We start from the raw sequence: 45,611 nt of genomic DNA on the forward strand, positions 1-45,611 counted from the left end.
CAGTTTGATTGTTATTTTTCATAACCCTCAGGCCGTTGACGGATGCGCCGCCCGGATCAAATCCAGCCCCGCAACCAAATTCAATCAATAGCGCTTGCTGTTGATATGCGACACTAGCTCAGTTGGTAGAGCGCAACCTTGCCAAGGTTGAGGTCACGAGTTCGAACCTCGTGTGTCGCTCCAATTGATAGCCTTCATCGTGCTTAACGGTGATAAAATGCGACACTAGCTCAGTTGGTAGAGCGCAACCTTGCCAAGGTTGAGGTCACGAGTTCGAACCTCGTGTGTCGCTCCAATTGATAGCCCTCATCGTGCTTAACGATGACGAAATACGGACGCGGGGTGGAGCAGCTTGGTAGCTCGTCGGGCTCATAACCCGAAGGTCGTCGGTTCAAATCCGGCCCCCGCAACCAAATTTAAGACAGTCTGCTTGTTGTTTTATAATAACCCTCAGGTTGTCGACGGATGCACTACCAGATCAAGTCCTGGCCTCGCAACCAATTCACACCGCTCTTTACATCATGCTGTGAAGCATAATTCCCCTAAAACAAATTTTAATCCGCATTATATGATGTCGGACGTTTTTGTTTGTATTGAAAACATAATATGAATCGGCAGACACAAGAGCACTCTGGTATACGGAGGGTTTTACCACCTTCCATCAACAGACTTATCCACATACGGCGTTCTGTGGATAACTTGGTTGATAAAGTGTTTTTAGCTTGACATTGTTTGTTAGTAAACGAAGATCTTTTATTTTTAAAGTATCTGAATTGTGGTTGGTTTTTTATTTAACTTACTGTTAAATAAAGAAAAAATGCCAGATTGTATAGATCTTGGTTGTTAAAATACGATCATTACATTGTGTTTTTTTGATCCTAGTCATTTACTGGGATTGTGTTTAACTTTTTTTCCCAACCTCTTTTTTACCTAATCTCAAATTTTTTTCCACATTGCGAAATTGAGAACGGCGTCATGAATTACGTATGCAAAAAGTGTTTCAATCTTTTGCATATAGACTACGCCTATGCATCTCTCGGTAAGCCTTTCTCTACAATCCTGATTAAACGCTTTCTCTTCGTTTCAATTGACTCGGTCTCACCGATCGGAGTTTGGTTTAGGTGCTGCTCCAATGCCCAGTTGATATGTTCATCGAGTAATTCACTTTCTCCCTGACGTGAGGTAAGCGCATCTAGGACTCGCTGACTGTATTCTGCATTGCCAAGTGCAACAGCAATATTACGCAACCATTGTAAGTGACCAATTCGCCGAATCGCGGAACCTTCCATGTTCTTTAGGAATGTAGCCTCATCCCAGCCAAACATATCGACTAAATCCGGCTGTTGAAAACTATCACGGCGGTGAAAATCGTCTTGTTCGGTGATATCTGCATATCGATTCCATGGGCACACCAGTTGGCAATCATCACAGCCGTAAATTCGGTTACCCATTGGTTTGCGGAACTCTTCTGGAATGATGCCATCGAACTCGATTGTCAGGTATGAGATGCAACGACGCGCATCCACCACTTTGTCTTCTACAATCGCTTGAGTTGGACAGGAGGTAATACACGCCTTACATTTTTCGCACTGGTCGGTACTGGGCTGATCTACTGGTAGTGGTAAATCAATCAATAATTCGCCCAGAAAGAACCATGACCCACAGTCTTTATCTAAAATCAGTGAGTGTTTCCCTGTCCAACCTAGCCCGGCTTTTTGCGCTAATGGGCGTTCTAATATCGGGGCGGAATCAACAAAAGGGCGGTAGCCCAATTTACCGACTTCTTCTTCGATTAGCTTACCGAGTTTATTTAGCTGCTTTCTTACTAGTTTGTGATAATCACGTCCTAGGGCATAGCGACTGATATAGGCGTGGTTTTTATTTGCAAGGTTAGAAGCGAATTGCGCTTCTGGTGGTAGGTAATCCATACGTGCACTGATAACACGTACGGTGCCCGGTAGTAATTCATGTGGTCTCGCGCGCATCATGCCGTGTCGGGCCATCCAGTCCATAGAACCATGGTAGCCAGCATCAAGCCATTGTTGCAGTGCAGTTTCATGTTCACTTAGGTCAACGTCGCAGATCCCCACTTTTTGAAAGCCGAGTTCTTTTCCCCAAATTTTGATTTGCTGTGCGAGTTGTTCGTAGTTCATGGTTACCACCGAGATAAATGGGGGGCGGATCTTAACGGATCTATCGTATTGGTTCTAGCGTAAAGTCGAACTTATAAAAATATGCTAATTAGTGATATTTATAATGGAACCTTTTGTAATCTGCTGCTTTCTTATATTGGAGAGCTAAACTCATATTGCTTGAAGTCGAGCGGTGACAAATAAGATACCGTTTTGCGGCTACTTTTTTCGCACATATGACATTTGAAAGCTTGTCTCTCAAAACCAACACAGTTTACTATTCCTGTTCTTTTGATTTTTATATAGTCATCGATCATAAGTTAGAGAAGCATCAATGAGCACGAAACAATTTAATTTAAAAGATGAGCATGAAACGGTAGCACTTGGCACCGCTCTGGCTCAGCTTTGTTCTCAACAAACGACAATTTATCTGCATGGTGATTTAGGCGCAGGTAAAACAACCTTTAGTCGTGGCTTTGTCCGTGCTCTTGGGCATCAAGGAAATGTAAAAAGTCCAACTTATACCTTGGTTGAACCATACCAGTTGGATAAGTGGCAAGTTTACCATTTTGACCTATATCGTCTTGCGGATCCTGAAGAGTTAGAATTCATGGGAATTCGAGATTATTTCACTGATGATGCAATTTGTTTGGTTGAGTGGCCAGAAAAGGGGCAAGGCTTATTGCCTGAGCCAGATCTTGATGTGAACATCCGATATCAAGGTGAAGGGCGTATCGCCGAACTAACCGCGAATAATGATTATGGTGTGCAGTTACTCAGTCGATTGGAGCTATGTTGAGTTTTTCAAATTTTAGAGCAGTGGCGACGTTTGTCGCCACTTTTCTCCTTATCATCCCCAGTTTAGCATTTGCTAACGTCGTTAAAAGCTTTCGAGTTTGGCCTTCTCCAGATGAGACTCGTGTTGTCATCGATTTAGGCTCGGAAGCGGATTACTCCTATTTCTCATTGTCGGGACCGGATAGACTGGTTGTGGATTTGAAAGACGCCACCATGCAAGCCAAATTGCCGGTGACCGTCTCTGATAGCCCAGTTTTGACGCGAGTACGAAAAAGCTCACCTCCGGAAACGGGTACTTATCGCCTCGTCTTTGAGCTGAAAAAAAGCGTTCAAGCTGAGCTTTTCAAATTAAGCCCGACCCCCGGTGGGCAATATGGTCACCGTTTGGTCATTGATCTTCCGCATGGTACGAAAACGTCGACAACCGCAACGAAGTCAGAAGAAAACACGACAACCAGTAAAGACATGAGCTCAGTGCAGCGTGCTCAAGAAGTGCTGATTGTGATCGATCCGGGTCATGGTGGTGAAGATCCGGGATCAATTGGACCTTCTCGTCGTAAGTATGAAAAAGACGCGGTATTGAGTATTTCTCGTAAGATTGCTGCCCAGTTGAATGCGACTCCGGGTATTAAAGCTCGACTGACTCGTTCTGGGGACTACTTTGTTAACCTGAACCGACGTGTCGCGATTGCCCGCGAGAATGATGCTCATTTGCTGATTTCAATTCACGCAGATGCGTTTACGTCTCCACGACCTCGTGGTGGTTCGGTATTTGTGCTTAACACGCGTCGTGCGAATACGGAAATTTCCCGTTGGGTAGAGAATCACGAAAGGCAGTCTGAGCTTTTAGGCGGCTCTGGTAATGCTTTTGTGAGTAAAACCAAAGATCGTAATGTCAACCAAACGTTGCTCGACCTGCAATTTAGTCACTCGCAGAAGGAAGGCTACAAGTTAGCGACAGAAATTCTTGGCGAAATGGGGCGTGTCGCTCACTTGCACAATTCGAAACCTATTAATACTAGCTTGGCCGTGTTGCGCTCTCCGCAGATTCCATCGGTATTGGTCGAAACTGGCTTTATTTCAAACCCAACCGAAGAGAAGTTATTGTTCCAGCGCGCACACCAAGATAAGTTGGCTCAGTCGATATCTAAAGCTGTGGTCAAATACCTGAAGGATAACCCGCCAGAAGGTACCGTATTCTCACCTTCATCGAAACCGATGGTGCATATTGTTAAGCGCGGCGAATCTTTATCGGTGATTGCGAATAAATACGGGACAAGCTCGAAAGCGATAATGTCTGAAAACAACTTGAAATCAACCGGATTAGGTATAGGCCAGAAGCTGCGAATTCCGTCTTCAGGAAGCATCAACGTGCCAAGTAAACCGATCACGGTTGAGACAGAAACCATCACTCACACCGTGAAATCTGGTGAATTCTTAGGCAAGATTGCCAGCCACTATAAAGTAAAGGTTTCTGATATTCGACGCGAAAACAATCTAAAATCGGATACGCTGTGGGTAGGTCAGAAACTGAAGGTGACGGTTGCGGTGAAGGACAAGCCGATCCGTAAACATAAAGTCTCACGAGGTGAGTACCTTGGTAAGATCGCATCGAAGTACGACGTGAGTGTGCAGAGTATTCGTGAAGCGAATAACTTACGTTCAGATGAACTGGCCGTAGGACAAGTGCTGATCATCCCAAATAAATAAGTGAGCTTTAACGCGTTATGACGATTAAAATACTACCAGCCAGGCTCGCCAACCAGATAGCGGCAGGAGAGGTGGTCGAAAGACCTGCCTCTGTCATCAAAGAGTTGGTAGAGAACAGCCTCGACTCCGGCGCTACTCGCATCGATATCGATATCGAGAAAGGGGGCGCTAAGCTCATCCGTGTTCGTGATAACGGTAAAGGGATCGCGAAAGATGAGTTAGGTTTGGCATTAAGTCGTCATGCCACGTCCAAAATTCATAGTTTGGATGACTTAGAAGCGATCATGAGCTTGGGGTTTCGTGGTGAGGCCTTAGCGAGTATCAGTTCAGTCTCACGTTTGACCTTAACCTCGCGTCCTGCTGCGCAAGAAGAAGCGTGGAGTGCGTATTCCGAAGGCCGTGAAATGCAGGTCAAACTGCAACCTGCCGCACACCCTATTGGCACCACGGTAGAAGTGCTGGATCTTTTCTTTAATACCCCCGCACGTCGTAAATTTCTTCGCACCGAGAAAACCGAATTTTCCCATATCGATGAGCTGTTAAAGCGTATCGCACTGAGCCGTTTTGACGTGTCGATTACTGTTCGCCATAACGGAAAAATCATCCGCCAATATCGCGCAGCAAAGAATCAGCTACAAACTGAAAAACGCATTGCAGCAGTATGTGGTAATACGTTTGTCCGTAATATGCTCCGTATCGAACTGGAGCATCAAGGTTTAAAACTGCATGGTTGGATCACAACACCAGATGGTGCTCGACAGCAAAGTGATTTGCAATATTGCTATGTGAATGGCCGCATGATGCGTGACAAACTGATTAACCATGCGATCCGTCAGAGCTATGAAATGAGCTTAAAGCCGGATCAGTTTGCGGCATACGTGTTGTTTATCGAGCTTGATCCGCATCAGGTAGACGTGAATGTCCACCCCGCCAAACATGAAGTGCGTTTCCATCAGGCCAGGCTAGTGCATGACTTTATCTATCAGGCATTGGCGGATGCATTGGTGCAAAGTGCGGTCATTGAAAAGCCACATGTGAATGAATCTGCGTTTCATCACGCTGAGCCGTCTTCCCTGATTCAGGAAAGCGATGTTGACTCAGACCCCTCGATTTCAGAAGCCTCGATTAAAGAAGACAAGATCTCTTCTCCCGTTCCCGAACGAGTTTATCAGGCGATCGACAAAACACCGGCTTATCCCGGGCGAAGCGACTATGAGGCGAAGCCACGTGATCGCTCCTCTTCAGAGTCTTCAGTGCGAGAAGCCCGCCAGTCAGATTCTTATCCTCGTTCGGATTGGACCGAATCTAAGCCAGCTCCAAAGCCGACTCAGAGCAAAGAGCGTCATGTGGAACCGGCTCCGAGTAAACAAGAAGTTCGTGCTTATCATGAGCTATTGAAAACGCCCGACTTCGAACCTAAACCGATCGCGAGTCAAGTCGTTGATACATCGACCGAGCAAGCACACTTGCCTCAAGTGACGGCATTAAGTAAAGCGCTAGCTGTGGTGGATGAGCAATTTATTCTGATGAGCAGTGATAGTGGCGTGGCATTGGTTTCATTACCACGAGCGGAATTCTATCGAGTCAAAGGGCAGCTAACGCCAAGTGAAGGCGCATTAAAAGCACAACCTTTGCTCGTACCTTTGTCGATAAAGTTGGATGCGGAGTTAGTCAAGTTAGCTCTGGATTATCAACAAGATTTCGCCCAGCTCGGCATACAGCTGAAAGCCAGAAATGACAAAGCATTGATGGTTATGGGCGTACCAGCGCCATTACGCCAACAAAACTTACAAAACTTGGTACCAGATCTGTTATCTTACGCGCAAACGTGGGTAAAGGGTGAGAAGACTGCCACACAAATGCTTTCTGCACTGATCGATTGGCTTGCTTTGCGGGTAACGACAGTAAAAAGCAATTATACTCTCTCCGAAGCCATTCAAATTATTGCGGAACTTGAACAGCTAAGGCACGGTCAATTGCCATTAGAAGATACACAGTTTGTATCTGCTGTTGATTTCTCTGCCACGATAGCCAAATTAACACCATGACAGAAAAACTACCGTTGGCTCTATTTTTAATGGGACCAACTGCATCAGGTAAAACAGAACTCGCGATTAGACTTCGTCAGAAGTTTCCGGTTGAGATCATCAGCGTCGATTCGGCTTTGATCTACAAAGGAATGGATGTCGGGACTGCTAAGCCTGATGAGCGAGAGTTGAGCTTAGCACCTCACCGACTGATTGATATTTTGGATCCTAGCGAGTCTTACTCCGCAGCGGATTTCCGTCGCGACGCGTTACAGGCTATGGATGACATTGTTACAGAAGGAAAAATTCCGTTACTTGTTGGCGGTACAATGCTCTATTACAAAGCATTACTTGAAGGTTTATCACCTCTTCCTGCTGCAAATCCTGAAATTCGTCAGCAAATTGAACAAGAAGCATTGACTAAAGGTTGGTCGGTGTTGCACGATGAACTGAAAGAGATTGATCCTGTCTCTGCGGAGCGAATTCATCCCAATGATCCCCAACGTTTATCTCGGGCATTGGAAGTTTTTCGAATTTCAGGTAAAACTCTAACTGAGTTGACTCAAACGAAAGGTGAACGCCTGCCGTACCGAGTCAAGCAGTTTGCAATAGCTCCCAAGGATAGGGCAGAACTTCACCGTCGCATTGAACTGCGCTTCGAAAAAATGATGGAAGCGGGCTTCGAAGATGAAATGAAAGCGTTATATGCGCGTCAGGATCTTCACCCGGATCTTCCATCTATCCGTTGTGTCGGTTACAGACAGATGTGGGAGTATTTAGATGGGGAGTGTACTCGCGAAGAAGCCGTTTTTCGTGGAGTATGTGCGACTCGTCAATTGGCCAAGCGTCAAATCACCTGGTTACGCAGCTGGGATGACTTAACTTGGTTAGATAGTGATAACATTGAACAGGCTCTCGAAACCATTTCGGAAGCAATAGCATCTGATTGAGATAGCTGTGTATAATGTGATCGTTTTTGCGTGAACGCGCTCTGAAAGGAACAGTGGTTGGCGGTTTTTAGACTATGCTGCTAATTACTTAGAGTGCATTTTTGATTCGTTTAGCTCAGATGCAAAAGCAGTACTTTTTTGCATTGCACCACTAGCTAAATAATTACAACTACAAATTAAATAAGGAAAATAAAAATGGCTAAGGGGCAATCTCTACAAGACCCATTTCTAAACGCGCTACGCCGCGAGCGTATCCCAGTATCTATCTACCTTGTAAACGGTATTAAACTACAAGGTCAGATCGAGTCATTCGATCAGTTCGTGATCCTTTTGAAAAATACTGTTAACCAAATGGTGTACAAGCACGCGATCTCAACAGTTGTGCCGGCTCGTCCAGTGAGCCACCACAGCGGTGAACGTAGCCAAGGTGATCGTCCACAAGAGAAATCTGAAGATTAATTCTTCATTAAATAGTTATAAAGTAAGGAGTTGATTGCTTGTTTGACCGTTATGAATCCGGTGAGCGAGCCGTACTTGTTCATATCAACTTCACGCAAGAAGGTGAATGGGAAGATCTGGCTGAGTTCGAAATGCTGGTTTCTTCTGCTGGGGTAGAGGCGCTACAAGTGGTAACTGGTAGTCGTCAATCCCCACACCCGAAATACTATGTCGGAGAGGGCAAGGCCCAGGAAATTGCTGCTGCGGTACAATTAACTGGTGCTGAAATTGTGATTTTTAATCACTCCCTCTCTCCTGCCCAAGAACGTAACCTCGAAACACTGTGCCAATGTCGAGTTCTCGACCGCACTGGTCTCATCCTCGATATATTTGCTCAACGAGCGCGAACACATGAAGGTAAGCTACAGGTAGAACTTGCTCAGCTTCGTCATATCTCTACTCGTTTGATTCGTGGTTGGACGCACCTTGAAAGGCAGAAAGGTGGTATCGGTTTACGGGGGCCTGGTGAAACCCAGTTGGAAACCGACCGTCGATTATTGCGTGATAGAATTAAAGCTATTCTGCGCCGCTTAGAAAAAGTGGCCAAGCAACGTGAACAAGGGCGTCGCGCCCGAAGTCGAGCTGAAATCCCAACGATTTCACTCGTGGGCTATACCAATGCGGGTAAGTCGACACTTTTTAACCGTATTACCGAAGCAGGCGTGTATGCCGCAGACCAGTTATTTGCTACTTTGGATCCTACATTGCGTAAGATAGAGTTAGCGGATGTGGGATCTGCCATACTTGCAGATACAGTTGGTTTTATACGACATTTGCCTCACGATTTAGTTGCAGCCTTCAAAGCAACCTTGCAAGAAACGCAAGAAGCTGACATTTTGTTACATGTTGTTGATGCCAGTGATGAGCGTTTTCGTGAGAATATTCAAGCTGTTCATGAAGTACTAGAAGAGATCGACGCACACGAAGTGCCTAGTCTGGTTGTCATGAACAAAATTGACAATCTAGAGTCGCAGAATCCACGTATAGAGCGCGATGAGGAAGGCGTACCTCGTTCGGTCTGGATTTCTGCAATGGAAGGGGTAGGCATCGAGCTCCTGTTTGAAGCGCTGACGGAACGTCTGGCGTCACAAATGGTTGAGCATCAGTTGTGTATTCCTCCACAGTATCAAGGACGGTTCCGTAGTACATTCTTCCAAATGAATTGTATTCAACGTGAAGAATACGACCAGGAAGGTAACTTGTTGATCGATATTCGAATGCAGCAAGTAGATTGGTCTAGACTTGAAAAAAGAGAAGGGGCAGTTTTGACTGGCTTTATAGTCACTTAAAGGACTGCTACAGTATAACGTCATATCAAATGATGGAGCTTTCTAATGGCGTGGAATGAGCCTGGAAATAACAACGGCAATGATGGCCGCGATAACGACCCTTGGGGTAATAATAATCGTGGTGGCCAGCGTCCTGGTGGCCGAGATCAAGGTCCGCCAGATTTAGATGAAGTGTTCAATAAACTGAGTCAGAAGCTGGGCGGCAAATTTGGTAAAAAAGGCGGCGGTGGTTCTCCACTCGGCGGCGGTGGTGGCAGCGCAATTGGATTTGGTGTGATTGCACTGATTGCTGTTGCCGTTTGGTTCTTCGCTGGTTTTTACACCATCGGTGAAGCAGAGCGTGGTGTTGTACTACGTTTAGGCAAATACGATCGTATCGTAGATCCTGGTCTAAACTGGCGACCTCGCTTTATTGATGAATATGAAGCGGTTAACGTACAGGCGATTCGTTCACTTCGTGCATCTGGTCTAATGCTGACTAAAGATGAAAACGTTGTAACGGTGGGGATGGATGTTCAGTATCGCGTTACTGACCCATACAAATACCTATACCGAGTAACCAATGCAGACGACAGTTTACGTCAGGCAACGGACTCTGCTCTACGTGCAGTTATTGGTGACTCACTGATGGATAGCATCCTAACCAGTGGTCGTCAGCAAATTCGTCAAACTACCCAAGAAACTCTGAACCAAATCATCGATAGCTATGATATGGGTCTTGTACTTGTTGACGTGAACTTCCAGTCTGCACGTCCACCTGAGCAAGTGAAAGATGCGTTTGATGATGCAATTGCAGCACGTGAGGATGAAGAACGTTTCATCCGTGAAGCAGAAGCATATAAAAACGAGATTTTGCCGAAAGCAACGGGTCGTGCCGAGCGTTTGAAGAAAGAAGCGCAAGGTTACAGCGAACGTATCACCAATGAAGCGCTTGGTCAGGTAGCACAGTTTGAACAGCTTCTACCAGAATACCATGCTGCTCCGGGCGTAACTCGTGACCGCCTGTACATCGATGCGATGGAAGAAGTTTACACAAGCACTTCTAAAGTGCTGATTGACTCTGAATCAAGCGGTAACCTGCTTTACCTACCAATTGATAAATTGGCGGGACAAGAAGGTCAAACTGACACTAAACGTAAATCGAAGTCTTCTTCAAGCTACGATCATATTCAACTTGAGTCTGAGCGTACACAACAAGAAGACACTTCGAATACTCAGTCTCGATCAACTGGTTCACGTCAAGGGAGATACTAAGAATGCGTAAGTTAATGATCCCTGTATTGGTAATCGCCCTGGCATTGATGTTGATGTCTCTGTTTGTGATTCCTGAAGGTGAGCGCGGTATCGTAGTTCGATTCGGTCGTGTCTTGAAAGACAACAACGATATCACTCGAATTTATGAGCCTGGTTTGCATTTCAAGATGCCTTTGTTTGACCGTGTGAAACAACTTGATGCACGTATCCAAACAATGGATGGCCGTGCTGACCGTTTCGTAACGTCAGAGAAAAAAGACGTCATCATTGATACCTACGTGAAGTGGCGTATTGAAGATTTTGGTCGTTACTACTTGGCAACAGGCGGCGGTAACTCGCTTACGGCAGAAGCTCTTCTTGAGCGTAAAGTGACTGACGTGCTTCGCTCTGAAATCGGTGCTCGTGAAATCAAGCAAATCGTTTCTGGTCCACGTAACAATGATGTACTACCAGAGGATGCAAGCAGTGATGAAGTAACCACTGAAGCTGCTCGTGAAGCACTTGAAATCGATGGCGAGCGTGACCTAATCATGACTAACGTGCTGACAGATACACGTGAAAGCGCGATGAAAGATTTAGGTGTGCGTGTGGTTGATTTCCGGATGAAGAAAATCAATCTGCCGGATGAGATCAGTGAATCTATCTACCGTCGTATGCGCGCTGAGCGTGAGTCGGTAGCTCGTAAACACCGTTCTCAAGGTCGTGAAAAAGCGGAAGTTATTCGCGCGCAAGCTGAACTTGAAGTTGCGACAATTCTGGCTGAAGCAGACAAAACAGCTCGTGTAACACGAGGTGGAGCGGATGCAGAAGCTGCGAAGATTTACTCTAATGCTTACAACAAGGATCCTGAGTTCTTCAGCTTCCTACGTTCACTAAGAGCCTACGAGAAGTCGTTCAGCTCTAAGAGCGATATCCTTGTTCTGGATCCTAAGAGTGACTTCTTCCAGTACATGAAGAATTCTAAAGGTCTAAAAGCTGAGTAAAGCTTCCCTCTAGTATGCAAAAGGCTCCATCAGGAGCCTTTTTTGTATCTAGTAGGTATGTCGTTAACTCATCATGATAGCGATGACAGTGCCAGAAACGACTAGGCAGCCACCAATACGGCGTAGCTGATTATTGGGTTGCTCACTCAGTTGGGCCACCATATTTCGCCAGCCATTCGGTGCGACCAGCGGACCAATTCCTTCAACAATTAATACTAGCCCTACAGCCAGCCATATCGACTCAGACATAAAGCTTCCTAAACCAATTTATAAAGCTAAATATTACCAGTGATATGTTGCTTCTGAAATGCTCGATTGCATTGAGGCTCTAAGTCTGTGAACAAAAAATGACTGCAAGAAGTCCGATTCGGTGCTAGAATCCATTTTTAACTAGCAATCAGACTTGGAAAGATGGGAAATAACGTAGTCGTTCTAGGCACCCAATGGGGTGACGAAGGTAAAGGTAAAATCGTAGACCTTTTAACTGAAGATGCAAAGTACGTGGTACGCTACCAAGGCGGTCACAATGCAGGCCACACTCTCGTAATTGACGGTGAAAAAACCGTTCTTCACTTAATTCCATCAGGTATCCTTCGCGATAACGTAAAATGTGTTATCGGTAACGGTGTAGTTCTATCACCTGAAGCTCTACTTAAAGAAATGAAACCTCTTGAAGAGCGTGGTATTCCAGTACGCGAGCGTCTTTTCATTTCTGAAGCATGTCCTCTAATTCTTCCATACCATATTGCAATGGACCAAGCTCGCGAAATCGCTCGCGGTAAAAAAGCTATCGGTACAACAGGTCGTGGTATCGGTCCAGCATACGAAGATAAAGTTGCTCGTCGCGGTTTACGCGTTGGCGATCTATTCGATATGGAAGCATTTGCTGAGAAGCTAAAAGAAGTTATGGAATACCACAACTTCCAGCTAGTGAACTTCTACAAAGCGGAACCAGTAAGCTACGAAGCGGTACTGGAAGAAGCGAAAGGCTACGCTGAGCTGCTAACTTCAATGGTTATCGACGTAACTGACGAGCTAGATTCTGCTCGTAAGCGCGGCGACAAGATCATGTTCGAAGGTGCGCAAGGTACGCTACTTGATATCGACCACGGTACTTACCCATACGTAACATCTTCTAACACGACTGCTGGTGGTGTTGCTGCTGGTTCTGGTTTTGGCCCTCGTCATATCGGTTACATTCTTGGTATCGCGAAAGCGTACTGTACTCGTGTGGGTTCTGGTCCATTCCCAACAGAATTGTACGACGGTCTAGACAAGCAAGACCCAATCGGTAAGCACCTAGGTACTGTCGGTCATGAGTTTGGTGCAACAACTGGTCGTCTACGTCGTACTGGTTGGTTTGATGCTGTTGCAATGCGTCGCGCTATCCAAATCAACTCTATCTCTGGTTTCTGTCTGACAAAACTAGACGTGCTAGATGGTCTAGAAGAGCTAAAAATCTGTACTGGTTACAAGATGAAAGATGGCTCTGTGCTAGAAGTTTCCCCGATGGCTGCTGAAGCATTTGAAGAAGCGACGCCAATCTATGAAACAATGCCGGGCTGGTCTGAAAACACATTTGGTGCTAAGTCACTAGAAGACCTACCAAAAGCGGCTCTAGACTACATCAAGCGTATCGAAGAGCTGACTGGTGTGCCAGTAGATATCGTCTCAACTGGTCCAGACCGTAACGAAACTATCATCAAGGTTCATCCATTCGAATCTTAATGAAAACTCGTTAGAGATTGCGAAAGCCGACCTTAAGGTCGGCTTTTTTGTGTCTGATGAAAATCTACGCTTGTGGAACTCGCGTCTCAATGTGGCAACTTGTTGCCGTCTCTCTTCAGTAAGAGGCAAAAATTGTCTAAAGCTCAGAGTAGATTTGCCGATAATCTTATCAAGCAGGGCAGATCCTTCGGCGATCTTTTGTTTCTCAGACACCTTGAAGAGTACGTTTATGAAGTTACGAACAGTGGCTGCTTCACTGTTACTGATGCTGGCAACGACTGCCGCAAGGGCGAGTGCCGCAGATGTCGGAGCGCCTGTGCCTATTTATACCGAAGCAGAACTGATAACGCTTATTGAGCAGAATAAGCACTTACAACGTGTACGCGCTGACAACTGCCAGTTGGTGGAAGACATTGTTGCTCGTGCGACTCGGATTAGCCTGCCAGCGTATGAATTTCTGTATGGTGACATGCTGGCCTGGGGTGTCTGTGTTGAGCAAGATGTGGAACTCGGGCTCTACTACATGGAGAACGCTGCTCAGCAGGGATTGCCAGCTGCGCTGGAACAAATTGGGCGCTACTATTCTCTGGGCACTTTGGTCCAGCAGGACAAAGAACGTGCGATCCCTTATCTGCGCGAAGCTGCATCCATGGGGAATCTTAATGCGCGCATTCAACTGGCTGAGCTACTCCTGCGTGATTACGGCAGTCCTCTGGACTATGAAGACGCTTACCGCTGGTTATATAACTCGGTAACGGCAGATAAACGCCAGCACAAACGTATTACTATTTTACGAAATGGTCTTGAGCAGCGTATGCCCGAAAATATTATCGCCCGTGCGAAGCGGCGAGATACCTTCTGGTAAAATTGCTAACGATTGAGTTCATACAATAAAGCCCACCGATGTGGGCTTTGTTGTTTTTAACTATTCGGCTTTTGGCTTTAAATGACTTTATGTGGACCAAAGCACTCGTAGTGGAACTGCTCTTGTGGAACACCCAGATCGAGAAGCTGCTTGGCGACATGCTGCATAAACCCAACGGGGCCACAGAAGTAAACCTGAACATTGGTTTGCTTCAGCGCTGCTTCAATTTCTTTAAGGTTGACGAAACCAGTGAAGTGGTAATCTTCACCAAGTTTATCTTCGGTTGTCGGTTGGTTATACCAGACAAGCGCATTGACGTTATCTTGTGAACTGACAATTTGGTTCACATGCTGCTTAAAGGCATGCTGTTGACCATTTTCCGTCGCGTGTACCCAAGTCACAGGCGCTTGATGATCAGACAAGCTCTCCAGCATAGCAAGTGTTGGTGTTAAGCCAACGCCAGCAGAGATAAGCACCACTGGTGTGTCAGATTCTACGTCCATAAAGAAGTCGCCGGCAGGCGCGACCAGTTTTACTTTATCGCCAACGCTTAGCTCATCGTGTAGATAGTTGGATACTTTACCGTCTTGTTCACGTTTTACCGAGATGCGGTACGTGTTCTCTTGTGCCGCAGAAGAGAGGCTGTATTGGCGGATCTCTTGGTTATCAAACTTGTCGCTGTTGATGTAGATACCCACATATTGCCCAGGCTTATAGGCTACGACGTTGTGGCCATCTGTTGGCTTAAATACAAAACTGCAGATGTGCTCACTTTCTGCTTGTTTCGCGACAAGTTCGAACTCACGCAATCCGCGCCAGCCGCCTTCCAATGCTTCATTAGCCTGATAAATTTGCTCTTCTCTTTGAATGAATACATTAGCTAGCACGCCATAAGCTTCTGCCCATGCATCCAACACTTCCTGACCTGGATTGAACAATTCGTCAATGGTCGCCAATAGGTGTTGACCGACGATTTGATATTGGTCTGCTGTGATCAAAAAGCTGGTGTGTTTATGAGCAATTTTTTCTACCGCCCCAAGTAAAGCCGGCAAATTCTCAATATTCGCCGCGTATGCACAGATGGCGTTGAATAGCGCTTCACGTTGATCGCCATTGCGTTGGTTGCTCATGTTGAAAATGTCTTTTAACTCAGGGTTCTGAGTAAACATGCGATCATAAAAATGTGCGGTCAGTTTTGGTCCGGTTTCGGCGATAAGTGGTGCGGTTGCTTTTACGATTTCAATGGTCTGATTGCTGAGCATGGGGCTTCCTAATTTAAGTTGTATTTATAATGCATGTTTAAAGTTGTATCTCAAATGTATCTTTCAATCAAGAAAAGATTTACACTTTTCCTATTAGAGAGGATAGCAATATGCAGTTAACCAGCTTCACCGATTACGCGCTGAGAACCCTGATCTATTTGGCTTCATTGCCAAAGGATGAGTTGACAAATATCACTGAAGTGACTGATTTGTTTGGTGTATCACGTAACCATATGGTTAAGGTGATTAACCGACTAGGGCAATTGGGTTATGTACAGACGGTACGTGGTAAAAACGGTGGTATCCGACTGATGAAGCCTGCCGCTGAGATCACTGTTGGTGGTGTTGTCCGCGATTTGGAACCATTAGATTTGGTGAACTGCAGCGTAGATTTTTGCCATATCACTCCAGCCTGTCGACTCAAAGACAAGTTAGCGAAAGCCAAACGCGCTTTCTTAGCGGAGTTGGATGGCTGCACGATTGAAGAGTTACTCAAAGATAATTCTGAACTTTTGATCTTATTAGAGCGCCCATAAACTATCTTGTCTGTTTAGTGCCGATCTCGATCGTTCTTTTTTCAAAGCAATTCTGTAGCTTATCGAGAGACTCGGATATACTAGCTCTATACCTTCCTTGCTAGATAGGCGTGCCTATGTCAGACAATATTCCAAACGATCCATTCGCAGATCGTGAATCCCAGAATTACGAAAATCCAATCCCAAGCCGAGAGTTCATTATCGAATTCTTAACCCAAGCAGGCGTTCCAATGAATCGCAATGACCTGTTTGAAGCGCTAAAGCTAGAAGGCGAAGAGCAATACGAAGGGTTGCGTCGTCGTTTACGTGCGATGGAGCGAGATGGCCAACTGGTGTTCACCCGTCGTCAGTGCTACGCATTGCCTGAAAAACTTGAAATGGTGAAAGGTTACGTGATCGGTCACAAAGACGGTCACGGCTGGGTGCGTCCAGAAGGCAGCGTCGGCAAGGATAATGATATTGTACTTCCGCACCATCAGATGAAAAACATTATTCATGGTGATTATGTCCTGGTTCAGCCGACGGATAACAGTAAACGTGGTCGCCGTGAAGGCCGCTTAGTGCGTGTGCTTGAAGAGCGCAATGATCAAATCGTTGGACGCTTTTTCCTCGAATATGGTTACTCGTATGTTGTGCCTGATGATTCACGCATCAGCCAGGATATTCTGATCCCGAATGAACACAAATCAGGTGCTCGTATGGGGAACGTCGTGGTGATTGAAATCACCGATCGAGGTTCACGATCGCGCGGCATGATGGGCAAAGTGGTTGAAGTACTTGGCGAAAACATGGCGCCGGGCATGGAAACTCAAATTGCGATTCGCACCCATCAGATTCCTCATGAATGGCCAGAAGGTGTCAATCAGCAAGTCGCTAACTTTGGGGAAGAGGTTCCGGAAGAAGCCAAAGAGGGTCGTGTTGATCTGCGTAAATTACCATTGGTTACGATTGATGGAGAAGACGCACGAGACTTTGATGATGCGGTTTTCTGTGAGAAAAAGAAAAGCGGTGGTTGGCGACTTTGGGTTGCTATTGCGGACGTCAGTTATTACGTACGCCCGGATTCAGCTTTGGACAAAGAAGCGATTAACCGCGGTAACTCAGTCTACTTCCCATCTCAGGTTGTACCAATGTTACCGGAAGTACTTTCTAATGGTCTCTGTTCTCTGAACCCACAAGTAGACCGCTTGTGTATGGTGTGCGAGATGACCATCTCAGAAACGGGTAAGCTGTCCGGTTACAAGCACTACGAAGCGGTGATGAACTCACACGCCCGTCTGACTTACACCAAAGTGCATCACATTTTGGAAGGGGACGAAGAGCTACGAGATCGTTACAAAGAGCTGGTTCCGCATCTGGAAGAACTGCACCGAATGTATAAGGTTCTGAAAGGCGCGCGAGAGCAGCGTGGTGCGATTGAATTCGAAACCGTCGAAACCAAATTCATCTTCAATGCTGAGCGCAAGATTGAGAGCATTGAACCAGTGGAGCGTAACGACGCACACAAACTGATCGAAGAGTGCATGATCATGGCGAACATTGCGTCGGCGTCGCTGGTGGAAAAAGCCAAAGAGCCTGCGCTATACCGTATCCATGAAACGCCAGGGGAAGAACGCCTGATGGGCTTCCGTGACTTCCTTGCTGAGCTGGGTCTGGAGCTAGGCGGTGGTCTGGAGCCGTCACCAACCGATTACGCGCATCTGATGAGTCAGGTAGGCGATCGCCCAGATCAAGAGCTGATTCAAACCATGTTGCTGCGCTCGATGAAACAAGCGGTTTATAACGCTGACAATGCTGGTCACTTTGGACTGGCTCTGCAGCGATACGCTCACTTCACCTCGCCAATTCGTCGTTACCCGGATTTGCTGCTGCACCGAGCTATTAAATATTTGATTGCTAAACAAGAAGGCCGAAACCAAGATCGTTGGACACCAACAGGTGGGTACCATTACTCGTTTGATGACATGGACTTCTATGGCGAACAATGTTCCATGACTGAGCGTCGAGCGGATGATGCAACTCGCGATGTCGCTGACTGGTTAAAATGTGAGTACATGCAAGACCATGTTGGGGATGAGTTAGAGGGTGTGATCGCCAACGTGACCAGCTTTGGTTTCTTTGTTCGTTTAACCGAACTGCACATTGACGGTTTGGTGCATATTTCGACGTTAGCGAATGACTATTACCAGTTTGATCCGATTGGTCAAAGACTTATCGGAGAAAGCTTCGGTAATATTTATCGCTTAGGTGACGCGGTGAAAGTCAAAGTGTTGGCCGTGAACTTAAATGACAAACAAATTGACTTTGAATTGGTCGAAACAAGTCGTAAGCTACGCGGCGAAGGTAAGACCGCTAAGAAACGAGCGGCAGAAGCGAAACGCAAAGCTAAAGAGAAAAAACGCGCAGCAACACGTTCTTCATCGAAAGAAGGTGGTGCGGTGCGTGCCGTTCCTGCGATTGAACCGACCAAACGTCCGGAAGAAAGTGAAGCAGGAGGCCAGCGCAACGCTCCAAAGCGCGGTGCTCGGAATGGCGAAACGGAAGGCAAAAAGAAGCCTAAAGTAAGAAAAGCTAGCAAGAAAAAGCCACACAGTAAGCCAAAGAAAACCAAACGCTCGAAACAAGACGAGTCGTAGGCTGAATAGCCAGTCTGGTGGTTGCTGGACTGGCTAAGGCATTGATACCAACTTATGAGATTGATTCCGATTGGTGTCATCAGAACAACAGGTTAAATAATGAGTAACGATTTTATTTACGGTATTCATGCCGTGAAAGCGGTATTGGAACGTGAACCAGAACGATTTATCGAAGCGTACGTGCTGAAAGGGCGTCAAGATGATCGTTTACTGCCAATCCTGAACGATTTACAGGTATGTGGCGTTTCCATTCAGCAAATGACACGTAAGACCTTGGATGATAAAGCGCAAGGTGCGAACCACCAAGGCATCATCGCACGCGTAAAAGCCGCGAAGCAGCTGAATGAAAATGACATTGATGCGATTTTAGCTAAACATGAATCACCGCTTTTATTAGTGTTGGATGGTGTCACTGATCCACACAATCTTGGCGCGTGTCTGCGTAATGCGGATGCGGCTGGCGTTGCGGCTATTATTGTGCCAAAAGATCGCTCGGCACCAATGAACGCAACGGTAAGCAAGGTCGCGTGTGGAGCTGCTGAAGTGGTGCCATTGATCCGAGTGACCAACCTAGCTCGCACGATGCGTACGCTGCAAGAGCAAGGCATCTGGTTTGTTGGTACTGCTGGTGAAGCGACACACGATATTTACCAAGCGAAACTGACAGGACCTCTGGCGATTGTCATGGGCGCAGAAGGCGATGGTATGCGCCGCTTGACACGTGAAACCTGCGATGATTTGATTAAAATCCCAATGGCAGGTAGTGTATCAAGCCTGAATGTGTCGGTAGCGTCAGGTATCTGTTTGTTTGAAGCGGTCCGTCAGCGACTAGCCTCAAAATAGGCGCAGTACCAACTTTAAAGGTCAGTGACAATGACCAAAACTCAGGATGGGCAACCATCCTTTGTTGTTTTTAGCTCATGCGTAGGAAAGTTATGACTCAACAATCTATAAAATTCATCGCCTTTGATCTGGATGGCACTTTGCTTGATAGTGTACCTGATTTGGCCATTGCGGCTGATCAAGCCGTACAGGCACTCGGTTACCCATCGGTATCAATAGAGCAAGTTCGTGACTATGTCGGGAATGGCGCAGATGTGCTAATTGGTCGCTCACTGAGTCAAAGTCTGACCATCAATCCAGACCTGAGTGATGAGTTGCGCGCAGAAGCGCGAGAGCTGTTCGATGATTTTTATGAGCAGAGCGGTCATAAGCTGAGCCACCTTTACCCAACAGTAAAAGAGACGCTGGCAGAGTTACATCAAGCAGGCTTTACCCTTGCTGTTGTAACAAACAAACCTTCTAAGTTCGTACCGCATATCCTGGAACAACACGGCATTGCCCAATACTTTGTCGATGTGTTAGGCGGTGATGCTTTCCCTGAGAAAAAACCAAACCCAGTGGCACTGAACTGGTTAATGGAAAAACATCAGGTTCAACCGGGTGAAATGTTGATGGTCGGGGACTCGAAAAACGATATCCTTGCGGCGAAAAACGCAGGCTGTACATCATTTGGTTTAACTTACGGTTATAACCATGGTGAGCCAATTTCGGCATCAAATCCGGACTTTGTCGCAGACAAGCTGTCGGAAATATTGGAAGTTGTCGCCGTTTCTGCATAAGCGTGACAAAAAATCTTCCAAAATACTTGTTAATGAGTACACTGAGCTAACCGTGCATCAAAAAAGTGCGCGGTTTTTCATTTAATTAGATTAAGAAGTCAAAGGAATCATTCTAATGAGCAAACCCATTGTATTGAGTGGTGTTCAACCTTCAGGTGAACTAAGTATCGGTAACTACTTGGGTGCTCTACGTCAATGGCACCAGATGCAAGACGATTATGATTGCCAATATTGTGTGGTAGACCTTCATGCGATTACGGTTCGTCAGGACCCGAAAGCGCTACATGAAGCAACTCTGGATGCACTGGCAATCTGTCTGGCAGTGGGTGTTGACCCTAAGAAGAGCACGCTATTCGTTCAGTCACACGTACCAGAGCACGCTCAACTTGGTTGGCTTCTTAACTGTTACACTCAGATGGGTGAGCTGAGCCGTATGACTCAGTTTAAAGACAAATCGGCTCGTTATGCAAATGACGTAAACGTCGGCCTATTTGATTACCCAGTATTGATGGCGGCAGATATCCTGCTTTACGGTGCGCATCAAGTGCCTGTAGGTAGTGATCAGAAGCAGCACCTGGAACTTGCGCGTGATATTGCAACGCGTTTCAATAACATCTACTCGCCAGAGAGCCCAATCTTCACCGTTCCTGAGCCTTATATTCCAACCGTTAACGCGCGTGTAATGAGCCTTCAGGATGCGACGAAGAAGATGTCTAAGTCAGACGATAACCGCAAGAACGTTATCACTCTGCTTGAAGAGCCTAAATCGATCATTAAGAAGATCAATAAGGCTCAAACGGATACTGAAACGCCACCGAGCATCCGTCATGACATTGAGAATAAAGCGGGTATCGCAAACCTAATGGGCTTGTACTCAGCGGCGACGGGCATGAGCTTTGAAGAAATCGAAGCGAAGTACAAAGGCGTAGAAATGTACGGTCCGTTCAAGAAAGACGTAGGTGAAGCGGTTGTTGCTATGCTTGAGCCAATTCAGGCTGAGTACCACCGCATTCGTGCCGATCGCACTTATATGGACGAAGTGATGAAGCAAGGCGCAGAAAAAGCATCGGCTCGCGCAGCAGAAACGCTGAAGAAAGCTTACGCAGCGGTAGGTTTTGTGACTCGCCCATAACCATCGAGATACGCATTAAGTATGTTAAAAAGCTCCGTCATACGGAGCTTTTTTCTATCTTTTAGCCGTGAATAGTTTTCGCGCATCAGTTTATACGGGCTTTTTATTCAGTAAAAACTTGCCTTTCTGGTTTGGTGTTGCAAAATACCGCCCTCCATTATCACAAAAGTGTGGTTGAGACGGTAATGCCAAACGGATTGGGAGCAAGCGACACCTTATGTTGTTGATCATCGATAACTACGACTCTTTCACTTATAACCTTTATCAGTATTTTTGCGAACTTGGTGCAGAGGTAAAGGTGGTGCGCAATGACGAAATCGATCTTCAGGGAATTGAAGCACTTAATCCGACTCACTTAGTCATCTCTCCAGGTCCTTGTACGCCAAACGAAGCGGGCATTTCGTTACAGGCGATTACACACTTTGCGGGTAAGCTACCTATTCTCGGCGTGTGTTTGGGACACCAAGCGATTGCTCAGGCATTTGGTGGTAACGTGGTACGCGCGCGACAAGTCATGCATGGTAAAACCTCTCCAATACGCCACAATGGCCGCAGTGTGTTTAAAAACCTCAATAATCCTCTTACCGTGACACGCTACCATTCCCTTGTTGTGGAGAATGGGACACTGCCGGATGTGTTTGAACTAACCGCTTGGACAGAACTGGCGGACGGCAGTATGGATGAAATAATGGGTTACCAACATAAGACTTTGCCCATTGATGCGGTGCAATTTCATCCAGAATCTATCAAAACAGAGCAGGGTCATGAACTGCTGGCAAACTTTCTTGCGCGTGAGATGATCTGATCTTGATCACTTTTCTTAACAAATAATTCATCTTTCAGGCGGCGTGAGTGGATTGCAAAACTATGCGTTTTACTATTCTGCCTCATCTTATTCATTTCTTTTTTTACCTTATACCGCCTGTATTACCTGCCTTTTATAAAAAAAATCTTCGCTATTTTTGTTTCTTCATGCATAAATAATCACGAGTAGTGATTATTGGCAGTTTTGAGTCAATGTAAAAAGAATAAATCACTATTGAAATGGTTAATTGAATGTAAATACAATGCCGCGATAGCTTAAATGCAAAACATTATTTGCTGGTAAAGGGAACCGATTAAGTTCGCTTATCTGCTAAGCATGCGGTATTAAGAAGGAATGTGCGATGACAACGGAAATTAAAGTAGAGCGCGGTTTATTCGATGAGGTGATGGTACCTTGTTATAACCCAATGGAAATAATCCCGGTGAAAGGTAAAGGTTCACGTATCTGGGATCAGAAAGGTAATGAATACATCGACTTTGCTGGTGGTATTGCGGTGAGCTGTCTGGGTCATTGTCACCCTGCGATGGTGGAAGCGTTGACTGAACAAGGCAATAAGCTTTGGCATCTAAGTAACGTGATGACTAACGAGCCTGCTCTTCGTCTGGCGAAGACGCTGACAGAATTGAGCTTTGCTGAGCGTGTTTTCTTTGCTAACTCTGGTGCAGAAGCGAACGAAGCAGCATTAAAACTGGCTCGTCGCTACGCTGCGGATGTACATGGTCCTGAAAAATCAGAAATCATCGCATTCAAACAAGGCTTCCACGGCCGTACGTTCTTTACGGTAACGGTTGGCGGTCAAGAAGCTTACTCTGATGGTTTTGGTCCTAAGCCAGGTGACGTAACACACCTACCATACAACGACATTGAAGCACTTCAGGCGCACATTTCAGACCGTACCTGTGCAGTGATGATGGAACCACTACAAGGTGAAGGCGGTATCGTGCCACCAACGCCAGAATTCGCTCAAGCAGTACGTGAGCTGTGTGACAAGCACAACGCACTATTGATTTTTGATGAAGTTCAAACAGGTAACGGCCGTACAGGTCACTTCTACGCGTACCAAGGCCTTGGCATCACACCAGATATTCTAAGCACAGCGAAATCACTAGGTGGCGGTTTCCCTATTGGCGCAATGCTAACAACGGCAAAACTGGCTGAGCACCTTAAAGTTGGTACTCACGGTTCAACTTACGGTGGTAACCCACTGGCATGTGCAGTAGCCGAAGCGGTGGTAAACGAAGTAACTAAGCCTGAAACGTTGGCTGGCGTTCTTGAGCGTGAAGCAATGTTCCGTGAAGGTTTGGAAGCGATCAACGCAAAATACAACATCTTCTCAGAAGTGCGTGGTAAGGGTCTATTACTGGGTGCGGCACTGAATGACGAGTGGAAGGGCCGAGCACGTGATGTATTGGTTGCTGCGGGTAAAGAAGGCCTGCTAGTACTGATTGCAGGCGCGAACGTTGTTCGTTTCACACCATCACTGGTGATTACACCACAAGAAATTGAAGAAGGTTTGGCGAAACTGGATAAAGCGATCGCGACTTTAGTGTAAGCGATACAACAGAATAAATGTCAACGTATTTACCCCCGTTAAGGATTTCTGACGGGGGAATTTTTCCTAAAATATAGTTAGGATTCTCTTGCATCTGGAGGGAGTATTGATGCTAGTAGTTCGCCCTATCGCGATGTCGGATTATGATTCGCTGCACACTTGTGCCGTTGAATCTGGTCACGGATTTACATCTCTACCGGTTAACGAAGAACTGTTAACCAATCGAATTAAACATTCAGAGTACAGCTTTAGCAAACCGGACGTTAATGAGCCGGGTGATGAAGGCTACCTAATGGTCGGCTTTGACTCTGAAACGGGTGAAGTTGCAGGTACGACCGGAATCGAAGCATCTATTGGTTGGGATGTACCTTTCTACTCTTACCACATCAGTAAAGTGGTTCACTCATCGCCTAAATTAGGCGTAAATAATGTAGTGAAGTTGCTGACATTTGGTAATAACTACACGGGTAACAGCGAAATCTGTACTCTTTTCTTGCGTGAGAAATTCCGCCAGGGCCTGAATGGTCGCCTAATGTCTAAATGCCGTTTCTTAATGATGGCAGAGCATCCAGAGCGCTTCTCGGAAACTATTTTTGCTGAGATGCGTGGAGTCTCTGACGCAAATGGTAATTCACCATTCTGGCAATGGTTGCAAGAGCACTTCTTCTCGATTGATTTCACTCTTGCAGATTACCTGACTGGTATTGGCAAGAAAGGCTTTATCGCAGACTTAATGCCTAAGCTGCCAATCTATATCAACTTACTCAGCCCAGAAGCACAAGCGGTTATTGGTCAGGTACATGACAACACGCGTCCGGCACTGAAGTTACTGGAGCGTGAAGGTTTTACGAACCGTGGTTACGTCGATATTTTTGATGCAGGCCCAACGGTAGAGTGTGACCTGCGTAATGTGGAATCTGTGCGCCACTCGTTCCGTGCTCGCGTAAAAATCGCAGCGCATAACAGCACGCAAGACTTCCTGATGTGTAACGCATCATTCGAGAACTTCCGTGCCGCAGCAGCAAAAGCAGCGTATGACCCTGAAACACAGAGTGTTGTGCTAGCACCAGAACTTGCCGATGCACTTTTAGTCGAGGAAGGGGACTTCGTTCGCCTTCTACCGCAGTAACAGACGACAGATTTTAAGGATAGTAACAATGACACATTGGATTGCAGGTGAATGGGTACAAGGTCAGGGTGAAGAGTTTACATCACTGTCTCCATACAACCAGGAAGTGATTTGGCACGGTAAAGGTGCGACTGCTGAGCAAGTAAATCAAGCCGTAGCAGGGGCTCGCGCTGCTTTTGTTGACTGGAAAAATCGTCCATTTGCAGAGCGCGAAGCCATCGTGCTGGCTTTTGCAGATAAAGTGAAAGAAAACAGCGAAAAAATTGCTGAAGTGATCGCGAAAGAAACGGGTAAGCCAATTTGGGAAACCCGAACAGAAGCGGCGGCAATGGCAGGTAAAATCGCAATTTCAATCCGCGCTTACCATGAGCGTACCGGTGAAGCAACGCGTGAAGCTGCGGGTAACCAAATTGTTCTGCGTCATCGTCCTTTAGGTATCATGGCTGTATTTGGCCCTTACAACTTCCCTGGTCATCTACCAAATGGTCACATTGTTCCTGCTCTTTTAGCTGGTAATACTGTGGTATTCAAGCCATCAGAGCAAACGCCTTGGACGGGTGAGCTGGCGATGAAACTATGGGAAGAAGCAGGTCTGCCAAAAGGTGTGATTAACCTAGTTCAAGGTGCGAAAGAGACGGGTATTGCCCTAGCGGATGCGAAAGGCATCGACGGTGTCCTATTTACCGGTAGTGCAAACACAGGCCACATTCTGCACCGCCAATTTGCAGGTCAACCTGGCAAAATGTTAGCGCTAGAAATGGGCGGTAACAACCCAATGGTTATCTCTGATAACTACGGTGATCTAGACGCAACGGTTTACACTATCATTCAATCTGCTTTCATCAGTGCCGGTCAGCGTTGTACCTGTGCTCGTCGCCTATACGTACCATTTGGTGAAAAAGGTGATGCATTGATTACTAAGTTGGTTGAAGCGACAAACAAGATTCGCGTAGACCAACCATTTGCTGAGCCAGCACCGTTTATGGGACCACAAATTTCTGTGGCAGCGGCGAAGTTTATTTTAGATGCGCAAGCAAACCTTCAGTCTTTAGGTGGCGAGAGCCTTGTCGAAGCGAAAGCGGGTGAAGCTGCGTTTGTTTCTCCGGGCATCATTGATGTGACTAATATCGCTGAGCTGCCAGATGAAGAATACTTTGGTCCACTACTGCAAGTTGTGCGCTATGAAGGTTTGGAAAAAGCCGTGGAACTGGCAAACGATACACGTTTTGGTTTGTCTGCTGGTTTGGTTTCAACGGATGACCAAGAGTGGGAATACTTCGTTGACCACATTCGTGCAGGTATTGTAAACCGCAACCGTCAATTGACCGGTGCAAGTGGTGATGCGCCGTTTGGTGGCCCTGGTGCATCAGGTAACCTTCGTCCAAGCGCATACTACGCGGCTGACTACTGTGCTTACCCGATGGCATCAATGGAAGGTGGCGAGACACTACTTCCTGCGACATTGAGCCCAGGTGTAACGCTTTAAGTTTCAACAATAGAGCCACGACGGTGCATCGTGGCTCGCTTTGCCGACGCATCATTAAAGTATGGAGTCTTAATGAGGTCGGCATGCGAACAATTAAAAATGCGTGTGCGACGGACTGATATCTCGTCACAGGTTAGGCTGCTCGTTCATTATTCTGGACAGTGTTATAGCTGTGAACGAGCCGCCAACATTCTCACCCTACATCTCGTAACAAGGAGCCGTTATGACCCCTGATGTGTTATTTGAATCTTTATGGCAAGACTATATTCAACGTCTTTGCCCCTCTGCAGCTAAAGTTCATCAACTTCTTCAAGAAGATGAGCCTTTGATAAACGACCATATTGCTTTACGCACATTCAATGTTGAGCCTCTTGGCATTGAGACGTTAGCTAAGCCATTTTTAGCGATTGGCTATAAGGCGTGTGGTGACTATGTATTTGAAAGCAAAAAGTTGGTTGCTAAGCACTACGAGCACCCAGATCCAAAACAGCCTAAAGTGTTCATCAGTGAGCTAAAAGTAGAAGAATGTTCGCCAGAGCTACAAGCGATAGTCGCTAAGCTGGCGGCGCAAGTGGATGCGGATAAGCTCGCAGATAGCGCATTTTTACATGGCGGTCGCTTATGGGATCTCAATTTTGCAGATTACCAGACATTGGCGAAAGAGAGTGAATATGCGTCCTGGTTGGCGGCTCATGGATATGGCGCTAACCACTTCACGGTCAGCGTAAATCAACTGAACCAATATGATGAAGTGAAGCAAGTGAATGATTACTTACGCCAATCTGGATTTGTGATTAACGAGTCGGGTGGTGAAGTTAAAGGCTCTCCTGAAGTCCTGTTGGAACAGTCTTCAACCATGGCGGATAAAGTGCCGGTTTACTTTTCCGAGGGCTCTGAGATTATCCCTGGTGGTTTCTACGAGTTCGCTAAACGCTACTCAATGGAAAATGGTGAGTTATATCCGGGTTTTGTTGCCGCTTCGGCCGATAAAATCTTTGAAAGCACCAACGGTTAAGGCCATTACGCCTAATAACACATTTTCTGTACCTAAAGAAAAAGCCACCAATATTGCTATTGGTGGCTTTATTATTTTATTTGCGTTACTCGAATCAGAGATTAACGAGTACCGTAAACTACGATAGTTTTACCGTGCGCAGAGATTAGATTCTGCTCTTCTAGCATCTTCAAGATACGACCAACTGTCTCACGAGAACAGCCAACGATTTGACCGATTTCTTGACGAGTGATCTTGATCTGCATGCCATCTGGGTGAGTCATCGCGTCTGGTTGTTTTGCAAGGTTCAGAAGCGTCTGAGCGATACGACCAGTTACGTCTAGGAACGCTAGGTCACCCACTTTTTGGCTGGTTACTTGAAGGCGACGAGCCATCTGCGCAGAAAGACGCATTAGGATGTCTGGGTTTACTTGGATAAGCTGACGGAATTTCTTGAAAGAAATCTCAGCAACTTCGCAAGGAGATTTAGCTCGAACCCAAGCTGTACGCTCTTGGTCTTCCTCGAATAGACCAAGTTCACCAATAAAGTCTCCTTGGTTTAGGTAAGAAAGAATCATTTCCTTACCTTCTTCGTCTTTGATAAGAACCGCAACAGAACCTTTAACGATGTAGTACAAGGTTTCAGCTTTTTCACCAGCGTGAATCAGCGTGCTCTTTGAAGGGTACTTATGAATGTGACAGTGTGAAAGAAACCACTCTAATGTCGGGTCGGTTTGAGGTTTACCTAGAACCATAATATCTCACTTCCTCTGCAGGGTACGCTTGCGCTATCCATATTTTAGCTAAGCCTGAATCAGGGTTACTAGAATAAGAGCACTTTTTATATGCTGCAAGCTATCTTGTGTTTCGGTAAGAAATAGTATCCTTTTTCTAGGATGATTTCTTGATTTTAATCGTGCCATGGTTGCTATTTTGTACGCAAAACTGTGCACATGATCACGGTATGAAAAGTAAACACTCCGAAAGCGAGATTTTTAGCCAATTTTTCCTGTTTCTATGAGTTGTTGTAGGATAGGCCTCACAATAAGCTCCATCGCAAAACTCATTTTACCGCCTGGCACGACGATGGTGTTGTGGCGTGACATAAATGAGCCGTCAATCATGGCCAATAGGTAAGGGAAGTCGACATTCTTGATCCCACGTAGTCGGATGACCACAAAGCTTTCATCTAGGCTAGGGATGCCTTTCGCGTTGAGTGGGTTCGATGTATCCACGGTCGGTACGCGCTGAAAGTTGATATGAGTGCGCGAAAACTGGGGAGTAATAAAATTCAGATAATCATCCATCGAGCGTACGATGGAGTCCATAACGGCTTCTCGTGAATGGCCACGGTCACGCGTATCTCGGACGAATTTTTGGATCCACTCCAAGTTTACAATCGGCACCATGCCTATCAGAAAATCGACGTGTTGCGACACATTCACTTCACCATCGACCACGCCGCCATGCAGCCCTTCATAGAAGAGTACATCGCTGTTCTCTGGGAGATCTTGCCACGGTGTGAAAGTGCCTGGCATCTGGTTATAGGGTACTGCTTCATCAAAGGTGTGCAGATAGCGGCGAATGCTGCCAGTACCATTTTCGCCATACTGACGAAAAAACTTCTCCAAACCAGGAAAGTCATTGGCCTGCGGACCAAAGTAACTAATGTGTCTGCCTTGCTCGCGCGCTTTACGAATTTCGATATCCATTTCCGGGCGGGTAAAGCGATGGAAGCTGTCACCTTCAACCCAGGCTGGTTTGACGTTCATCATATTGAACATCTTACGGAAGGCTTCAGATGTAGTGGTCGTGCCGGCTCCGGATGAGCCGGTAACTGCAATAATTGGGTGTTTAGCTGACATGACAAACCTTGTCGAAAATTACTTTCCTTTAAGATGCAGTAGGCGTCTACTGCACGAGTGATAACCCACTATAGCACGTAACAACTGCTTGTCATCGGGTGGGGTTCGGTAAAATGTGAAGGGCTTGGGGAAAAGGCTTAATACTTTGCTTGTAATTGAATATCCACAGTTTCATGCAGTTCGGAATACACGATAACGGCTTCGCCTTTCTCTAACAGTGATTTCACCTGATCGATTTTATCTTGCAGAGATACCTCTACCGTGCCGTAATCTGTCCCTTCACGCAAAACAAACTCACGAATCAGGTTTTCCAGTGTCTCTGGCGCAATGCCTTGCCAAGGAATAATCATAAATACCTCAAAATTTTATGACGAGTGGATAGACTGCATTGACCTTCGTTGCAAAAAATTAGCGCGAAAGGTCAACCTCTCCTAGTCTACTGTCTCTTACGTTTCGATACAGCAGAAAGATGATCCGCAGCGATACTCTCGTAATAGGATGGCAGCACCTCTTCCAGCCAAAACTTCGGATTTAATGCCGAGCCAGAGATAAAACCAACATGGCCGCCATGTTCATACAAGCGATAGTCGATATTAGCTGGCAGGACAAATTTAGGGATAACCTCATCGGTCATAAATGGATCATCCTTGGCGTGAATGATCAGGGTCGGTAATTTGATTTGTTGCAACTTACTCAACCCAGAGCATTGCGTGTAATAGTCTTGCGCGTCTTTAAACCCGTGCAGTGGTGCCGTTATCAAATCGTCAAACTCTTGTAAGCGAGTGACGCGCTTGATCGAATTGTAAGAGAGCGCCAGTTCACCATGGAGTAAAGAGTGCTTTTGTAAGGCGTTGCGTTTGAGTGATGACAGTAAATAACGTCGATAGACTTTGGAAAACCCCTGTTCAATGCGGTTAGCGCAAGCGGCTAAATCAAGAGGCGCGGACACAATGGTTGCCGCTTTAAGTATCGGGTTATCTTGGTATTGCGCTAAGTAGTTTGCCAGCATATTTCCCCCTAAGGAAATGCCAATGGCAACTTTAGGGTTATCCGGGAATTGTCTCTCAAGATTCTCAAGGAAAAAGCGAGCGTCGGTCACTTCCCCTGAGTGGTAAGCGCGGGCTTTCTTGTTCGGTTTACCGCTACAGCCACGAAAATGCATCATCACCGAAAGCCAGCCAGATTTAGCAAATGCGTTCATTAGCCCGTTGGCATAAGGACTGTAGAAGCAGCCTTCCAAACCGTGAAACAGGATAAAAATAGGCTTGTGCTGAGCGGCTTCTTTATTTGGGTCTTCACTCCAGGCGAGATCAAGGAAATCCCCATCCGTGGTATCCAGCGTTTGCCAGACAGGGGCAAACAGCGCTTTTTTACGAATAAAGCGTGGTAGAAGGGTCTGAAGGTGTGGGTTTTTCATCCCAGCGGCTGCTAAAAATTGTGTCATACCTAACTGCTCTTATACGTCCTCCACATCCATAGGAGAACTTATTAATATAATCCTTTATAAATATTATAGGTATTTTATACCCAAATGACTTCAAGATGCAGGATTCAGAGTGTTCTCACTGGCGCAAGTTAAAGGAAAGTCGCCTAGGGGAATAGCCAGTGGTCGAAGTTACTTATCGCGATTTATGGTTGCTTGGGTGGGTGAATATTTGGCACCGGGATGGCAAAAGCTTGTTGTAAATGCTCCCCGCCTAACTGACGGCAATATCTGAGCGTGAGAGGATCACCGTCGTTTTTTATTAGGCTGAGCGCGTTGATGCAGTCGACTAAATCGGATTGTTGCTGTTTTTCTAGCTGCAGCTCAAATTGCAGAGTTTCACGATATAATGAGTCGTTGACTTGAGATTTGAGGTGGCGTCGCAGGTCGCGAAAAGAGTGTAGCAAGGTCTCACTTCGACCTAGACAGCTTTGAACTAAATGCCAGTCTTTTTCTTGAAAAATGAGCTGCTGCTCGTCGAGCCATCGGAGCAGCAGTAGTAGATTTACGTTGCCGTGATAATTGTTTTGTAATGACAAGCACGCTTCTTTTACTTCCCGCACACCGTAAAACTGCAAACTGAATTGCCATAGGTGCTCTAAGGTGAGGGTGTATTCTGCGTGCTTATTTGTCATTGATTAAACTCTAGCTCCATCTGCTCTAACTCTTCTTGAGCAGACATCCATTCCATCTCAACTTCTTCTAGCTCGGATTTGCTCGATGATTGAAGCGCCAACACTTCATTTAGTTTAGCCTTATTTTCGGCTTCATACAGTGTGTTATCCGCCAATTGCTCTTCTGCTTTTGCTAGTGCTGCTCCCAACTTATCCATTTTATTTTCTAATTGTGTCAGGGTTTTGCGAATTGGTGCCGTTTGTTTACGAAATTCGGCGTCGCGGCGTTTCTGCTCTTTTTTCGCTGCGGCACTGTTGGCGGTGTCTTTTTCTGGTTGCGATGCCTGCGCCTCTTTACGTTCAACTCTTTGTTGCTCTGTTAGCCATTTGTAGTAGTCATTTAAGTCACCATCAAATGGCGCCACTTGGCGGTCATGAACAAGATATAAGTCATCTGTTGTTGCACGTAATAGGTAGCGGTCGTGCGAAACTATCACCATCGCGCCTTCGAACGTTTGCAACGCCATCGTTAATGCTTGACGCATGTCTAAATCTAGGTGGTTGGTTGGCTCATCGAGTAGTAATAGGTTTGGTTTCTGCCAAACAATCAATGCCAAAACCAAACGTGCTTTTTCACCACCAGAGAACGGCGCCACTTTCTCCAGTGCTTTATCGCCTTGGAAGCCAAAACTACCTAGGTAATCACGCAGCTGTTGCTCGGTTTGGTCCTGTGCAATTTGCATCATGTGCTGTAGTGGCGTTTCTTCAGGGTGCAGAGTTTCAAGCTGGTGCTGAGCGAAGTAGCCAATTTTCACACCTTGTGAGTAGGTCAGGTCGCCGCCTTGCGCTTCGAGCTCGCCAGAAAGCAGTTTGATCAGTGTTGATTTACCCGCGCCGTTACGACCGAGCAAACCTATGCGGCTACCGGGAACGAGGTTTAGGCGGATTTTCTCCAGAATCAAGTTGTCATCGTAGCCAGCCGAGACGTCATCCATCATCATGATTGGATTCGGCAAGGCGGCAGGTTGACGGAATTCAAAGCTGAATGGGTTATCAAACTGTGCCGGCAACACTTTCTCCATGCGTTCCAGTGCTTTAATACGGCTTTGCGCCTGACGCGCTTTAGATGCTTTGTAGCGGAAGCGATCGATGTAGCTTTGCATGTGCGACATCTGCTTTTTCTGCTTCTCGAACATCGCTTGCTGCAGGAGCATTTTTTGCGCACGCTGATTTTCGAATGAGGAGTAGTTCCCCGTGTATTCATTTAGCTGCTGGTTTTCGATATGAATGATGCGGCCAACGATCGGATCAAGGAAATCACGGTCGTGCGAGATCAGAATCAGTGTGCCCGGGTAGTTTTGTAGCCAGCGCTCCAGCCACATTACCGCATCCAAATCTAAGTGGTTGGTTGGCTCATCAAGCAACAGTAAGTCTGAGCGACAAAGCAGCGCTTGAGCCAGGTTAAGGCGCATACGCCAACCACCGGAAAATTGAGTCAAACTCCAGCTCATCTGTTTCTGGCTGAACCCTAAGCCATCAAGCAACTCTGCTGCACGGGCGCGAATGCTGTAACCACCAATGGTTTCGATTTTACCGTGAATTTCAGCGACCAGAGTCCCGTTGTCTTGTTCTTCAGCCGCTGCGAGTTGCTTTTCAAGACCACGAAATTCACGGTCACCATCAATGACATACTCTAATGCACTACGTTCCAGTGCGGGGGTTTCTTGTGCTACCCATGCCAGTTCCCAGTGCTGTGGTTGGCTGAATGAGCCAGCATCAATGGACAGTTCGTCTTTTAGCAAAGCAAACAAGGTGGACTTACCACAGCCGTTTTTGCCAACTAAGCCTACTTTATCTCCGGGATGGATAGTCGCAGAAGCTTGATCTAAAAGAGGTTTACCGCCACGCAGTAACTGAATATCAGAAAAGGTAATCATAGAGTTGTCATTCACTTTGCGCCGTGCGCGTTGCTTTGTCACTAAGGTAGTTATCTAGCGGTGAATAGTAGGGGTATTGGCGCTAAAAGTCGATCTCTGAGCACGAATTGCATTCTGCTGCACAAAAACGTATAACAATTTGATAACGGATAAAAATGAACACAAGGACGACCATTTGGCTGTAACACCGTCTATTCCCCCCAAGGTTCTGGTTATCTATGCTCACCCAGAACCCTATAACTCCATTGCCAATCAAGTGATGATAAAGAGAATTCAATCACTTGATCATGTAACTGTGCACGATCTGTATGGAGCTTATCCAGATTTCTTTATTGATATTAGCCACGAACATGAGCTGCTGATGGCGCATGATGTGATCGTATTCCATCATCCTCTCTATATGTACTCTTGTCCTGCTCTGTTAAAAGAGTGGTTGGATCGTGTGCTTGGTAAAGGTTTCGCGTTCGGCGATGGCTGCGCTCTAAAAGGGAAACATTGGCGTAGTGTGATCACTACTGGAGGCAAAGAAGCTGCGTTCAGTACCAAGGGTTACAACAAATACCCATTAGAGCAGATTCTTCAGCCATTTGAATTAACTGCGGCACTGTGTCAAATGCATTGGCTGGAACCAATGGTTCTATACTGGTCTCGGAATGTCTCTGATATAGAGCGTTATGAGCATGCGGAGCAGTATCGTCGATGGTTGGTCGATCCTTTGAAAAACTGGAACGCAGCAAACGAACAGGGAGTTCAGCATGGCAGTCACCAGTGAGTTTCTTCAAAGCAGTGTGGTGTTCCTTTCCGCTGCTGTTATCGCCGTACCACTCGCTCAGCGATTTGGGTTGGGAGCGGTACTGGGCTACCTATTAGCAGGCGTTTTGATTGGTCCATGGGGGCTGGGGCTGATAAGCGATGTGGATGCAATTTTGCATTTTGCAGAGCTAGGGGTCGTACTCTTACTCTTCTTGATAGGCCTCGAGTTGAACCCCAAAAAGTTGTGGCAGATGCGAGGGCCGATTTTAGGTCTGGGTGGCGCTCAGGTTGTGGTAAGCACGTTCGTGATTGGCAGCATTGTCAGTTTGTTCGGGCTGAGTATGCAAGTGAGTCTGGTTATTGGTATGGGACTGGCGTTGTCTTCAACCGCTATTGCTCTGAGAGTGATTGAAGAGCAGGGACTGAACGGCACTGAAACCGGGCAGTCAGGCTTTGCGGTACTTCTGTTTCAGGATATTGCTGTGATACCAATGCTGGCCGTATTACCGCTGTTAGCGGGTGGACAAACCGGTGGGAATTGGTTGGATGTATTAACGGTTCTCGGCAGTGTCATTGCGTTACTGATAGGTGGTCACTTCTTGCTACGTCCTCTGTTTCGCTTTGTCGTTATGAATGGGGGGCGCGAGTTATTTACCGTTGCTTCTTTGTTGGTGGTTCTGGGGATTGCGGTTGTGATGCAGAATCTGGGGTTATCCATGGCACTTGGTACCTTTCTAGCGGGAGTACTGCTTGCGGAAAGTGAGTACCGTCATGAGTTAGAAATCGCTATCGAGCCGTTTAAAGGATTGCTTTTAGGGCTGTTTTTTATCGCCGTAGGCATGTCCGTGAACCTTGGTTTGTTAGTTCTGCTACCACTAGAAATTCTGGCTACCGTTGTGGCATTGGTTACGGCCAAGGGGCTGGTGCTTTATGTATTGGCGCGAGCTGCTCGTGTTCGGCCAAAAGCGCGTAGTCGTATGGCTGCAATCCTAAGCCAAGGCGGTGAGTTTGCATTCGTCATTTTCACTGCTGCGAGCCAAGAAGGCATCTTAACCCAAGATCAGGTTGCTTTTTTGTTGGTCGTGGTCAGCTTATCAATGGTGACAACGCCTCTATTGTTGATGGGACAAAAGAAGTGGTTTGCGCATACGCTTAACCAAGAAGAGGAGAGCGTCACCAGTAACGTGGTTGATCGCCGCCCACGGGTTATCATCGCAGGATTTGGTCGCTTTGGTCAGGTAGTCGGGCGCTTGATGTATGCCAACAAAATTAAATTGACGGTATTAGAAAGTGATGCAAGCCAGATTCACTTGTTGCGTAAATATGGCTACAAAGTGTTTTATGGTGATGCAACTCAGATCGATTTATTGCGCGCGGCGGGAGCTGATAAAGCGGAAGCATTGGTAATCTGTACTGATTCGCCAGACGAAGTCATGGCAATAGTTGATATCTGCCGGGAACATTTTCCTAAGCTTAAATTACTCGCGCGAGCCCGTAGCCGAGTTGAAGCTTACCAACTGATGAGTCATGGCGTACAAAACTACTCGCGTGAAACCTTCTTAGGTGCACTTGATCTTGGTCGTCAGACGCTTGTAGAGCTCGGTATGCATCCATATCAAGCAAAGCGGGCAGAAGCACATTTTCGTAAGTTAGATAATGCTATGCTTAAAGACTTGCTGCCTCAACACAGTGAAGATAAGAAACTCGCTCAAAGAGCGAAAGAGGCTCGAAAAGAGCTGGAAGAAATATTTGGTCGTGAAATGGAAAGCGATCATCAGTCGCCTAACCATTGGAAGTAGTACTTGAACTTAGGTTCAAGATAAGGAAATAGCGTGAAAATTAAAAAACGTTTTATTGCCGGTGCAAATTGTCCACAGTGCAGCCAGCAAGATACCCTACGCTGGTGGATAGAGAACAACATTGAATTGGTAGAGTGCGTTGAGTGTGATTATACAGAGCAGCGTAAACCGCAATCTGTAGAGAAAAATAAACACTCAGAGCAGGAAATGATCGGGATTTTTAAGCCGGAATAATTGAAACTCAAATATAGATCCCCATAATACACTTTATCAACTCAGTACTTAACCCCGTTCAGGTTAAGTCAATTAATCTCTCTGGAGTTAGCATGAAAATCGAAAAGAACGTTGTTGCAAGCCTTGCATACAAAGTAATGTTGGAAGACGGTGTTGTTGTTGATCAATCAACAACTGAAGCACCTCTTGATTACCTTCACGGTCACAACAACCTAATCACAGGTCTTGAAAAAGAACTTGAAGGCAAAGTGGCAGGCGACAAGTTCTCTGCAACTGTAGCTCCTGAAGATGCTTACGGCGAGCACAACGACGCGCTTGTTCAACGCGTTCCTGCAGAAGTGTTCCAGGGTGTTGACCAAATCGAAGTGGGTATGCGTTTCCTAGCGGATACTGATCAAGGTCCAATCCCTGTAGAAGTAACAGAAGTAGACGGTGAAGAAGTGGTTGTTGATGGTAACCACATGCTTGCTGGTCAAACACTGACGTTTGAAGTTGAAGTAGTAGCAACTCGTGAAGCAACTGCAGATGAGATCGAACACGGTCACATTCACCAAGAAGGTGGCAGCTGTGGTCATGATCACGGTCACGACCACGATCACGATCATGAAGGTGGTTGTTGTGGTGGCGGTAGCTGCGGTTCTAACTAATCGCAGTTAACACTTTCTAGATTCTGAATTTAAAAGCGCAAGTTGAACCTCAACTTGCGCTTTTTGTTTATCTGAGGTTTAGTGCTGAATAGTTAATTCAGTTGTTGGTAACGTTATGAACAAACCATTCTCCATCGCCATTCACGGTGGCGCTGGCACAATATTGCGTGAACAAATGAGTGATTCACTGCACCAGGCTATTTCGACGGATTTAGAAGCGGCGGCAAAAGCGGGTTATCAGGTTTTGGCGAACGGCGGAGCGTCACTTGATGCGGTTGTTGCAGCAGTAAAGGTGCTGGAAGACTCCCCTCACTTTAATGCTGGTAAAGGATCCGTGTTAACACACAATGAAATGGTTGAGATGGACGCTTCGATCATGGATGGCAGCAATCTGGCTGCTGGTGCAGTGGCGGGAGTAAGGCATATAAAAAACCCTATTGAGCTGGCGCGAGATGTGATGCAAAAGAGCGATCATGTTTTGCTGGTTGGCGAAGGGGCAGAAACCTTCGCCTTTGAAAATGGACACCCATATACCGAACAAGATTATTTCTTTACTGATCGACGTTACGAACAGCTGATCTCGATGCGAGAGAAAGGGGAGTTTGCGCTTTCTGAGTCTCGTTATCCGGATGATCGTAAACACGGGACGGTAGGTGCGGTTGCTTTGGATCAGCATGGTAACTTAGCCGCGGCGACCAGCACTGGTGGAGTGACGAACAAAAATTACGGACGGATTGGTGATTCAGCTTTGATCGGTTGTGGAACTGTGGCTGAAAACGGTGTGGTTGCCGTTTCTACGACGGGCATGGGCGAGTTCTTTATCCGTAAACGCGTCGCAGAAGATGTGGCGGCTCGGATACGCTATCTCAAAGAAGATGTACATACCGCGTGTGAAGCAGTGATTCAAGGCGATCTGAAAGCCATGGGCGGGGAAGGTGGTTTGATTGCTGTCGATGCGGAGGGAGAGCTGCATTTTGCGATGAATAGCTCCGGCATGTACCGCGCGGGCATCAACACTCAAGGCGAGTTGAGTGTAAAAATCTATGCGGATGAATAGCTTCTGAAATAGAGTACAAAAACAAAGCCCAGCTTATTGCCGGGCTTTGTTTCTTCTTTCGAACCACACATTAGTAGTGTGGTGGTGGTGGCTCATTGGCTGGATCTTCCACGTTCGAGGAATCCATATTTTTCACTTTGCCCACCACGTATTTCATCTGATCTTGCATTTTAGTAATCAGCAATTGTTGCTGAGATAAAGCTTGGTTCAGATCTTCAATCGTCTGTTCTTGGAACGCAGCCTGACACTCAAGGTCATTAATGCGCGCTTCCAGTTGCTGAATAAGTTTTTCTGTCATGATCCGTTCTCTAACTGCCAAGCTTGGGCGATACCTGCAGAAGTGGCAGTAATTACACGTTGTTTGGAATCAAAGGCTGCATCATACACGACCGCACGAGGAGGGCGAGTATCTTTTTTCGGCTCCACTTCAAATCCATCGACTCGCTTGCCGCTTTGAGTATCCCATACGGACACGCGGCCAGATGGGCTTCCAGTAACCAGCTGCGAGCCGTCATCAGAGAACCTTGCGCTGGAGAATATCAGTTGACGAGACCAACTGCTCAACTCCGACACTTTTTCTCCTGTCTCTAAATTCCAGATAATGGCTTGGTTGCCGCCATCAGAGCTCATCGCCAGTTTCCCATCTCGTTGCAAAGCAACCCGAACCACTCGTTGTTCATGCTCAAAAGTTCGCAGAACCTGACCGGACTCGGTATCCCAGAGAAAGGCTTTATAGTCATTACCACCCGTTAGCGCAAAGCGGCCATTGGGGGATATGGCAACTGTGTTGACTTTTTCTTGATGAGCAAGGAACTCAAGACGACGCCCGGTGACTAAGTTGACATAAATCGCTTTACCGTTTGAAAGGCCAAGCAACACTTGCTCGCCGTTACTTGTGATAGCAACGTCGCGAATCAAAGCGTCTGAAATCGACCATAGGCCTTTGGCTTGTGTCCAGCCTAGATCCCAGACCGCAAAGTTCATCTGACCTGCGGTCACTGCATAACGACCGTTGTCTGAGATGCGAATATGGGATACGACATTGGCATCAGGATCGAGTTCACCCAGCTTCGCTAATTGTTCATTTTGCTCAAGATCCCATAATACTAAGTGATCGACTTGAGAGTAGAGTAGGGCGAATCGGCCATCTCGGCTAAGAGCAAAACTGGTCGACCCTTGTGGTTCAAGGGGCCAACGTTGCACTTCATGCTCGGTAAAAAAGCAACCATTTAACGTGGTGATGACAATTAAATATAGGAATAAATGAGAAATTCTTTGCATCACATCTAATAATCCGGTTTGTGTCTTAAGACATATAGCTAGTATATTGGTATAACGATTGTCTTCACTAGTCTCATAGAAGAATTGTGCACAACAACCAATGGCGAAGCCATTATTGGGAGAATTTAATGAAATCAGTTTTAAAAGTGTCGCTACTTGCTGCAACAGTAATGCTAGCGGTAGGCTGTCAGAAAGAAGAAACAAAAGCAGAAGAAGCTGCACCTCAAGCTGAGCAAGTTCAAGCAGAAACCGGCAAAGCAGTTCACTTTAAAACCGACGATGACAAAGCGGCGTACGCAATTGGTGTTTCATTTGCTAACTACCTAAGTACCAGCATTGAAAAACCGAGCGAAATCGGCATTGATCTAAACAAAGACCTTGTTCTTAAAGGTATTGAAGATGTATTCAAAGGCAACGCCGAACTAAATGAAGATGAAACTCGCGCGGCGCTGGAATCTCTAGATAAGCGCGTAGCGGATAAGATGCAAGCGCAAGCGGCTGAGAAAGCGGCAGCAGCTAAAAAAGCTGGCGATGACTTCCGCGCTGAGTTTGAGAAGCAAGAAGGCGTTGTTAAAACAGAATCTGGTCTTCTTTACCAAGTGATCACACCAGCAGAAGGTGAGAAGCCAAAAGATACTGACACAGTACAGGTTCACTACAAAGGTACACTGACGGATGGTACTCAGTTCGATAGCTCGTACGATCGTGGCGAGCCAGCAACATTCCCTCTAAACCGAGTAATTCCAGGTTGGACGGAAGGCGTGCAGCTAATGCCAGTGGGTTCTAAATTCAAGTTCGTTATCCCGCCAGAGCTAGCTTACGGTGACCAAGACACCCCAAGCATTCCTGCTAATTCAACGCTCGTATTCGAAGTTGAGCTGCTAAAAGTAGAGAATGATAAAGCTGAGTAATCAGAACGACTCAAGCTAAGTTATTGAAAAAGGTCCGTTTAACGGGCCTTTTTTGTTCTAGGTCACTAGTTGGAGAGTTTGCTAGGTTGACTTTCAAATTTTCTGATAAACTTACACCAATTTGTTGATTTTTCGCTCGAAGGCTTATGACAACTACAGAAACAATTAATGCGGAGATGTTGCTCGAAATGGAATCCGTCAACGTGATGCCATTCACTGAGCACGATAAAATCATCTTGAGATCTTACGAGGCGGTCGTTGATGGTATTGCCAGTCTGATCGGCCCGTTCTGTGAAATCGTTCTTCACTCTCTGGAAGATCTTAATACCTCTGCGATTAAAATAGCTAATGGTGAAAATACAGGGCGTCAGGTCGGTTCACCGATCACAGATTTAGCACTGAAAATGCTTAAAGACATCGAAGGATCTGAGCGTAATTTCTCTCGTTCGTACTTTACACGTGCGAAAGGCGGTGTGTTGATGAAGTCGATCACGGTGGCGATCCGTAATGGGGAGAACCGTGTTATTGGCTTGCTATGTATTAACGTCAATCTGGATGCGCCATTCTCGCAAGTGTTGCAATCTTTTATGCCGACACAAGAGGCCGAAGAGGCTGCATCATCGGTGAACTTCGCAAGTGACGTTGAAGAGCTGGTGGACCAGACGGTTGAGCGCACGATTGAAGAGATCAATGCGGACAAGTCTGTATCAAACAATACCAAGAACCGTCAGATCGTAATGGAATTGTACGACAAGGGTATTTTTGATATCAAAGATGCAATTAACCGCGTAGCTGATCGGCTGAATATCTCAAAGCACACGGTCTATTTGTACATTCGTCAGCGTAAAACTGAGGACGAATCAGAGTGAGTGGATTAACTTACACTTTGCTTGTACATGGCCCGGTTTACGGTAGCCAGTCTGCTCGAAGCGCTTATCAATTTGCCAAGGCTGTTGTTGAGCAAGGGCATACTGTAGTGAGTGTGTTCTTCTACCAAGAGGGCGTCAGCAATGGTAGTGCACTTAGTTTACCCGCCAACGATGAATTCGATTTGAATAAAGCATGGCAAGTCTTCGCTGAGGAACACAGCGTGCGCCTTGAAACTTGCGTGGCAGCGGCGTTGCGTCGTGGGATTGTGAGTGAAGAGGAAGCCAACCAGCATGGCTTAACTCAAAACAATTTAGCGCAAGGGTTTACTCAAGCAGGATTGGGCAGTTTAGCCGAAGCGATGCTAACCCAGGAGCGAGTGGTGCAGTTTTGAGCCAGTTAACTTATTTATTTCGTAGTGCGCCTCATGGGCAGTCTTCCGGACGCGAGGGTGTTGATGCGCTGCTTGCCGCTTCCGCCTATTGCGAAGACATCAGCGTGATATTTATCGGAGATGGTGTTTACCAGCTTTTGCTAGGACAAGACCCATCTGCGATTCTAAGCAAAGATTATGCACCTATGCTTAAGTTGTTCGATCTTTATGATATCGAACAAGTATTCGTTTGCTCTGATTCACTTGCGCAGCGAGGGTTAGCGCAAGCCGACCTAGTCATCGATGCACAGGCGTTAACGCTTGAGCAAGTAAAAGAGAAACTGCAACAAGCAGGCAAACTGCTGTCATTCTGAGAACGTCATGTTACATATCATCAAAACCGTCTCTGCCTTAGAAGATGCCGTGGCTATGTTTAGTGAGCAAGACGACATTTTGCTCATTGAAGATGCCGTGTACGCTGCTAACCCACAGCATCCAGCGTTCCATCACGTCAAAAGTGCTGCTGTGTTTGCGCTGGAGAGCGATATTCAAGCTCGAGGCATGGGTAATCGTATCAGCCCTTCCGTTGTTGTTGTGAGCTATTCTGGCTTTGTTGAACTGACCGTAAAACAAGATAAATCCCTAACTTGGGATTAAACGTGGTTTACTGTCGATAAAGCTTTACGGATGAATTGCCCCAATTGAACAAAAAAGATTCGTATATTTCTTGACACACCTCTCACTGCTGCATAGAATTTTGCGTCCCTAAATGCCTAATGGTAATTAGGGCTAGATTTTTCACAAAGCTTACTTTCAAGTAAATCAGGAGCTAGTTAATGGCAACTATTAACCAGTTGGTACGTAAGCCTCGTGCAAAGCAGGTTGTTAAAAGCAACGTGCCTGCACTAGAAGCGTGCCCACAAAAACGTGGTGTATGTACTCGTGTTTACACTACTACACCTAAAAAACCTAACTCAGCACTTCGTAAAGTTTGTCGTGTTCGTCTGACAAACGGTTTCGAAGTTACTTCGTACATCGGCGGTGAAGGTCACAACCTTCAAGAGCACTCAGTTGTTCTAATCCGTGGTGGTCGTGTTAAAGACCTTCCAGGTGTGCGTTACCACACTGTTCGCGGCGCACTAGACTGTGCTGGCGTAAATGACCGTAAACAAGGTCGTTCTAAGTACGGTGTGAAGCGTCCTAAGTCTTAATGGATTCCGTTAAGTAAGGCCAAACACTAAATTATTTTTAATTTTTTGAAAAAACTGAAAAGTTTTGGATAAAACCTGAAGAAGACAACGGAGAAAATCCATGCCACGTCGTCGCGTCATTGGTCAGCGTAAGATCCTTCCAGATCCAAAATTCAAATCTGAATTGCTGGCAAAATTCGTTAACATCCTAATGGTTGACGGTAAAAAATCTACTGCAGAGAAAATCGTTTACACTGCACTAGATGCTATGGCTGAAAAGTCTGGTAAAGACCACTTAGCTATTTTTGAAGAAGCTCTTGAAAACGTACGCCCTGCGGTAGAGGTTAAATCTCGCCGTGTTGGTGGTTCAACTTACCAAGTACCTGTAGAAGTACGTCCGGTTCGCCGTAACGCACTTGCTATGCGTTGGTTGGTTGAAGCTGCGCGCAAGCGTGGTGAAAAATCTATGGCTCAACGCCTAGCTGCTGAAATGCTAGACGCGTCTGAGAACAAAGGTACTGCTGTTAAGAAACGTGAAGACGTTCACCGTATGGCAGACGCGAACAAAGCGTTCGCTCATTACCGCTGGTAATACCTTCTGTGCTGCGAGGTTCTCTCGCAGCACTTTTCTATACTCTAAGGTACACCTTAGTAAGAGGATACAATCGTGGCTCGTAAAACTCCTATTGAGCGCTACCGCAATATCGGTATCTGTGCTCACGTAGATGCAGGAAAAACAACCACAACTGAGCGTATTCTGTTCTACACTGGCCTTTCTCACAAAATCGGCGAAGTTCACGATGGTGCGGCAACCATGGACTGGATGGAGCAGGAGCAGGAACGTGGTATTACTATCACTTCAGCTGCGACTACTACTTTCTGGCGTGGTATGGAAGCACAATTCCCAGAGCATCGCGTAAACATCATTGATACCCCTGGACACGTTGACTTTACTATCGAAGTAGAGCGTTCTCTTCGTGTACTTGATGGTGCTGTGGTTGTGTTCTGTGGCTCATCTGGTGTTGAACCTCAGTCTGAAACTGTATGGCGTCAAGCGGACAAATACCACGTTCCACGTATGGTATTTGTTAACAAGATGGACCGTGCAGGCGCAGACTTCCTACGCGTTGTGGACCAAATTAAAAATCGTCTTGGTGCAAACCCTGTTCCAATCCAGCTTAACGTTGGTGCAGAAGAGGACTTTAAAGGTGTCATCGACCTTATCAAGATGAAAATGATCAACTGGAATGAAGCCGACCAAGGTACTTCGTTTAGCTACGAAGACATTCCAGCTGACATGGTTGAGCTTGCTGAAGAATGGCGCAACCATATGGTTGAAACCGCTGCTGAAGCTAGCGAAGAGCTGATGGACAAGTACCTTGAAGAAGGTGAGCTGACTGAAGCTGAGATCAAACAAGCGTTACGTACTCGTACACTAAATAACGAAATCGTACTGGCCACTTGTGGTAGTGCGTTTAAGAACAAAGGTGTTCAAGCGGTACTAGATGCAGTGATCGAGTTCTTGCCATCACCAGTCGATGTACCTGCAATTAAAGGTGTCGATGAAAAAGAGAATGAAGTTGAGCGTCACGCTGACGACAACGAACCGTTCTCTGCGCTAGCGTTTAAGATCGCGACTGACCCATTTGTGGGTACGCTTACTTTCATGCGTGTTTACTCTGGTGTAGTAAACTCAGGTGATGGTGTCTACAACTCTGTTAAAGAGAAGAAAGAGCGTTTTGGTCGTATCGTTCAGATGCATGCCAATAAGCGTGAAGAAGTAAAAGAAGTTCGCGCTGGTGATATCGCTGCTGCTATTGGTCTGAAAGACGTAACCACAGGTGACACTCTGTGTGACCAGAACCACAAAGTGATTCTGGAACGCATGGAATTCCCTGAGCCAGTTATTCAGATTGCTGTAGAACCTCGTTCTAAGGCAGACCAAGAAAAAATGGGTATCGCGCTAGGTAAACTGGCTGCGGAAGATCCATCATTCCGCGTGGAAACGGACGACGAAACAGGTCAGACTCTGATCTCAGGTATGGGTGAGCTTCACCTAGATATCATCGTTGACCGTATGAAGCGTGAATTCAGCGTTGATTGTAACGTTGGTAAACCTCAGGTTGCTTACCGTGAAACCATTCGTGGTAAAGCGGAAGTGGAAGGTAAGTTTGTTCGTCAATCAGGTGGTCGTGGTCAATACGGTCATGTTTGGATCAAACTTGAGCCTTCAGAGCCTGGTGAAGGTTTCGTATTCGTAGACGAAATCGTGGGTGGTGCGGTTCCTAAGGAATACATCAACTCGGTATCGAAAGGTATCGAGGAACAAATGAATAGTGGTGTTCTAGCGGGTTACCCTGTACTAGATATTAAAGCTACACTATTTGATGGTTCTTACCACGATGTAGACTCAAGTGAGATGGCGTTTAAGATCGCTGGCTCAATGGCATTCAAGAAAGGTGCACTAGAAGCGCAGCCTGTGATTCTAGAACCAATGATGAATGTCGAAGTAACCACTCCGGAAGATTGGATGGGTGACGTTGTTGGTGACCTAAACCGTCGTCGCGGTATTATCGAAGGTATGGACGAAGGTGTGGCTGGTCTGAAGATCATCCGTGCTCAAGTGCCACTATCTGAGATGTTTGGTTACGCAACAGACCTACGTTCTGCAACTCAAGGCCGTGCGTCTTACTCTATGGAGTTTCACGAGTACGCTGAAGTGCCGAAAAACTTCGCAGATAAAATTATTGCAGAGCGTGGTTACTAATTGACGACTGAGCGGCAAAAAGTTTACGACTTTTTGCCAGATCAAGCCGTCCAAATATTGCGCTAACGGGCGTTGGCGCATAAAATAACAATTTCTGGCGCGTCGTCGATCAATAATGATCGCGGCGAATCATAACTAGGAAGGAACACGATCGTGTCTAAAGAAAAATTTGAACGTACGAAACCGCACGTTAACGTTGGTACTATCGGCCACGTTGACCACGGTAAAACAACTCTAACTGCTGCAATCTGTACTACTCTAGCTAAAGTGTACGGCGGTGTTGCAAAAGACTTTGCTTCTATCGATAACGCTCCAGAAGAGCGTGAGCGCGGTATCACAATCGCAACTTCTCACGTTGAGTACGACACTCCAACTCGTCACTACGCACACGTTGACTGTCCAGGACACGCTGACTACGTTAAAA

45 protein-coding genes and 3 tRNA genes are annotated in these 45,611 nt (G+C 46.3%); 37 read left to right on the forward strand and 11 right to left on the reverse strand.

Annotated features, from left to right (window positions below; genetic code table 11):
- The first annotated feature begins 107 nt into the window (after positions 1-107).
- The 3 genes from L3V31_RS18260 to L3V31_RS18270 all read left to right on the forward strand — a co-directional run bounded on the left by L3V31_RS18260 (position 108) and on the right by L3V31_RS18270 (position 413).
- A tRNA-Gly gene (locus L3V31_RS18260) sits at positions 108-183 on the forward strand.
- 36 nt (positions 184-219) lie between these two features.
- Positions 220-295: transfer RNA gene (locus L3V31_RS18265), tRNA-Gly, on the forward strand.
- A gap of 41 nt (positions 296-336) precedes the next feature.
- Positions 337-413, forward strand: a tRNA-Met gene (locus L3V31_RS18270).
- Positions 414-1,025: 612 nt separating this feature from the next.
- Here L3V31_RS18270 and queG read toward each other — a convergent pair.
- Positions 1,026-2,153, reverse strand: a complete 1,128-nt coding sequence (gene queG / locus L3V31_RS18275; RefSeq protein WP_237318100.1) for a tRNA epoxyqueuosine(34) reductase QueG — start codon at positions 2,151-2,153, stop codon at positions 1,026-1,028.
- Between the two features lie 313 nt (positions 2,154-2,466).
- Here queG and tsaE point away from each other — a divergent pair, with 313 nt between their 5' ends.
- The 8 genes from tsaE to hflC all read left to right on the forward strand — a co-directional run bounded on the left by tsaE (position 2,467) and on the right by hflC (position 11,641).
- Complete coding sequence (gene tsaE, locus L3V31_RS18280) at positions 2,467-2,931, forward strand: tRNA (adenosine(37)-N6)-threonylcarbamoyltransferase complex ATPase subunit type 1 TsaE (RefSeq protein WP_237318102.1); 465 nt, start codon at positions 2,467-2,469, stop codon at positions 2,929-2,931.
- Positions 2,925-4,640, forward strand: coding sequence for an N-acetylmuramoyl-L-alanine amidase (locus L3V31_RS18285; RefSeq protein WP_237318104.1), 1,716 nt, complete (start codon positions 2,925-2,927; stop codon positions 4,638-4,640). Before tsaE ends, L3V31_RS18285 begins: the two co-directional genes overlap by 7 nt.
- Before the next feature lie 17 nt (positions 4,641-4,657).
- A complete protein-coding gene (gene mutL, locus L3V31_RS18290; RefSeq protein WP_237318105.1) occupies positions 4,658-6,688 on the forward strand; it encodes a DNA mismatch repair endonuclease MutL in 2,031 nt (676 codons plus the stop codon).
- Positions 6,685-7,617, forward strand: coding sequence for a tRNA (adenosine(37)-N6)-dimethylallyltransferase MiaA (gene miaA / locus L3V31_RS18295; RefSeq protein WP_237318106.1), 933 nt, complete (start codon positions 6,685-6,687; stop codon positions 7,615-7,617). The genes mutL and miaA overlap by 4 nt, the downstream gene beginning before the upstream one ends.
- 195 nt (positions 7,618-7,812) lie before the next feature.
- Positions 7,813-8,076, forward strand: a complete 264-nt coding sequence (hfq, locus tag L3V31_RS18300) for an RNA chaperone Hfq (RefSeq protein ID WP_182011619.1) — start codon at positions 7,813-7,815, stop codon at positions 8,074-8,076.
- A gap of 38 nt (positions 8,077-8,114) precedes the next feature.
- Positions 8,115-9,404, forward strand: a complete 1,290-nt coding sequence (hflX, locus tag L3V31_RS18305) for a ribosome rescue GTPase HflX (protein ID WP_237318107.1) — start codon at positions 8,115-8,117, stop codon at positions 9,402-9,404.
- Between the two features lie 45 nt (positions 9,405-9,449).
- A complete protein-coding gene (hflK, locus tag L3V31_RS18310; RefSeq protein ID WP_237318109.1) occupies positions 9,450-10,658 on the forward strand; it encodes an FtsH protease activity modulator HflK in 1,209 nt (402 codons plus the stop codon).
- A gap of 2 nt (positions 10,659-10,660) precedes the next feature.
- The gene (hflC, locus tag L3V31_RS18315; RefSeq protein ID WP_237318111.1) at positions 10,661-11,641 is read left to right on the forward strand and encodes a protease modulator HflC; all 981 of its coding nucleotides are present in this window, start codon (positions 10,661-10,663) and stop codon (positions 11,639-11,641) included.
- A gap of 63 nt (positions 11,642-11,704) precedes the next feature.
- Here the strand turns inward: hflC and L3V31_RS18320 are convergent, their stop codons facing one another.
- Positions 11,705-11,890: a DUF2065 domain-containing protein gene (locus tag L3V31_RS18320; RefSeq protein WP_237318113.1), complete on the reverse strand. Its 186-nt coding sequence runs from the start codon at positions 11,888-11,890 to the stop codon at positions 11,705-11,707.
- Between the two features lie 162 nt (positions 11,891-12,052).
- Between L3V31_RS18320 and L3V31_RS18325 the strand changes: the two genes are divergently transcribed.
- Both L3V31_RS18325 and L3V31_RS18330 read left to right on the forward strand, forming a co-directional pair.
- Positions 12,053-13,369: an adenylosuccinate synthase gene (locus L3V31_RS18325; protein ID WP_237318114.1), complete on the forward strand. Its 1,317-nt coding sequence runs from the start codon at positions 12,053-12,055 to the stop codon at positions 13,367-13,369.
- Between the two features lie 229 nt (positions 13,370-13,598).
- Positions 13,599-14,234: a tetratricopeptide repeat protein gene (locus tag L3V31_RS18330; RefSeq protein WP_237318116.1), complete on the forward strand. Its 636-nt coding sequence runs from the start codon at positions 13,599-13,601 to the stop codon at positions 14,232-14,234.
- A gap of 77 nt (positions 14,235-14,311) precedes the next feature.
- Here L3V31_RS18330 and hmpA read toward each other — a convergent pair whose 3' ends face one another.
- Positions 14,312-15,496: an NO-inducible flavohemoprotein gene (hmpA, locus tag L3V31_RS18335; RefSeq protein WP_237318118.1), complete on the reverse strand. Its 1,185-nt coding sequence runs from the start codon at positions 15,494-15,496 to the stop codon at positions 14,312-14,314.
- Positions 15,497-15,606: 110 nt separating this feature from the next.
- Here hmpA and nsrR point away from each other — a divergent pair, with 110 nt between their 5' ends.
- The 10 genes from nsrR (at position 15,607) to L3V31_RS18385 (ending at position 27,430) form a co-directional block, all read left to right on the forward strand.
- Positions 15,607-16,032: a nitric oxide-sensing transcriptional repressor NsrR gene (gene nsrR, locus L3V31_RS18340; RefSeq protein WP_237318121.1), complete on the forward strand. Its 426-nt coding sequence runs from the start codon at positions 15,607-15,609 to the stop codon at positions 16,030-16,032.
- A gap of 116 nt (positions 16,033-16,148) precedes the next feature.
- Positions 16,149-18,668: a ribonuclease R gene (rnr, locus tag L3V31_RS18345; protein ID WP_237318123.1), complete on the forward strand. Its 2,520-nt coding sequence runs from the start codon at positions 16,149-16,151 to the stop codon at positions 18,666-18,668.
- A gap of 99 nt (positions 18,669-18,767) precedes the next feature.
- Positions 18,768-19,511 (forward strand): 23S rRNA (guanosine(2251)-2'-O)-methyltransferase RlmB, encoded by a 744-nt coding sequence (gene rlmB, locus L3V31_RS18350; protein ID WP_237318125.1) that lies wholly within the window; start codon positions 18,768-18,770, stop codon positions 19,509-19,511.
- A 92-nt stretch (positions 19,512-19,603) separates the two neighbouring features.
- Positions 19,604-20,290 carry a phosphoglycolate phosphatase gene (locus tag L3V31_RS18355; protein WP_237318127.1) on the forward strand — a complete coding sequence of 229 codons (687 nt, stop codon included), beginning with the start codon at positions 19,604-19,606 and terminating at the stop codon, positions 20,288-20,290.
- 115 nt (positions 20,291-20,405) lie between these two features.
- Complete coding sequence (gene trpS / locus L3V31_RS18360) at positions 20,406-21,422, forward strand: tryptophan--tRNA ligase (RefSeq protein ID WP_237318129.1); 1,017 nt, start codon at positions 20,406-20,408, stop codon at positions 21,420-21,422.
- Positions 21,423-21,639: 217 nt separating this feature from the next.
- Positions 21,640-22,227: an aminodeoxychorismate/anthranilate synthase component II gene (locus L3V31_RS18365; protein WP_237318131.1), complete on the forward strand. Its 588-nt coding sequence runs from the start codon at positions 21,640-21,642 to the stop codon at positions 22,225-22,227.
- A 361-nt stretch (positions 22,228-22,588) separates the two neighbouring features.
- Positions 22,589-23,800, forward strand: a complete 1,212-nt coding sequence (locus tag L3V31_RS18370) for an aspartate aminotransferase family protein (RefSeq protein ID WP_237318133.1) — start codon at positions 22,589-22,591, stop codon at positions 23,798-23,800.
- Positions 23,801-23,909: 109 nt separating this feature from the next.
- A complete protein-coding gene (gene astA, locus L3V31_RS18375; protein ID WP_237318135.1) occupies positions 23,910-24,929 on the forward strand; it encodes an arginine N-succinyltransferase in 1,020 nt (339 codons plus the stop codon).
- Positions 24,930-24,957: 28 nt separating this feature from the next.
- Positions 24,958-26,415 (forward strand): succinylglutamate-semialdehyde dehydrogenase, encoded by a 1,458-nt coding sequence (gene astD, locus L3V31_RS18380; RefSeq protein WP_237318137.1) that lies wholly within the window; start codon positions 24,958-24,960, stop codon positions 26,413-26,415.
- A gap of 223 nt (positions 26,416-26,638) precedes the next feature.
- On the forward strand, positions 26,639-27,430 hold the full coding sequence (locus L3V31_RS18385) for a DUF1338 domain-containing protein (protein WP_237318140.1): 792 nt from the start codon (positions 26,639-26,641) through the stop codon (positions 27,428-27,430).
- A gap of 101 nt (positions 27,431-27,531) precedes the next feature.
- Here L3V31_RS18385 and crp read toward each other — a convergent pair whose 3' ends face one another.
- From crp to L3V31_RS18415, 6 genes are all read right to left on the reverse strand, one after another.
- The gene (gene crp, locus L3V31_RS18390; protein WP_005381432.1) at positions 27,532-28,164 is read right to left on the reverse strand and encodes a cAMP-activated global transcriptional regulator CRP; all 633 of its coding nucleotides are present in this window, start codon (positions 28,162-28,164) and stop codon (positions 27,532-27,534) included.
- 240 nt (positions 28,165-28,404) lie between these two features.
- On the reverse strand, positions 28,405-29,274 hold the full coding sequence (locus L3V31_RS18395; RefSeq protein ID WP_237318142.1) for a phosphoribulokinase: 870 nt from the start codon (positions 29,272-29,274) through the stop codon (positions 28,405-28,407).
- 137 nt (positions 29,275-29,411) lie between these two features.
- Complete coding sequence (locus L3V31_RS18400) at positions 29,412-29,624, reverse strand: YheU family protein (RefSeq protein ID WP_237318144.1); 213 nt, start codon at positions 29,622-29,624, stop codon at positions 29,412-29,414.
- Positions 29,625-29,710: 86 nt separating this feature from the next.
- On the reverse strand, positions 29,711-30,718 hold the full coding sequence (locus tag L3V31_RS18405) for a hydrolase (RefSeq protein ID WP_237318145.1): 1,008 nt from the start codon (positions 30,716-30,718) through the stop codon (positions 29,711-29,713).
- A 185-nt stretch (positions 30,719-30,903) separates the two neighbouring features.
- Positions 30,904-31,392, reverse strand: coding sequence for a TIGR02444 family protein (locus L3V31_RS18410; protein WP_237318147.1), 489 nt, complete (start codon positions 31,390-31,392; stop codon positions 30,904-30,906).
- Positions 31,389-33,308 carry an ABC transporter ATP-binding protein gene (locus L3V31_RS18415; RefSeq protein WP_237318149.1) on the reverse strand — a complete coding sequence of 640 codons (1,920 nt, stop codon included), beginning with the start codon at positions 33,306-33,308 and terminating at the stop codon, positions 31,389-31,391. The genes L3V31_RS18410 and L3V31_RS18415 overlap by 4 nt, the downstream gene beginning before the upstream one ends.
- 175 nt (positions 33,309-33,483) lie before the next feature.
- On the opposite strand from L3V31_RS18415, the gene kefG reads away from it, so the two are divergent.
- The 5 genes from kefG to L3V31_RS18440 all read left to right on the forward strand — a co-directional run bounded on the left by kefG (position 33,484) and on the right by L3V31_RS18440 (position 37,798).
- The gene (gene kefG, locus L3V31_RS18420) at positions 33,484-34,080 is read left to right on the forward strand and encodes a glutathione-regulated potassium-efflux system ancillary protein KefG (protein ID WP_237318151.1); all 597 of its coding nucleotides are present in this window, start codon (positions 33,484-33,486) and stop codon (positions 34,078-34,080) included.
- Complete coding sequence (gene kefB, locus L3V31_RS18425; protein ID WP_237318153.1) at positions 34,064-35,860, forward strand: glutathione-regulated potassium-efflux system protein KefB; 1,797 nt, start codon at positions 34,064-34,066, stop codon at positions 35,858-35,860. The genes kefG and kefB overlap by 17 nt, the downstream gene beginning before the upstream one ends.
- A 33-nt stretch (positions 35,861-35,893) precedes the next feature.
- The gene (locus tag L3V31_RS18430) at positions 35,894-36,094 is read left to right on the forward strand and encodes a YheV family putative zinc ribbon protein (RefSeq protein ID WP_237318154.1); all 201 of its coding nucleotides are present in this window, start codon (positions 35,894-35,896) and stop codon (positions 36,092-36,094) included.
- A 92-nt stretch (positions 36,095-36,186) separates the two neighbouring features.
- On the forward strand, positions 36,187-36,741 hold the full coding sequence (gene slyD / locus L3V31_RS18435) for a peptidylprolyl isomerase (RefSeq protein WP_237318156.1): 555 nt from the start codon (positions 36,187-36,189) through the stop codon (positions 36,739-36,741).
- A 115-nt stretch (positions 36,742-36,856) separates the two neighbouring features.
- Positions 36,857-37,798, forward strand: coding sequence for an isoaspartyl peptidase/L-asparaginase (locus L3V31_RS18440; RefSeq protein WP_237318158.1), 942 nt, complete (start codon positions 36,857-36,859; stop codon positions 37,796-37,798).
- Between the two features lie 70 nt (positions 37,799-37,868).
- Here the strand turns inward: L3V31_RS18440 and L3V31_RS18445 are convergent, their stop codons facing one another.
- Positions 37,869-38,096, reverse strand: a complete 228-nt coding sequence (locus L3V31_RS18445; RefSeq protein ID WP_237318160.1) for a SlyX family protein — start codon at positions 38,094-38,096, stop codon at positions 37,869-37,871.
- Positions 38,093-39,079, reverse strand: a complete 987-nt coding sequence (locus L3V31_RS18450; protein ID WP_237318179.1) for a hypothetical protein — start codon at positions 39,077-39,079, stop codon at positions 38,093-38,095. The genes L3V31_RS18445 and L3V31_RS18450 overlap by 4 nt, the downstream gene beginning before the upstream one ends.
- A gap of 128 nt (positions 39,080-39,207) precedes the next feature.
- Here L3V31_RS18450 and fkpA point away from each other — a divergent pair, with 128 nt between their 5' ends.
- The 9 genes from fkpA to L3V31_RS18495 form a co-directional block, all read left to right on the forward strand.
- Positions 39,208-39,990: an FKBP-type peptidyl-prolyl cis-trans isomerase gene (gene fkpA / locus L3V31_RS18455; RefSeq protein ID WP_237318162.1), complete on the forward strand. Its 783-nt coding sequence runs from the start codon at positions 39,208-39,210 to the stop codon at positions 39,988-39,990.
- A 146-nt stretch (positions 39,991-40,136) separates the two neighbouring features.
- Positions 40,137-40,859 (forward strand): transcriptional regulator, encoded by a 723-nt coding sequence (locus L3V31_RS18460; protein ID WP_237318164.1) that lies wholly within the window; start codon positions 40,137-40,139, stop codon positions 40,857-40,859.
- Positions 40,856-41,251, forward strand: a complete 396-nt coding sequence (gene tusD / locus L3V31_RS18465) for a sulfurtransferase complex subunit TusD (protein WP_237318166.1) — start codon at positions 40,856-40,858, stop codon at positions 41,249-41,251. Before L3V31_RS18460 ends, tusD begins: the two co-directional genes overlap by 4 nt.
- Positions 41,248-41,604, forward strand: coding sequence for a sulfurtransferase complex subunit TusC (gene tusC / locus L3V31_RS18470; protein ID WP_014233173.1), 357 nt, complete (start codon positions 41,248-41,250; stop codon positions 41,602-41,604). Before tusD ends, tusC begins: the two co-directional genes overlap by 4 nt.
- A 7-nt stretch (positions 41,605-41,611) precedes the next feature.
- Complete coding sequence (tusB, locus tag L3V31_RS18475; RefSeq protein WP_237318168.1) at positions 41,612-41,887, forward strand: sulfurtransferase complex subunit TusB; 276 nt, start codon at positions 41,612-41,614, stop codon at positions 41,885-41,887.
- Between the two features lie 179 nt (positions 41,888-42,066).
- A complete protein-coding gene (rpsL, locus tag L3V31_RS18480) occupies positions 42,067-42,441 on the forward strand; it encodes a 30S ribosomal protein S12 (protein WP_004399892.1) in 375 nt (124 codons plus the stop codon).
- A 100-nt stretch (positions 42,442-42,541) separates the two neighbouring features.
- On the forward strand, positions 42,542-43,012 hold the full coding sequence (rpsG, locus tag L3V31_RS18485) for a 30S ribosomal protein S7 (protein WP_005382796.1): 471 nt from the start codon (positions 42,542-42,544) through the stop codon (positions 43,010-43,012).
- A gap of 75 nt (positions 43,013-43,087) precedes the next feature.
- The gene (gene fusA / locus L3V31_RS18490) at positions 43,088-45,187 is read left to right on the forward strand and encodes an elongation factor G (RefSeq protein ID WP_237318170.1); all 2,100 of its coding nucleotides are present in this window, start codon (positions 43,088-43,090) and stop codon (positions 45,185-45,187) included.
- Positions 45,188-45,340: 153 nt separating this feature from the next.
- The coding region (locus L3V31_RS18495) for a GTP-binding protein (RefSeq protein WP_237318172.1) at positions 45,341-45,611 on the forward strand (271 nt) is incomplete at its 3' end.

Source organism: Vibrio sp. J1-1 (assembly GCF_021728395.1).
Lineage (GTDB): Bacteria > Pseudomonadota > Gammaproteobacteria > Enterobacterales > Vibrionaceae > Vibrio.

Bases quoted from the DNA above. Each gene is read 5' to 3' on its own strand.
- queG (WP_237318100.1), bottom strand. From the start codon at position 2,153: ATGAACTACGAACAACTCGCACAGCAAATCAAAATTTGGGGAAAAGAA.
- tsaE (WP_237318102.1), top strand. From the start codon at position 2,467: ATGAGCACGAAACAATTTAATTTAAAAGATGAGCATGAAACGGTAGCA.
- L3V31_RS18285 (WP_237318104.1), top strand. From the start codon at position 2,925: ATGTTGAGTTTTTCAAATTTTAGAGCAGTGGCGACGTTTGTCGCCACT.
- mutL (WP_237318105.1), top strand. From the start codon at position 4,658: ATGACGATTAAAATACTACCAGCCAGGCTCGCCAACCAGATAGCGGCA.
- miaA (WP_237318106.1), top strand. From the start codon at position 6,685: ATGACAGAAAAACTACCGTTGGCTCTATTTTTAATGGGACCAACTGCA.
- hfq (WP_182011619.1), top strand. From the start codon at position 7,813: ATGGCTAAGGGGCAATCTCTACAAGACCCATTTCTAAACGCGCTACGC.
- hflK (WP_237318109.1), top strand. From the start codon at position 9,450: ATGGCGTGGAATGAGCCTGGAAATAACAACGGCAATGATGGCCGCGAT.
- hflC (WP_237318111.1), top strand. From the start codon at position 10,661: ATGCGTAAGTTAATGATCCCTGTATTGGTAATCGCCCTGGCATTGATG.
- L3V31_RS18320 (WP_237318113.1), bottom strand. From the start codon at position 11,890: ATGTCTGAGTCGATATGGCTGGCTGTAGGGCTAGTATTAATTGTTGAA.
- L3V31_RS18325 (WP_237318114.1), top strand. From the start codon at position 12,053: ATGGGAAATAACGTAGTCGTTCTAGGCACCCAATGGGGTGACGAAGGT.
- L3V31_RS18330 (WP_237318116.1), top strand. From the start codon at position 13,599: ATGAAGTTACGAACAGTGGCTGCTTCACTGTTACTGATGCTGGCAACG.
- hmpA (WP_237318118.1), bottom strand. From the start codon at position 15,496: ATGCTCAGCAATCAGACCATTGAAATCGTAAAAGCAACCGCACCACTT.
- nsrR (WP_237318121.1), top strand. From the start codon at position 15,607: ATGCAGTTAACCAGCTTCACCGATTACGCGCTGAGAACCCTGATCTAT.
- rnr (WP_237318123.1), top strand. From the start codon at position 16,149: ATGTCAGACAATATTCCAAACGATCCATTCGCAGATCGTGAATCCCAG.
- rlmB (WP_237318125.1), top strand. From the start codon at position 18,768: ATGAGTAACGATTTTATTTACGGTATTCATGCCGTGAAAGCGGTATTG.
- L3V31_RS18355 (WP_237318127.1), top strand. From the start codon at position 19,604: ATGACTCAACAATCTATAAAATTCATCGCCTTTGATCTGGATGGCACT.
- trpS (WP_237318129.1), top strand. From the start codon at position 20,406: ATGAGCAAACCCATTGTATTGAGTGGTGTTCAACCTTCAGGTGAACTA.
- L3V31_RS18365 (WP_237318131.1), top strand. From the start codon at position 21,640: ATGTTGTTGATCATCGATAACTACGACTCTTTCACTTATAACCTTTAT.
- L3V31_RS18370 (WP_237318133.1), top strand. From the start codon at position 22,589: ATGACAACGGAAATTAAAGTAGAGCGCGGTTTATTCGATGAGGTGATG.
- astA (WP_237318135.1), top strand. From the start codon at position 23,910: ATGCTAGTAGTTCGCCCTATCGCGATGTCGGATTATGATTCGCTGCAC.
- astD (WP_237318137.1), top strand. From the start codon at position 24,958: ATGACACATTGGATTGCAGGTGAATGGGTACAAGGTCAGGGTGAAGAG.
- L3V31_RS18385 (WP_237318140.1), top strand. From the start codon at position 26,639: ATGACCCCTGATGTGTTATTTGAATCTTTATGGCAAGACTATATTCAA.
- crp (WP_005381432.1), bottom strand. From the start codon at position 28,164: ATGGTTCTAGGTAAACCTCAAACCGACCCGACATTAGAGTGGTTTCTT.
- L3V31_RS18395 (WP_237318142.1), bottom strand. From the start codon at position 29,274: ATGTCAGCTAAACACCCAATTATTGCAGTTACCGGCTCATCCGGAGCC.
- L3V31_RS18400 (WP_237318144.1), bottom strand. From the start codon at position 29,624: ATGATTATTCCTTGGCAAGGCATTGCGCCAGAGACACTGGAAAACCTG.
- L3V31_RS18405 (WP_237318145.1), bottom strand. From the start codon at position 30,718: ATGACACAATTTTTAGCAGCCGCTGGGATGAAAAACCCACACCTTCAG.
- L3V31_RS18410 (WP_237318147.1), bottom strand. From the start codon at position 31,392: ATGACAAATAAGCACGCAGAATACACCCTCACCTTAGAGCACCTATGG.
- L3V31_RS18415 (WP_237318149.1), bottom strand. From the start codon at position 33,308: ATGATTACCTTTTCTGATATTCAGTTACTGCGTGGCGGTAAACCTCTT.
- kefB (WP_237318153.1), top strand. From the start codon at position 34,064: ATGGCAGTCACCAGTGAGTTTCTTCAAAGCAGTGTGGTGTTCCTTTCC.
- slyD (WP_237318156.1), top strand. From the start codon at position 36,187: ATGAAAATCGAAAAGAACGTTGTTGCAAGCCTTGCATACAAAGTAATG.
- L3V31_RS18440 (WP_237318158.1), top strand. From the start codon at position 36,857: ATGAACAAACCATTCTCCATCGCCATTCACGGTGGCGCTGGCACAATA.
- L3V31_RS18445 (WP_237318160.1), bottom strand. From the start codon at position 38,096: ATGACAGAAAAACTTATTCAGCAACTGGAAGCGCGCATTAATGACCTT.
- L3V31_RS18450 (WP_237318179.1), bottom strand. From the start codon at position 39,079: ATGCAAAGAATTTCTCATTTATTCCTATATTTAATTGTCATCACCACG.
- fkpA (WP_237318162.1), top strand. From the start codon at position 39,208: ATGAAATCAGTTTTAAAAGTGTCGCTACTTGCTGCAACAGTAATGCTA.
- L3V31_RS18460 (WP_237318164.1), top strand. From the start codon at position 40,137: ATGACAACTACAGAAACAATTAATGCGGAGATGTTGCTCGAAATGGAA.
- tusB (WP_237318168.1), top strand. From the start codon at position 41,612: ATGTTACATATCATCAAAACCGTCTCTGCCTTAGAAGATGCCGTGGCT.
- rpsL (WP_004399892.1), top strand. From the start codon at position 42,067: ATGGCAACTATTAACCAGTTGGTACGTAAGCCTCGTGCAAAGCAGGTT.
- rpsG (WP_005382796.1), top strand. From the start codon at position 42,542: ATGCCACGTCGTCGCGTCATTGGTCAGCGTAAGATCCTTCCAGATCCA.